Annotated in this window: 42 protein-coding genes and 5 tRNA genes (2 of these 47 only partly in view); 23 read left to right on the top strand and 24 right to left on the bottom strand. The window is 66.5% G+C overall.

The window, feature by feature from the left end; all coding sequences use genetic code 11:
* From GH664_RS13955 to purU, 9 genes are all read right to left on the bottom strand, one after another.
* A protein-coding gene (locus GH664_RS13955) for an ABC transporter permease (protein ID WP_153168696.1) crosses the window boundary here: on the bottom strand, window positions 1-205 show its start. 605 nt of this gene lie to the left of the window's left edge; only the first 205 of its 810 coding nucleotides appear in the window; its start codon is at window positions 203-205; its stop codon lies off the left edge, out of view.
* Window positions 205-1,047: an ABC transporter permease gene (locus GH664_RS13950; protein WP_153168682.1), complete on the bottom strand. Its 843-nt coding sequence runs from the start codon at window positions 1,045-1,047 to the stop codon at window positions 205-207. Before GH664_RS13950 ends, GH664_RS13955 begins: the two co-directional genes overlap by 1 nt.
* Before the next feature lie 58 nt (window positions 1,048-1,105).
* A complete protein-coding gene (locus GH664_RS13945; RefSeq protein ID WP_153168681.1) occupies window positions 1,106-2,263 on the bottom strand; it encodes a spermidine/putrescine ABC transporter substrate-binding protein in 1,158 nt (385 codons plus the stop codon).
* Window positions 2,264-2,404: 141 nt separating this feature from the next.
* Window positions 2,405-3,241 (bottom strand): hypothetical protein, encoded by an 837-nt coding sequence (locus tag GH664_RS13940; RefSeq protein ID WP_153168680.1) that lies wholly within the window; start codon window positions 3,239-3,241, stop codon window positions 2,405-2,407.
* 555 nt (window positions 3,242-3,796) lie between these two features.
* Complete coding sequence (locus GH664_RS13935) at window positions 3,797-5,266, bottom strand: cytosine permease (RefSeq protein WP_228111519.1); 1,470 nt, start codon at window positions 5,264-5,266, stop codon at window positions 3,797-3,799.
* A 315-nt stretch (window positions 5,267-5,581) separates the two neighbouring features.
* On the bottom strand, window positions 5,582-6,352 hold the full coding sequence (locus GH664_RS13930; protein WP_153168679.1) for a creatininase: 771 nt from the start codon (window positions 6,350-6,352) through the stop codon (window positions 5,582-5,584).
* A gap of 307 nt (window positions 6,353-6,659) precedes the next feature.
* Entirely contained in the window at window positions 6,660-7,904 is a 1,245-nt protein-coding gene (locus GH664_RS13925) for a M24 family metallopeptidase (protein WP_194270409.1), read from the bottom strand.
* 292 nt (window positions 7,905-8,196) lie between these two features.
* On the bottom strand, window positions 8,197-9,225 hold the full coding sequence (locus tag GH664_RS13920; protein ID WP_228111518.1) for a GlxA family transcriptional regulator: 1,029 nt from the start codon (window positions 9,223-9,225) through the stop codon (window positions 8,197-8,199).
* A 139-nt stretch (window positions 9,226-9,364) separates the two neighbouring features.
* Window positions 9,365-10,228 carry a formyltetrahydrofolate deformylase gene (gene purU / locus GH664_RS13915; RefSeq protein WP_153168677.1) on the bottom strand — a complete coding sequence of 288 codons (864 nt, stop codon included), beginning with the start codon at window positions 10,226-10,228 and terminating at the stop codon, window positions 9,365-9,367.
* A gap of 511 nt (window positions 10,229-10,739) precedes the next feature.
* On the opposite strand from purU, the gene mgtA reads away from it, so the two are divergent.
* On the top strand, window positions 10,740-13,325 hold the full coding sequence (gene mgtA / locus GH664_RS13910) for a magnesium-translocating P-type ATPase (protein WP_228111517.1): 2,586 nt from the start codon (window positions 10,740-10,742) through the stop codon (window positions 13,323-13,325).
* 5 nt (window positions 13,326-13,330) lie between these two features.
* On the opposite strand, the gene GH664_RS13905 is transcribed toward mgtA, so the two are convergent.
* Entirely contained in the window at window positions 13,331-13,912 is a 582-nt protein-coding gene (locus GH664_RS13905) for a DNA-3-methyladenine glycosylase I (RefSeq protein ID WP_153168675.1), read from the bottom strand.
* 198 nt (window positions 13,913-14,110) lie between these two features.
* Here GH664_RS13905 and GH664_RS13900 point away from each other — a divergent pair, with 198 nt between their 5' ends.
* Together GH664_RS13900 and serB are read left to right on the top strand one after the other, a co-directional pair.
* Window positions 14,111-15,190 (top strand): 3-deoxy-7-phosphoheptulonate synthase, encoded by a 1,080-nt coding sequence (locus tag GH664_RS13900; protein ID WP_153168674.1) that lies wholly within the window; start codon window positions 14,111-14,113, stop codon window positions 15,188-15,190.
* Entirely contained in the window at window positions 15,187-16,020 is an 834-nt protein-coding gene (gene serB / locus GH664_RS13895) for a phosphoserine phosphatase SerB (RefSeq protein ID WP_153168673.1), read from the top strand. The genes GH664_RS13900 and serB overlap by 4 nt, the downstream gene beginning before the upstream one ends.
* Window positions 16,021-16,167: 147 nt before the next feature.
* On the opposite strand, the gene GH664_RS13890 is transcribed toward serB, so the two are convergent.
* Window positions 16,168-16,884, bottom strand: a complete 717-nt coding sequence (locus tag GH664_RS13890) for an ABC transporter ATP-binding protein (protein WP_153168672.1) — start codon at window positions 16,882-16,884, stop codon at window positions 16,168-16,170.
* Here GH664_RS13890 and GH664_RS13885 point away from each other — a divergent pair.
* Window positions 16,868-17,491, top strand: a complete 624-nt coding sequence (locus tag GH664_RS13885; RefSeq protein WP_153168671.1) for an arylesterase — start codon at window positions 16,868-16,870, stop codon at window positions 17,489-17,491. The genes GH664_RS13890 and GH664_RS13885 overlap by 17 nt on opposite strands.
* 21 nt (window positions 17,492-17,512) lie before the next feature.
* Here GH664_RS13885 and selD read toward each other — a convergent pair whose 3' ends face one another.
* On the bottom strand, window positions 17,513-18,553 hold the full coding sequence (selD, locus tag GH664_RS13880) for a selenide, water dikinase SelD (RefSeq protein WP_153168670.1): 1,041 nt from the start codon (window positions 18,551-18,553) through the stop codon (window positions 17,513-17,515).
* A gap of 49 nt (window positions 18,554-18,602) precedes the next feature.
* On the opposite strand from selD, the gene mnmH reads away from it, so the two are divergent.
* On the top strand, window positions 18,603-19,652 hold the full coding sequence (gene mnmH, locus GH664_RS13875) for a tRNA 2-selenouridine(34) synthase MnmH (protein ID WP_153168669.1): 1,050 nt from the start codon (window positions 18,603-18,605) through the stop codon (window positions 19,650-19,652).
* A 36-nt stretch (window positions 19,653-19,688) separates the two neighbouring features.
* Here the strand turns inward: mnmH and GH664_RS13870 are convergent, their stop codons facing one another.
* Window positions 19,689-20,231 carry a bifunctional 2-polyprenyl-6-hydroxyphenol methylase/3-demethylubiquinol 3-O-methyltransferase UbiG gene (locus tag GH664_RS13870; RefSeq protein WP_153168668.1) on the bottom strand — a complete coding sequence of 181 codons (543 nt, stop codon included), beginning with the start codon at window positions 20,229-20,231 and terminating at the stop codon, window positions 19,689-19,691.
* Between the two features lie 230 nt (window positions 20,232-20,461).
* Between GH664_RS13870 and GH664_RS13865 the strand changes: the two genes are divergently transcribed.
* From GH664_RS13865 to GH664_RS13815, 11 genes are all read left to right on the top strand, one after another.
* On the top strand, window positions 20,462-21,775 hold the full coding sequence (locus tag GH664_RS13865) for an ATP-binding protein (protein WP_153168667.1): 1,314 nt from the start codon (window positions 20,462-20,464) through the stop codon (window positions 21,773-21,775).
* Window positions 21,776-21,940: 165 nt separating this feature from the next.
* Window positions 21,941-24,628 carry a bifunctional acetate--CoA ligase family protein/GNAT family N-acetyltransferase gene (locus GH664_RS13860; RefSeq protein ID WP_153168666.1) on the top strand — a complete coding sequence of 896 codons (2,688 nt, stop codon included), beginning with the start codon at window positions 21,941-21,943 and terminating at the stop codon, window positions 24,626-24,628.
* 5 nt (window positions 24,629-24,633) lie between these two features.
* On the top strand, window positions 24,634-25,482 hold the full coding sequence (locus tag GH664_RS13855; protein ID WP_153168665.1) for a D-hexose-6-phosphate mutarotase: 849 nt from the start codon (window positions 24,634-24,636) through the stop codon (window positions 25,480-25,482).
* Window positions 25,483-25,665: 183 nt separating this feature from the next.
* Window positions 25,666-28,020, top strand: coding sequence for a Tex family protein (locus GH664_RS13850; protein ID WP_153168664.1), 2,355 nt, complete (start codon window positions 25,666-25,668; stop codon window positions 28,018-28,020).
* Window positions 28,021-28,036: 16 nt separating this feature from the next.
* Complete coding sequence (locus GH664_RS13845) at window positions 28,037-28,408, top strand: ArsC family reductase (protein ID WP_153168663.1); 372 nt, start codon at window positions 28,037-28,039, stop codon at window positions 28,406-28,408.
* A gap of 5 nt (window positions 28,409-28,413) precedes the next feature.
* Complete coding sequence (locus GH664_RS13840) at window positions 28,414-29,277, top strand: Hsp33 family molecular chaperone HslO (RefSeq protein ID WP_153168662.1); 864 nt, start codon at window positions 28,414-28,416, stop codon at window positions 29,275-29,277.
* A gap of 108 nt (window positions 29,278-29,385) precedes the next feature.
* Entirely contained in the window at window positions 29,386-30,162 is a 777-nt protein-coding gene (minC, locus tag GH664_RS13835; protein ID WP_153168661.1) for a septum site-determining protein MinC, read from the top strand.
* A gap of 31 nt (window positions 30,163-30,193) precedes the next feature.
* Window positions 30,194-31,006 carry a septum site-determining protein MinD gene (gene minD, locus GH664_RS13830; protein ID WP_153168660.1) on the top strand — a complete coding sequence of 271 codons (813 nt, stop codon included), beginning with the start codon at window positions 30,194-30,196 and terminating at the stop codon, window positions 31,004-31,006.
* Window position 31,007: 1 nt separating this feature from the next.
* Window positions 31,008-31,268 carry a cell division topological specificity factor MinE gene (gene minE / locus GH664_RS13825; RefSeq protein ID WP_153168659.1) on the top strand — a complete coding sequence of 87 codons (261 nt, stop codon included), beginning with the start codon at window positions 31,008-31,010 and terminating at the stop codon, window positions 31,266-31,268.
* A 10-nt stretch (window positions 31,269-31,278) separates the two neighbouring features.
* Window positions 31,279-31,363 (top strand) — tRNA-Leu (locus tag GH664_RS13820).
* Between the two features lie 87 nt (window positions 31,364-31,450).
* Window positions 31,451-31,924: a DUF1178 family protein gene (locus GH664_RS13815; RefSeq protein WP_153168658.1), complete on the top strand. Its 474-nt coding sequence runs from the start codon at window positions 31,451-31,453 to the stop codon at window positions 31,922-31,924.
* A 52-nt stretch (window positions 31,925-31,976) separates the two neighbouring features.
* Here the strand turns inward: GH664_RS13815 and GH664_RS13810 are convergent, their stop codons facing one another.
* From GH664_RS13810 to pgsA, 6 genes are all read right to left on the bottom strand, one after another.
* Complete coding sequence (locus tag GH664_RS13810) at window positions 31,977-33,155, bottom strand: alkaline phosphatase family protein (protein ID WP_308445456.1); 1,179 nt, start codon at window positions 33,153-33,155, stop codon at window positions 31,977-31,979.
* Window positions 33,156-33,216: 61 nt separating this feature from the next.
* Window positions 33,217-33,292 (bottom strand) — tRNA-Gly (locus GH664_RS13805).
* A gap of 50 nt (window positions 33,293-33,342) precedes the next feature.
* Window positions 33,343-33,418 (bottom strand) — tRNA-Gly (locus tag GH664_RS13800).
* 155 nt (window positions 33,419-33,573) lie between these two features.
* Window positions 33,574-33,647: transfer RNA gene (locus GH664_RS13795), tRNA-Cys, on the bottom strand.
* 73 nt (window positions 33,648-33,720) lie between these two features.
* Window positions 33,721-33,796 (bottom strand) — tRNA-Gly (locus GH664_RS13790).
* Window positions 33,797-33,861: 65 nt separating this feature from the next.
* Window positions 33,862-34,440: a CDP-diacylglycerol--glycerol-3-phosphate 3-phosphatidyltransferase gene (pgsA, locus tag GH664_RS13785; RefSeq protein ID WP_153168656.1), complete on the bottom strand. Its 579-nt coding sequence runs from the start codon at window positions 34,438-34,440 to the stop codon at window positions 33,862-33,864.
* Between the two features lie 379 nt (window positions 34,441-34,819).
* Between pgsA and glgB the strand changes: the two genes are divergently transcribed.
* The 6 genes from glgB to GH664_RS13755 all read left to right on the top strand — a co-directional run bounded on the left by glgB (window position 34,820) and on the right by GH664_RS13755 (window position 46,206).
* A complete protein-coding gene (gene glgB / locus GH664_RS13780; protein WP_228111516.1) occupies window positions 34,820-36,979 on the top strand; it encodes a 1,4-alpha-glucan branching protein GlgB in 2,160 nt (719 codons plus the stop codon).
* Window positions 36,972-39,209: a glycogen debranching protein GlgX gene (glgX, locus tag GH664_RS13775; protein WP_228111515.1), complete on the top strand. Its 2,238-nt coding sequence runs from the start codon at window positions 36,972-36,974 to the stop codon at window positions 39,207-39,209. Before glgB ends, glgX begins: the two co-directional genes overlap by 8 nt.
* Entirely contained in the window at window positions 39,206-40,855 is a 1,650-nt protein-coding gene (locus GH664_RS13770; RefSeq protein ID WP_153168654.1) for an alpha-D-glucose phosphate-specific phosphoglucomutase, read from the top strand. The genes glgX and GH664_RS13770 overlap by 4 nt, the downstream gene beginning before the upstream one ends.
* Window positions 40,856-40,913: 58 nt before the next feature.
* On the top strand, window positions 40,914-42,191 hold the full coding sequence (gene glgC, locus GH664_RS13765) for a glucose-1-phosphate adenylyltransferase (protein ID WP_153168653.1): 1,278 nt from the start codon (window positions 40,914-40,916) through the stop codon (window positions 42,189-42,191).
* 11 nt (window positions 42,192-42,202) lie between these two features.
* The gene (gene glgA, locus GH664_RS13760) at window positions 42,203-43,663 is read left to right on the top strand and encodes a glycogen synthase GlgA (RefSeq protein WP_153168652.1); all 1,461 of its coding nucleotides are present in this window, start codon (window positions 42,203-42,205) and stop codon (window positions 43,661-43,663) included.
* An 83-nt stretch (window positions 43,664-43,746) separates the two neighbouring features.
* The gene (locus tag GH664_RS13755; RefSeq protein WP_153168651.1) at window positions 43,747-46,206 is read left to right on the top strand and encodes a glycogen/starch/alpha-glucan phosphorylase; all 2,460 of its coding nucleotides are present in this window, start codon (window positions 43,747-43,749) and stop codon (window positions 46,204-46,206) included.
* A gap of 70 nt (window positions 46,207-46,276) precedes the next feature.
* Here GH664_RS13755 and GH664_RS13750 read toward each other — a convergent pair whose 3' ends face one another.
* A complete protein-coding gene (locus GH664_RS13750) occupies window positions 46,277-48,481 on the bottom strand; it encodes an OsmC domain/YcaO domain-containing protein (protein WP_153168650.1) in 2,205 nt (734 codons plus the stop codon).
* 261 nt (window positions 48,482-48,742) lie between these two features.
* Between GH664_RS13750 and GH664_RS13745 the strand changes: the two genes are divergently transcribed.
* Window positions 48,743-49,954 (top strand): YbfB/YjiJ family MFS transporter, encoded by a 1,212-nt coding sequence (locus GH664_RS13745; RefSeq protein ID WP_228111514.1) that lies wholly within the window; start codon window positions 48,743-48,745, stop codon window positions 49,952-49,954.
* Between the two features lie 52 nt (window positions 49,955-50,006).
* Here the strand turns inward: GH664_RS13745 and GH664_RS13740 are convergent, their stop codons facing one another.
* From GH664_RS13740 to uvrC, 4 genes are all read right to left on the bottom strand, one after another.
* Window positions 50,007-51,098, bottom strand: a complete 1,092-nt coding sequence (locus tag GH664_RS13740) for an ADP-ribosylglycohydrolase family protein (RefSeq protein WP_153168649.1) — start codon at window positions 51,096-51,098, stop codon at window positions 50,007-50,009.
* A complete protein-coding gene (ovoA, locus tag GH664_RS13735; protein WP_228111513.1) occupies window positions 51,095-53,215 on the bottom strand; it encodes a 5-histidylcysteine sulfoxide synthase in 2,121 nt (706 codons plus the stop codon). Before ovoA ends, GH664_RS13740 begins: the two co-directional genes overlap by 4 nt.
* A 224-nt stretch (window positions 53,216-53,439) precedes the next feature.
* Window positions 53,440-56,034, bottom strand: a complete 2,595-nt coding sequence (locus GH664_RS13730; RefSeq protein WP_153168647.1) for a PEP/pyruvate-binding domain-containing protein — start codon at window positions 56,032-56,034, stop codon at window positions 53,440-53,442.
* A gap of 24 nt (window positions 56,035-56,058) precedes the next feature.
* Window positions 56,059-57,671: the 3' portion of an excinuclease ABC subunit UvrC gene (gene uvrC / locus GH664_RS13725; RefSeq protein ID WP_153168646.1), read on the bottom strand. The gene runs 205 nt beyond the window's last position; 1,613 of the gene's 1,818 nt are visible here — the last part of the coding sequence; its start codon lies beyond the right edge, outside the window; the stop codon is at window positions 56,059-56,061.

The following is a 57,671-nucleotide window of genomic DNA, read 5'->3' as shown; positions in this document are numbered from 1 at the left end:
CCATCAGGCTGCGCTGGAACGCCTCGATGATCAGCGGATCCGTGAACGTGGCGCGATACCAGTCTGCGGTGAAGCCCGTCAGCGGCAACGCAGGAAATCGGTCGGCGTTGAAGGAGAAGACCAAGCTGGCCACGATGGGCGCCAGAATGAAAACAAAGGTGTAGGCCGTGTAGGCCCAGCCGAACCATCGAGCAAACCGCAGCATCACTTGCGCCTCCCATACGCAAGACGCACCGCGACCAGCGAGGTCGCAACCAGCGTCAGGATCATCACGATCGCCACGACTGCCGCGCGTGGCCATTGCTGGCCGGATTTGGTGGTGTCAATGATGAGGTTGCTGAGGGTAGGCGGTGCGCCGCCGCCCAGATAGGTCGGTGCGACAAAATCGCCGAAGGCGAGAATGAAGGCGAACAGTGCGCCAACCACGAGCGATGGTTTGCCTAGCGGAATGATCACGTTGAACAGCGTACGCACCGGACCCGCTCGCAGATTTTGGGCGGCCTCGATGAGGCTGCGATCGATCTGGGCCAGCCCCATGGTCTGCACAAGCGTCACCAATGGCAGCGACAGCGTTACGTAACCGACGAGCGAGCCGAAGTTCGTATTGAGCATCGGCAAGGGGTCGATGCCCAGCACTCCGAAAAGCGCGTTGACGATGCCATTGTCTGAAAGAAAGGCCTGCCACGAATAGACGCGGACGAGGTAGCTGGTGAAGAAGGGCACCACCAGGAACATGAGCGCGAGCTTTCGCGTCCGCTCGGGAACGGTGAACGCCAGACTGCACGCAGCAGGAAACGAACAACACGTGGTCACGATCGCCGCGCCGAGTGCCAGGACCCAGGTGTGTCCATAGGCCGACCAGAACGCGCTTCGGCTCAGCATGAAATCCCAGTTCTTGAGCGTCAGGTCCGGTTGCAGACGGAAATTCGAAATGCTCCAGAACGAAATGACGAAAAGGAAGAGCAGCGGCAGCAGGAAGAATGCGAGCTGCCACAGCAAGGGCGGAAGCAGCAACGGCCACCGACGGCGAAGCGTGTTCGACGACATGGTGAGGACTCCGGGAACAATGCCGGACCGACGGCGAGTCGGCCCGGCAGGGAGAAGATCAGGCGCCTTCCTTGTACTCGGACCAGAAGTCATTCCAGTCCTCGATGCTCTGCTGCACCGGTAGTTGTCGGAACGTGATCTTCCCGGAGCGAATGTCGTCCATGACGCTATGGCCCTGCAGCACCATTCCTTGGCGCCTGGCCTCGGTAGGGTCGCTCTGCGCAAGCAATTCCCAGCCCTTGCGATTGGGAATCAGAGCCGGATAGGCCAACATCTTGGCGGACTTCACCTGACCGTGTGCGGAAGTGATGTACTGGATGAAGGCTTTGGCGAGATCACGATTGCGCGTCCCCTTGCCGATGGAAAGGGATTCCGTCCACTGCAGACCGCCCTCGTCCGGCACGACCGAGTTCACCTTGGCGCCGGAGCGCGCCAGCGTTCCGGTGATCCAGTCGCCGATGCCGCACACGAGCTGCAGCTGACCGTTCTTCAGCCCGCTGAAGGTGCCGCCGTAATCGAAGAACCCGGCAACCTGCGGGCGCAGCGTCTTCATCACGGTTTTCAGCTTGGCGAACTGATCCCGATCGAGTTTGTACGGCACCTTGTTGCCCGCATAGAGGCTCACCTGCCCCATGTTCGGCAGGTACCAGTCGAAATGCCCGACCTTGCCCTTGTAGGCCGAATCCCAATACACCTTGTACGAACGCGCCTTGCTCTCGGGTACCGCATCGGTGTTGTACGCAACGCCGAGAAAACCAAACCGGACCATGACCGCATACAGGTCATTACCGTCCCAGTGCCCCGGGAAGCGCTGGAACTCGGGGAAATAATCGTCGAAGGCATAGTCCTTCGCCTCTAGACGCTCGAGATACCCGGCCTTGCGCAATTGCGGCACGTACTCGGCGTCGGAGAGGATGAGGTCGTACGTGCCCGCCGGCGACTGGGATACCAGTGCGAGCATGTTGTCGCCGCCCGTGTAGTACTTGGGCTTGACCTTGCAGTTGTACTTGGCTTCGAACTCGGCAACGATGTCCGGCTCGGCGTGGCCGTACCATGCCAAAATCGTCAGCGTTCGCGGCTGACCGGTCGCGGCCTGCGCCAGGCTGGTCGAGCTCATCATCGACAGCGGCAAGGCGCTTCCCACCGCCAATGCCCCGCCTCCCTGCAGGAAACGACGGCGGAAAGGGGACTGCAGGGTTTTCTCTTCGTCTTTCATCTTCAACTCCTTTGGTACGAGTCGATCGGTTGGCCACGACTGCTCCTGCAGTTCTCTCGGCCGGCGAAACACCTTGGGCCTCGCAACCGGTCGGCCAACCTTGCTGGATGACCCTGTAACCGGCCGCGAATTCGCAATGAATCAGAAGTTCCAGCGCACCATCAGCGTCGGCGTGGTCCGCGAATACCGGCCACCGCCCTCGCTATCTGGCTTGCTGTAGGTGGCGTACTCATGCCGATAGCCGACGTCGAAATGAGAATTGAGCTTCAGCCAGAGATCGGGCTGGACGAAGACGGTGGTTTCCCGCTCCTTATTGTTGAAGTTCACCAGGAGCAGCGGAGACCAAACGAACTTGAAGCCGCCCAATTCGAACGGCAACATGGCGAACGTGCGCCAGAACAGCGTGCGCGTGGTACTTCCGTCATCGCCGGTGAAGCGGGCGCCGCGGGCGTAGAAATCGGTTTCAAAGAAGCTGAAACCGGGAACCTTCAGGTCGAAAGCGACGCCGAAATTGTTGGCACGGAAGTTGGCATACGAGCCGCGCTCCAGGCGCGCCGCCAGATATACATCCTGGATGAAGCCGAGCGACAGGTTCGCTCCGCTTATCTTCGACAGGCTCAGCCGCGGGTTCCACACGCCATAGTATTGATCGCTCGCAGTATCACCGAACGAGCCGGCGCCGACCCCGCCGAAAACGCCGCCTACCTTGTTGCCATGGTAGGTATCAAAGAAGAAGTAGTTGTCGCCGTACTCATGAACCCCGAAATGTTCAAGGCGCACGGTGGTCAGTTTCTCGTCGGCAGTACCGGTACCGAATACCGGATCCGCTTTCGACTGGGTCGTATAGCCGACGGTCAAGTTGGTGTTCTGCCAGCTCTCCGCTGAGAAGGCGCTGCTGGCGCCTCCGACTGCCAGCGCGACACAGCAACTGGCCAAAAATCCGACGCTCGCCGTGCGTTCAATCTTCTTCCCGCTCATTCGCTTTCCTTTGGTCTGAATTCATTGTTTTGTCTTCCGGTGCCGATCTGCTCGGGCAGTTTCGGATTTTTATTCCGGAATCATTCTCGTGCCTGAATACGTGGCTGGGTGTGCGCAGCGTCCTCCTCATCGAACTCGACTCCCCCGACGCCGGGCGGCGTCACTCGCGAATTCACTAGATTTGTCGCTCTAATTCTCGAATTCGCCGGCCGTAGTATGGAAATGGCGCACCCTGATCCATTGCTTGAAATCGACGGCCCTTTTCGCGGAAGCGACATCCCGAAAGACACCGCGAAATACGCTTTGCACGGTGAACGGAGATCGGCCCCGCCCGCGCCTTTCGACACGGACGGGGCCGATTCCTTTACGGTGGGCCGCGCGGCGCAGACCGCCGCCTCTTACTCGAAAACGCTCTCCGCTTCCCGACTGATTCCGTAAATGCAAGCTCTCTGCAGCATCACGCCATACTGCGCGCTGGAACGTTTCGTTGATGCCCTCTTCATGTCCACTCCCAGCACCTTGCCATTCTGCAACCGAGACGGTAGCGACGCAGCTTTAATTCAGACGCACCGCCGCTACACGCATCGTTGGCGTTCGTACCCTTGCTGCTTGTGAATAACGTAGCGCATACCGCCGACCCAGCAAATAGTAGATGATTGCGGAGCTGAGGCCACCGGCGAGCCAGGAAAGATCGACCCCACCCATTGCGACGGCAATGGGGCCTTGGAACAGCGGAATGACTCCGTACATGAAAAGGTACGTACATCCCAGACCGCCGAAGAATGCCACCATGGCCGCCGGATTGAATTTGTGCATGTGCTTGGATTCCGGCCCCTCGAAGAGAAAGTCGAAATTCTTGGTATTGCGTTCAAACACGAAGCAGTGAACCGCCATAATGCCTCCCCAAGCGGCAACCCATGCAACGATGGAAATCAACCATGAGTCGAGCGCATGTGCGAAATTGTCCTGCTTCATGAAGAACATGACTGCCAACATTGCGAAGACGCCAACCATGATAGACAGCTTGTGCCTCGATATCTTGATATCCATGGCCTGAGCCGCCACACCGAATGTGTAGAGGTTGATGATGTTCGTTGCAATTGGGCCATGAATGACGAGTGCCAGCACAGGGATCGCGAGAACTCCAAAGTTGGAGACGATCAATGCGCCAGGGTCTGCGCTTCCATTCTTCGTTGCCAGCGTCGCGCCCAGCACGCCCAACCACACCACGGGAATGAACTGTCCGAGCGTACTGGCAAGATAAAGGCGCATCTTGCACACGGACGTCGAAACAAAGCGCGAATAGTCCGGTGCATAAGTGAACCAGCCGATGCCCCAACCAATGCCGATCGCGGTCATTACGGCGCTCATGGCTGCCAGACGCGGCATGCCGGTCAGCACCTTGCCTTCGGGACCTGCGTAGGCCCAGTTGATATCGAACTGAGTCCAGGCAACAACGCTCATTGCCATCAGCACCAACACCGTGGGCGGCACAGTCCATTTTTCGAACGCAGCAATTGCCCGATAGCCGACGTAACAAATCACGACCTGAGTAGTCATGATGGTCGCTGCAGTCGATAGACGCCACCAGAAATTCTCGGCGGTCGGATCCACCCAACCAAGCTGACCGAAGAGCGCCATCACCAGATCGAGGATAATCCACGTATTCACGGCGGACCAGCCAACCGCGAGCGATGCCTGGATGGCAGCAGGCAGATACGCTCCATACCGACCGAAGGCGGCTCTGGAGAGCACCATCCCGGTGACGCCGGTTCGTTGCCCAAGCAGCACAAAGGCGCCAAATCCCAGCATTCCAACCACGTTACCCGCCACCAGGACTGTAATCGTGTCCGCAAGCGAGAGTCCTAGGTTGATACCGAGTGCCCCTAGGATCCAGTTGATGGGTGCAACATTTGCGCCCGACCAGATCCAAAACTGTCCCCAAACGGATCTCGTCCGCCGATTCTCGGGGATCGGTTGCAGCATCTCTTCCAAGTCAGCAGCATCGCCACCATGGTTACTCATTTTATATGTCTCCAATAATTCTTATAGCTCGCGATTTGGGTCCGGACGACATCGGCGCTCCGATTAATGGAAGCGGCAAGATCGCCCCGCGGCACTCCTTAATGCAATCAAATTTTGTCGATACGTCCTTGATATGAGATGGGAAGGCCTTGCAGCCCAATTGCGGATTGATGATGATCAGAACAGCAGCGGGTGTAGGTCATGAGTCACCCATATGGGACACCCATGCGCAAGCCGCTTATTCGACAGCGTCAAGGATGAGCGGTCACCTGGCACGAGCGCGCCTATCGCCGTTCGGCGCGGCGCGGTCGTCATTCAGTCGAACGCGCCCGCCAGTTCGCGGCTGATTCCGTCCACGCAAACCTTCAGCAACGTTTCGCCATGCTGCGCGCTTGCACGTTTTGCCGATGACAGGCAACCGGATGGCGGCGTCCATTCGGGCTTGATCGGGAAGAAATCGTAAGGCGGAAACTGTGCCGGTGCGTGATCGCAGACCTTCTCCATATCGACCAGGTGCGGATGCAGATGGAGCATCAACGACGTTTCCAGAACGCCGCCGTGCTCAACCGCCCAACCGGGAAATTCACCCTGGTAGATTGCGTCGATTGCTTCCTGCGTGACGAAATCCCAATAGGAGAGGACCACTGTCGAAAAATCGCGGATTCCGTCCCAGCGCAATTCGCGTTGCGCAAGGTCCACGCCCTCGACGATGAACGCTGAGTTCTCGTAATGGCCATTGACGAGAACCGTCCGTCTCACGCCATGACGCGCAAGTTCCTTCAGGACGTCGCGGATCGTCGAAGTTACGGTGAGGCCATCCAGACTCGTGGTGCCGGGCATGTGATTTCCGCCGCCACTCTTCTGTTGCGACTTGTAGCCATAGGCAATCGGCGGTGCGACGAGCGCGCCGATGCGGTCAGCGACGCGCTCTGAAATCGCAGTGGGAAGCAGCACGTCTGGGTTCATTGACATGTGCGGACCATGCTGTTCAAGCGCCCCGACCGGAATCAGGACAGGCGTTTTGCCGTCACGCACGCGAGCATCGTATTCGGGCCACGCGAGCTCCGAAATGTGTACACTTTTCATTTGAAGCTTGTCTCCTTGACTTGTTTCGCTCCTCGTGGCCGCGGTGCATGGCCGGACGATCGGAACGATTCGTCTTCGAATTATCGTTATTCAAGCGCGCTTTATCATCGCCTTTTTGCGGCGGGCCTTTGGTCGCGACTACTCACCGTGATTCCTGCCTCCGATGCTCCGACCTTGCATTGTGCTTTCGCTCCGCTTGCCCGAGCCGCCAACGCTGACGAGGCTGTCCTCGATCAGACGCTGGCGGCCGGGCGCCCCCTCATGCGGCGCCTGTGCTCTTGGCCTCGCATGAGTGCGTTACGCCGCTTCAGCGCTTGATGATGTTGTGCTGCGGCCCGTACGGGAAGCCGGTGATGTTCTCGGCGCCGTTCTCGGTCACGACAAGGATGTCGTGCTCGCGGTAGCCGCCGGCACCCGGCATGCCTTCGGGCAGCATGATCATCGGCTCGATCGACACCACCATACCCGGCTCGAGGACGGTCTCGATGTCTTCACGGAACTCGAGGCCGGCTTCGCGGCCGTAGTAGTGCGACAGCACCCCGAAGGAGTGACCGTAGCCGAAGGTGCGGTACTGCAGCAGGCCGTGCTCGGCGAAGATCTCGTTGAGCTGGGCGGCGACGTCGCAGCAGCGGATGCCAGGCTTGACCAGCGCCAGACCGGCCTCGTGCACCTTGACGTTGACCTCCCACAGCTTGAGCGAGGCGTCGTCGCAGTGGTCGTAGAACATCGTGCGCTCGAGCGCGGTGTAGTAGCCCGAGATCATCGAGAAGCAGTTCAGCGACAGGATGTCGCCCTTCTGCACCTTGCGCGTGGTCACCGGGTTGTGCGCGCCGTCGGTGTTGATGCCCGACTGGAACCAGGTCCAGGTGTCCATCAGCTCCGAATCCGGGAAGCGCTTGGCGATCTCGCGGATCATCGCCTGGGTCGAGGCCAGCGCCACTTCGTGCTCGGGCACGCCTTCGTGCACCGCAGCGGCCAGCGCCGCGCCACCGACGTCGCACACCTGGGCACCATGCTTGATGAGGGCGATTTCCTCGGCCGACTTTACCATGCGCATGCGCATGGTGCCGGCGCCGATATCCACGATCTGCGCGTTGGGCAGGGCTGCCTTGAGCTTTTCCAGGCGCTCGACCGGGATATGGTCGAATTCGGCGCCGACGCGACCCTTGTTCGGGATCTCCTGCTGGATCGCACGGAAATAGTTGTCGCGGCGCCAGTCGGTGTAGACCACATTGTAGTCGCCGAAGGTGCGGCGCCACGGCTGACCGCCATCGATGTTGGCGCTGATCGATACCACCTTGTCCTGCGTCACCACGAGGCCGTAGGGGCGGCCGAAGGAGCAGTAAAGGAAATCGCTGTAGTAGTTGATGTTGTGCATCGACGTGAACAGCACCGCATCGATATCGTTGGCCGCCATGTAGGCACGAAGCTTGGTCTGGCGATCGATGTACTCCTGATCCGAGAAGGTGTGCTTCACCTTCTGACCGTTCTCGATCCGCAGCAGGTCCTTCAACTCGCTCATCGACTGGGCGCCCGTCACTAGACTCGTCATGTCTCGCTCCTTTATCTCTTTCGGATTGATGTTCAACACGCTCGCCGGCTACACGCTGATAAGCCGTATCGGTCTTTTTGCGCACCGGCAACGTGGGAGTCATGCTAGTGGTCGAGCCCTCGCCGGGATTGCCGGCTGCCGACGGGTGTTTGCGTGAAAACGACTTGGGCAGATCAACACATCCAGAAAAAAGAAACCTCCGGCGAGGGGTGCCGGAGGTCGGAACGTGCGGTTGAACATCAACCGCAGAGGGAGAGTCGGTTGCGGGCAGCGCAGACGCGCTGCGCCACCGTCAGGCGGGCGGCCTGGGGGTCTCGTCACCATCGCAGATCTGCCGGCGACGCTCCGCACTCGGGGAGATGCCGAAGCTTGCGTGATAGCGATGGGAGAAGTGCGCGAACGACACGAAGCCGCAGGCCATCACGATGTCGGAGATCGGCCGATTGGTGCGCGTCAGTAACTGTCGTGCGCGGTCGAGGCGCAACTGCAGATAATACTGCCGCGGCGTGCACTGCAAGGTCTCGCGAAAAAGGCGTTCGAGCTGGCGCGCGGAAAACTGCATGTGGGCCGCCAGTTCCTCCATCGACAGCGGCTCCTCGATGTTGCATGCCATCAGCTTGATCGCTTCGACCAGTTTGGGATGCGAAGCGCCCGACACATCGCGCAGCGAAGTCCTCTGTCGCTCGTCGGGGCCGCGGCGTTCGTAGATCAGGTACTCCGCCACGGCAGACGCCACCTTGCGGCCTCCGCTGCCCAGGCCGATCAGGTGGATCATCATCTCCACCGGCGCGATGCCACCGCTGCAGGAGCAGCGGTCGCGATCGACCTCGTAGATCTTGTTCGACACCACCAGCCGCGGAAAGCGATCCAGCAGCGCATCCATGTCCTCCCAGTGGATGGTGCTGCGGTGGCCATCGAGCAGGCCGGCACAGGCGAGAAAGTAGCTGCCGGTATCGACGCCGCCGAGCGGCACGCCCTTCGCAGCAAGGGTGCGCAGCCAATGGATGATCGGTTCGGTCCCAGCCGAAGGCAGGGGATTGGGGCCGATCACGATGACGGCGTCAAGATTGTTCGCATCGACCGCAGCCATGTCGGGCTGCACGCAGACCCCGGCGCTGGAGCGCACCGGCGTACCATCCATGGTCAGCGTGATGCACTCGTAGAGCGTGCGCCGGGCCGCCACGTTGGCAAGGCGCAGCGGGTCGACGGCAGCGCCGAAGCCGATCAGCGTGAAGCTCGGAACAAGCAGGAAACCGAAGCGGACCGGCGCGTCACCGCCCCGTCCAGCCCAGTGTTTGCCGGAATCATCAGGAAGAGCCATTGTCATCGTCGTCCAGCAGGGACAGAACGCCGCGCCGGTGCGGGTAAGCGCATCCGACACAGCACACGGGCGCCTCGAGGACGAGGCGCCCGCCGCGGTCCGTCACCCGCACGCTGGCGGGCAGGCCGGAACCCTATGTCTATGGTAGTACGACGGTGCGCGAGCCGTTGAGGAAAACCCTGCGTTCGACGTGGTAATGAACGGCACGCGCGAGCGCCTGGCACTCCATGTCCCGCCCGACCGACAGCAGTTGCTCCGGCCTGTGCGCGTGACTGACGCGGTCGACGACCTGCTCGATGATCGGACCTTCGTCGAGGTCGTTCGTCACGTAGTGCGCCGTTGCACCGATCACCTTGACGCCGCGCGCGTGCGCCTGGTGGTAAGGCTTCGCTCCCTTGAAGCCCGGCAGGAAGGAATGATGGATGTTGATGGCGCGGCCGGACAGTTTTTCGCACAGCTCGGCCGACAGGATCTGCATGTAGCGCGCCAGCACGACCAGTTCCGCACCGGTGTCAGCGACCAGTTGCAGCAGCTTCGCCTCCTGCTGCGGCTTGGTGGCCTCGGTGACGGGCAGATGATGGAACGGAATCCCCTCAGCGCTTGCCAGATGCGCAAGATCCGGATGGTTGGAAACGACCGCGACGATGTCGATTGGCAGCTCCCCGATGCGCCAGCGATACAGAAGGTCGCGCAGACAGTGGTCGAGCTTGGACACCATGATGAGCACTTTCGGGCGTTCGCGAAGTTCGTGCATCGCCCAGTCCATGCCGAAGCGCGCGGCCAGCGGTCCGAATTCCTCCCGGATCGTGGGCGGAATCGCCCGATCGTCCGAGGCCGGCCTGAACACGCAACGCACGAAGAAGCGACCGCTCAGCTCGTCGTCGAAACAAGAGAATTCGCTGATGTAGCACGACTGCCGGTCGAGAAACGTCGATACCGCCGCCACTTGGCCTGGCGCACTCGGCGCTGCAACGTTGAGAATCCAGTGCTGGTCCGCAGACATGGTCGTGTGTCTCCTGAATTGTTCTTTGGTGTTCGGCAAATTACGCCAGGCTGGACAAAGCAACTTGTCTGAGCGCGACAGCCATGCACCGGATTTCGACGTCCGGGGCGTTTTCAGGAACGTTCGTCGTGGCCGATCGCGGCGGGCGCCCTCCCCCTCCCGCGGGTCAAGCTCCAAGCCGGCGCGCCAGCGGCGCCGGTCACCCTCCGTTCCACGACAGTCGGCGGATAGTCTCGATCATCCCAGGGATGCCCTCGACGCTGCTCCGGCTGAACACGCGCGCGTCCGCGCCGACTATGATCGGGTCTTGCGCCGCGGGATCGCATCCATCGGATCACGGCTTCATCGGACTCCAATGTCGCGATGGCGACAAGCCTGGCGCTGGCGATGAGGCGACGCGGCGATGCGGCGATGGCAGCACCACAGCCTCGAGCGACGAGTGAGGCCTGCCCGGCTCGGCAGTGAGCGGACGGGCTCGACCGCTACGGTGCGAGAGGAGAACGGGGGGCAAGTGCAGGACTCACTCGACAATCTGCCGTACTGGAGCCGCGACGCCGACGATCTGATGGCCGCGCAGGGCAGCGCACACGATGGCCTGGCCAGTGCCGAGGCCGCGCGCCGGCTGCTGCAGCACGGCCCCAATGCGGTCGAGGACCGCGACGAACAGACCGCCCTGCGCCTGTTGCTGCGCCAGTTCGAGAGCCCGCTGGTGCTGATCCTGGTGTTCGGCGCCGGCGTATCGCTGTGGCTGCGCCAATGGGTGGATGCGGGCATCATCCTCGCGATCGTGCTCGGCAGCGCGCTGCTCGGCTTCGCGCAGGAGTACCGCGCCTCGGTCGCCATCGCTGCGCTGCGCCGGCGGCTCGCGCTCACCGTGCAGGCCTGGCGCGATGGCGCGCAGGTGACGATCCCGGCCGCCGACGTCGTGCCCGGCGACGTTGTCCAGCTTGCCGCTGGCAGCCTGGTGCCGGCCGACGGCGTGATCCTGGAGGGGGTCGATTTCCTCGTCACCGAAGCCAGCCTCACCGGCGAATCCTTCCCGGTGGAAAAGCGCCCCGGCGTGCTGCCGGCCGACACCCCGCTCGCCGCGCGCAGCAACATGGTCTTCCTCGGCACTTCGGTGCGCAGCGGCACTGCGCGCATGCTGGTGATCCAGACCGGCCGCGGCACCGAGTTCGGCGCCATTGCCGCCCGCCTGAAGGCGCGCGAGCCCGAAACCGAATTCGCGCGCGGTGTGCGCCAGTTCGGCTACCTGCTGGTGCGCATCATGATCGTCATGGTGGTGTTCGTGCTGATGGTGAACCAGGCGCTGGGACGGCCGCTGATCGAATCGCTGCTGTACGCGGTCGCGCTCGCCGTGGGCATCTCGCCCGAACTGCTGCCGGCCATCGTCAGCGTCACGCTGTCGCGCGGTGCGCGCACCCTCGCCAGCCGTGGCGTGATCGTGCGCCGGCTGGAAGCCATCGAGAACCTTGGCAGCATGGACGTGTTGTGCACCGACAAGACCGGCACGCTGACGGAAGGCGTGATCACGCTGGTGGCGGCGGTCGATGCGGCCGGCGCCGACTCGGCGACCGTGCAGCGCCTGGCCTGGCTCAACGCCGCAAATGAAACGGGGATCGCCAATCCGCTCGATGCCGCCATCGTCGCGGCCGGCGAGCGCGCGGGGCTGCAGACAGGCGACGCCATCAAGATCGACGAGATCCCCTACGACTTCCACCGCAAGCGGCTGACCATCGTCGTCGCCGAGCACGACGCGCCCGGCCGCCACCGGCTCATCACCAAGGGCGCCTACGCGCAGGTGCTGGACGTGTGCTCGTCACTGGCGGTCGATGGCAGCGAGCGCGCCCTCGACGACATGCAACGCGAGCGGCTGGATGCGTATTTCCGCCGCTGCGGCGAAGATGGCTACCGCGTGCTCGCCGTCGCCACCCGTGTGCTCGAGGCCCGCCCCACATACAGCCACGCCGACGAATGCGACCTTTGCCTCACCGGCTTCCTGCTGTTCTCCGACCCCCCCAAACCCGACGCTGCGCGCACCATCCGCAACCTCGCCCGCCTCGGCTGCCGCACGAAGATCATCAGCGGCGACAACCGCTACGTCACCGCCCACCTTGCGGACAGCATCGGTCTTGACCCGCAGGCGATGCTGACCGGCCCGCAGATCGCGCAGCTCACCGACGAATCGCTGTGGCATCTGGCCGAACGCACCGACCTGTTCGTGGAAGTCGACCCGCAGCAGAAGGAACGCATCGTGCACGCGCTGCAGCGCACCGGGCACGCGGTGGGCTATCTCGGTGACGGCATCAACGACGCCGCCGCGCTGCACGCCGCCGACGTCGGCATCTCGGTCGAAGGCGCGGTCGACGTGGCGCGCGACAGCGCCGACGTGGTGCTGCTCAAGAGCGACCTCGGGGTGCTGCGTACCGGCGTCGAGGAAGGTCGCCGCACCTTCGCCAACACGCTCAAGTACATCTCGATCACCACCAGCGCCAACTTCGGCAACATGGTCAGCATGGCGCTCGCCACGCCGCTGCTGCCCTTCCTGCCGCTGGCGGCAAAGCAGATCCTGTTGAACAATTTCCTGTCCGATCTGCCGTCGATCGCGATCTCCACCGACCGCGTCGACCGCGAGCACATCACCCGCGTGCAGCGCTGGAACGTCGCCGAAGTAAGGCGCTTCATGCTCGTGTTCGGGCTCATCAGCAGTGCCTTCGACCTGCTGACCTTCTTCGTGTTGCTGAAGGTCTTCGATGTCGGCGAAGGGCTGTTCCAGACCTCGTGGTTCGTCGTGTCGGTGCTGACCGAGCTCGCCGTGGTCCTGGTGCTGCGCACGCGCCATGTCGCCTGGCGCAGCGCGCCCAGCCGACTGCTGCTGGGAGCGACGATCGCCGTCACGCTGACAGCGCTGATCCTGCCCTACATCCCTGGCGTCGCGGCCGCCTTCAGCTTCACACCCCCCGGCGCCGCGCTGCTCGTCACCCTGCTGGTCATCGTGCTGGGCTATGTCGTCAGCACGGAAGTCGGCAAGCTCCTGTTCTTCCGTCGGCACGCCCTGCCGCAGCGCCGGCGGCATGCCGCCGCCCCGGATGCCTGAGCACCTCAAACGGCGGAAGGGAGATCGCGGATCTCCGCATAGCGGAAGCACGTGACAAGGTGGTCATTGACCATGCCGACCGCCTGCATGAATGCATGGCAGATCGTCGGGCCGACGAAGCGGAACCCGCACCGGCGCAATTCCCGACTCATCGCCTGGGACTCGGCCGTACTCGCCGGCACCTCTGCCAGGCTGGCCCAGCCGCCGTGCCGCGGTCGGCCGTCGACGAAGCGCCACAGGAAGGCGTCCAGCGAGCCAAACTGCGCGCGGACGTCCAGCGTGGCACGCGCGTTGGCGATAGCGGATTCGACCTTCAGGCGGTTCCGCACAATGCCGGCGTCGCCCAACAGGCGCTCGACATCCTGCACTGTGTAGCCGGCCACGCGTTCGGCATCAAAACCGTCGAAGGCGCGGCGGTAATTGTCGCGCTTGCGCAGGATGGTGATCCAGTTGAGGCCTGCCTGCGCCCCCTCCAGGATCAGCATCTCGAACAGGTGCCGGTCGTCATGTGCCGGAACGCCCCATTCGCGGTCATGGTAGTCGACGTAGAGGGGGTCGGTTCCGCACCAGTCACAGCGTTGTTTCATCGTCCGGCTCCGGCAGGAATGCAGATGGAGATGCTGGATGAGGAGGCGCACATCGCCCCCCACGCGCATCGTGCGCACATGGTAATGCCGCGCGCTTCGACACCCCAGCCGGCGCTCGCGCGGCGCGTGCGGACCGGACAGTCGCCCGGTCGGGGAGTTACAATGCCCGTTTTTCAGGCAGCACACCGGAGTCAAGCAATGTCCGTCGCACAGACCGAGAACCTCAACATCGCCTCATTCGACCACATGCCCTCGCCCGACGAGATCAAGGCGCGCGTGCCGCTGTCCGAGCGTGCCGCGGCGTCGGTGCTGGCCGGTCGCAAGGCGCTGTGCGACATCCTGGACCGCAAGGACGACCGCCTGTTCGTCGTCGTCGGTCCGTGCTCCATCCACGATCCGGTGGCCGGCCTGGACTACGCCCGCCGCCTGAAGGCGCTGGCCGACGAGGTGTCAGACACGATGCTGCTGGTGATGCGCGTCTATTTCGAGAAGCCGCGCACCGCCACCGGCTGGAAAGGCTTCATCAACGACCCCTACATGGACGACTCCTTCCGCATCGACGTCGGCATGGAGCGCGCCCGGCGCTTCCTGCTCGATGTGTGCGAAGTCGGCCTGCCGACCGGCACCGAGGCGCTGGACCCGATCGCGCCGCAATACTACGGCGACCTGATCTCGTGGACGGCGATCGGCGCGCGCACCTCCGAATCGCAGACTCACCGCGAGATGGCCTCCGGCCTGTCGACGCCGGTGGGCTTCAAGAACGCGACCGACGGCGACCTAGAGGTGGCGATCAACGCCATCATCTCGGCCTCCAACCCGCATAGCTTCCTGGGTATCAATTCCAGCGGCGAATCCTCCATCACCCGCACCCGCGGCAACCGCTACGGACATGTCGTCCTGCGCGGCGGCGGCGGGCGGCCGAACTACGACACGGTGTCGATCTCGCTCGCTGAGAAGGCGCTCGCCAAGGCCAAGCTGCCGCTCAACATCGTCGTCGACTGCTCGCATGCCAACTCGTGGAAGAACCCCGACTTCCAGCCGCTGGTCATGAAGGACGTGGTGCACCAGATCCGCGAGGGCAACCAGTCCGTCGTCGGCCTGATGATCGAGAGCAACCTCGTCGCCGGCAACCAGCCCATCCCCGCCGATCTGTCGCAACTGAAGTACGGCTGCTCGGTCACCGACGCCTGCGTGGGCTGGGACACCACCGAAGAGATGATCCGCAATGCCGCCGCCGTGCTGCGCGAGGCGCGTGCGCGCCGGGAGCGGGCTGCATGAGCCTGGTGGTGCTGGGCGAGGACGTCGACAACCTCGCATTGAAGTCGATCGCCAAGCTGACGGACGCGCGCGCGATCGAGCAGATCACGCCGCAGTCCTTCCGCCTCGTCGATGCACAGCAGCATGATGCGCTCGCCGCGCGCTGCGCCGAGGCCGCGCTGGATTTCGCCTGGGTGCCGGACGGGCGCAAGCTGGCCGATTTCGGCCTCTTCGTCACCGACATGGACTCGACGCTGATCAACATCGAGTGCATCGACGAGATCGCCGACATGCAGGGCCTCAAGCCCCAGGTCGCGGAGATCACCGAGGCGGCGATGCGCGGCGAGATCGACTTCTGCGAGTCGCTGACGCGGCGCGTGGCGCTGCTGGCAGGCCTGCGCGAGGAGGCGCTGGGCGAGGTGTACGAGCAGCGGCTGCAGCTCAACCCCGGTGCCGAGCGCCTGATGCGCGGCCTGCAGCGCGCCGGCATCCGCACGGTGCTGGTCTCGGGCGGCTTTACCTACTTCACCGAGCGCCTGCAGCAGCGCCTCGGCTTCGACCACGCGTATTCCAACCTACTGGAGGTCGCCGACGGCCACCTCACCGGTCGCGTCGTCGGCGACATCGTCGACGGCAAGGCCAAGGCGGCGCATCTGCTGCGCATCCGCGACGAGCTGGGCCTGACGCCCGATCAGGTGATCGCCGCCGGCGACGGCGCCAATGACATCCCGATGCTGCGCGCAGCCGGCTTCGGCGTGGCATTCCGCGCCAAACCGGTGCTGCGCGAAGTGGCGCAATGCTGCCTCGACCACCGCGGCCTGGACGGCATCCTGGAGCTGTTCGCAAGCTGACTGCCTGACGTGGCGGTCAAGCAACGAGACTCCATGCCATCGCTGTAGGAGCGGGCTTGACCGCGACCTGCACGGTCAATCGCGGTCAAGCCCGCTCCTACAGGAAATCGCGCCGCCGATCCAGCACAGCCATCTCGATACCATGCGTCACGCCACCTGCGGCGGTGCCTCGACCAGGTGGCCGGCGCTCATGCGCAGCACGCGCCCGCAGCGGCGCGCGAGCGACTCGTCGTGCGTCACCAGGATCAGCGTCGTGCCCACCTCGCGGTTGAGGCGGAAGATCAGCTCGATGATGGAACGTCCGGTTTCGGCATCCAGGTTGCCGGTCGGCTCGTCGGCCAGCAGCAGGCGCGGATGGGGCGCGAAGGCGCGCGCCAGCGCCACGCGCTGCTGCTCGCCGCCCGACAGGTGCTTGGGGTAATGGCGCAGGCGGCCGCCCAAGCCGACACGCTCCAGCCACTGTGTGGCGACCTCCCTCGCATCGTCCGCACCGGCCAGCTCCAGCGGCAGCATGACGTTCTCCAGCGCGGTGAGCGCCGGCAGCAACTGGAAGGACTGGAACACGAAGCCGATGGCCTCGCCGCGTAGCACCGCGCGGGCGTCCTCGTTCAACGCGAAGAGGTCGGTGCCGGCAAGCCGCACCGTGCCCGCATCGGGAACGTCCAGGCCGGCGAGCAATCCCAGCAGGGTCGATTTGCCCGAGCCGGATGCGCCGACGATGGCGACCGATTCGCCCGCACGCACCGCAAAGTTCACATCCTGCAAAATGTGCAGCACGCCTTTGCCGTCGGCCATCGGCACCTGCCGGGACAAGCCGGCCACCTCGATGACCGGAATGGAGTATTCGATGCCGCTGCGATCCATCGCCACCTTCCTGTTCCTGCTGCTGTTCGCCGGTGCCGCGCCGGCGGCCTCGATCCTGGTGTGGGGCGACAGCCTGTCGGCCGGTTACGGCCTCAAGCCCGGCGAAGCCTGGCCCACCCTGTTGCAGACGCGCCTAGCACGCGAAGGGTTCCGCCATCAGGTGGTGAACGCCAGCGTCTCCGGCGAAACGTCGGCCGGCGGTCGTTCGCGCCTGCCTGCGGCGCTCGCCGAGCACAAGCCCGCCATCCTCATCCTGGAACTGGGCGCCAACGACGGCCTGCGCGGCCTCAAGCCCGACCTGCTGGCCGACAACCTGCGCGCGATGATCACCGCCGCGCAGCAGGCGGGTGCCCGCGTGCTGCTCGTCGGCATGCGCATGCCGCCCAACTACGGCCCGGCCTACACCCGCCGCTTCGCCGACACCTTTGCCGACGTCGCCCGCACGCAGAAGGTGGCCCTGGTGCCTTTCCTGATGGATGGCTTCGCCGACCGCCCGGAGCTGTTCCAGGCCGACGGCATCCATCCCACCGCACAGGCTCAGCCGCTGATCGTGGACACCGTGTGGCAAGGGCTCAAACCCCTGCTCCCACCCGCCGTCCGCCGCTGAGCGCCTCCCGCCGCAGCCTCGTCAGACGACGCGGACGCGAGGCTCGCCGGCCGCCATGCTGCCGACCACCGTTCCCGCTTCGCCCTGCACGCTGCGGATCGCTGCCTGCACGGCCTGCACCGCTTCCGGCGCGCAGGCGATCAGAAGGCCGCCCGACGTCTGCGGATCGGTGACGAGCTTGCGCTGCCATTCGGGCGCGTCCGCCGGCAGGCTCACCGAGGTACCGTAGCTTGCCCAGTTGCGCGCGGACGCGCCGGTGGCGACGCCGTCGCGCACCAGCCGTTCCGCTTCCGCGATCAGCGGCAGGTCGGCGAAGCGCACCGTGGCCTCGAGGCGGGCACCGCGGCACATCTCCAGCAGATGGCCGGCGAGGCCAAAACCAGTGACGTCGGTCACCGCATGCACCGCGTCGATGTCCGCCAGCAGCGCGCCGGCGCGGTTCAGCGTCGTCGTCCAGCGCAGCATCTCGGCGTAGCCCTCGGCCGAAAGCAGGCCTTTCTTGAGCCCCGCGGAGAGGATGCCGATGCCCAGCGGCTTGCTCAGGATCAGGACATCGCCCGGCCGCGCGCCGGCGTTGGTCTTGACCTTGGCTGGATCGACCACGCCGAGGCCGACAAGGCCGTAGATCGGCTCGAGCACGTCGATCGAGTGTCCGCCCGCCACCGGAATGCCCGCCGCGCGGCAGACCTCGGCACCGCCCTGCAGGATGCGGCCGATCACCGCCGGCGGCAGCTTGTCGAGCGGCATGCCGACCACCGCGAGCGCGAACAGCGGCGTGCCGCCCATCGCGTACACGTCCGACAGCGCGTTGGTCGCGGCGATGCGGCCGAAGTCGTATGGGTCGTCCACGATCGGCGTGAAGAAGTCGGTGGTGGCGACGATGGCCTGGCGCTCGTTGAGCCGATAGACTGCCGCGTCGTCAGCGGTATCGGTGCCGACGAGCAGGTCGGGGGGCATGAGGCCGGCAGGCATGGTGGCGAGCAGCTCCGTGAGCACGCCCGGCGCGATTTTGCAGCCGCATCCGCCGCCATGGGAGAATTGCGTCAGTTTGATTTGATCCATGAGCGAGGAAACGCGCCGGGGCAGGCGATTCGCCCAGCGCGAGAAAATGATGAGAAAAGGCGTCGCGACCGTAGCACAGCTCCACGAGTTTGACGAGATCATCGATGCGCGCACGCCGCTGGAGTTCGCCGAGGACAGGATCCCTGGCGCGATCAACCTGCCGGTGCTCGACAACGAGCAGCGCGTCATCGTCGGCACGATCTACAAGCAACGCTCGGCCTTCGAGGCGCGGCGGCTGGGCGGCGCGCTGGTGGCCGAGAACATCGCCCGCCACATGCTGGACCCGCTGAGCGACAAACCGAAGAACTGGCGGCCGCTGATCTACTGCTGGCGCGGCGGCCAGCGCAGCGGCTCGTTCGCCACCTGGCTGCGCATGGTGGGCTGGGACGCCTGCCAGCTCGAGGGCGGCTACAAGGCCTTCCGCCACCACGTCATCGCCGAGCTCGAGCGCCTGTCGCCTGCCCTGCCCTTCCGCGTCGTCTGCGGGCCCACCGGCAGCGGCAAGACGCGGGTACTGGAAGCCCTCGCCCGCCTGGGCGCGCAGGTGCTCGATCTGGAAGACCTGGCCGCGCACAAGGGCTCGGTGCTGGGCTCACTGCCCGATCGCGGCCAGCCGCCACAGAAGTCCTTCGAAACCTCGATCTGCATGAAGCTGCTGCGCTTCGATGCCACCCGGCCGGTTTTCGTCGAAGCCGAGAGCCGCAAGATCGGCCGCGTGTTCGTGCCCGAACCGCTGATCCTGGCGATGCGCCGCGCGCCCTGCATTGCCATCGATGCCAGCCGCGATGCCCGGCTGGAGTTCCTCGTGCGCGACTATGCCTACCTCGGCGACGACATCGCCCGCCTGCACCGCAGCATCGACCACCTGGCCGACCTGCAGAGCCGCGACACCATCGCACGCTGGAAGGAGCTGGCCACTGCCCACGCCCTGCCCGAACTCTTCGCCGAGTTCATCGACAAGCACTACGACCCGCTGTACCGGCGCTCGCAGAACAGCAACTACGCCGGCTTTCCCACGGCGCCACGCATCGACACCGACGACCTGTCGCCGCAGGGCATCGACGCGCTGGCTGCCCGCATCCTCGACGTCACGTTGTAATTGCCATGCGTCACGGCACGCACCACCGCTGAATGCTCAGGGCAGCACGCCCACCTGGCCGCCGCCCTTGATCGCGCACACGCGCTGCACCACTGCAGGTCGCGGTTCGCGCACCTCGCCCTGCTCGAAGGCGACAATGCTCCAGCCCTCGGCCAGGCGTTGCAGCATCTCGCCCGGCGCAAGCAGAAAATCCGGGTTGCTCGGCTTGCCAAAGCGCTCGTTGCCCAGCATGAAGGTCTCGTAGATCAGCACACCACCGAGCGACACCAGTTCGAGCAGGGGCGCCAGGCGCGGGCGAAACAGGTAGTTGGTGACGACCACCGCGTCGAAGCGTCGGCCGCCGTAGGGCCACACGCCATGTTCGAGATCGGCGTGGCGGGTATGCACATGCGGCACGCCCTGCAGCAGTTCCAGCGCCACGCCGTCGCGATCCACCGCCTCCACCCGGAATCCGCGCTGCGCCAGCCAGCGCGCATGCCGGCCACCGCCACAGGCGTAGTCGAGCACTTCACCGCCGGCGGCGATCAGCGGCGCAAAACGAGTGACCCAGGGCGAAGGGGAAGCCAGGCTTGCATGCATTGGAGCTCGTCCCATATGGGTGCGATGGTGGCAAGAGGGTGGACGCACAGGGCAGATCACGGCGCCACGACCACGAACCGAGGTGGACGCGGGCCTTGCGGCAGCGCTCATTCCGCTCATTCTATTGAGCGGGCGTCGAAATGTGTGGATGTGCTAGATTCCCGCATGTCTGAGCACGCCGTCGTCTTCTTCATCCTCCTGCCCGGGCGGAACATCCGCCCAAGCATGTCATGCTGAGCCCGGACATCGCCCCACTCGCCCTCGCCGCGCTGCCTGTCGTTGCCGTGCTGGGCTTTTTCACGGGCCGGCGTGCCGCGGCACGCGTGTCCGCCCATTCGCCCGCCCATTCGCCCGCCATCTCCCCCCCCAGCGGCACCGATGACGAGGCCGCGATCGAGGCCCACAGCCTGCGCACGCTCAACCGCGCCCTGCAGGACAGCCAGGAGCGCTACCGGCAGATGGTGGAGTCGGTCAGCAGCGTCATCTTCCGCGTGGACGGTTCAGGCAGGCTGGTCTTCCTCAATTCGGCCTGGAAACGCCTGTCGGGCTTCGACGTCGCGCACAGCCTGGGGCGGCCGTTGATCGACTTCCTGCACCCTGACGACCGCGACACGGCACGCGAGCGATTCGCCGCGATCATGCGCGGCGATGCGCGCGCCTGCACCTGCCAGTTGCGCCTGCGCACGCGCGAGGGCGAAATGCGCTGGGCCGAGCTCGCCGGCCGGGTCATCGACGACGAGACCGGCGATGAACCCAGCCTCACCGGCATCATCGATGACATCTCGGCGCGCAAGGTCGCCGAGCTGACGCTGCGCAACCTCAACCAGGAGCTCGAATCCCGGGTGCGCGCGCGCACGGCGGAGCTGGAAGCCTCGAACCGCGAACTCGAGGCATTCTCCTATTCGGTGTCGCACGACCTGCGCGCACCGCTGCGGGCCATCGACGGCTTCGCCCACATCCTGGAGGACGACCTGGCGGACCGCCTGGACGACACGAGCCGCGACCACCTCGGGCGAATCCGCAAGGCCTGCGAGCGCATGGCCAATCTGATCGACGCACTGATCAGGCTCGCCACGCTCGCCCGCCAGCCATTGAACAGGGAGACCTTCGACTTGTCCGAACTGGCGCTGCCCATCATCGACGAACTGCGCGCTGAGGAGCCCGCACGGCTCGCCGAGGTCGAAATCACGCGCGGTCTCGTCGTCAGTGCCGACAAGGTGCTGATGCACACCGTGCTGGAGAACCTGCTGCGCAATGCCTGGAAATTCACTGCGCGCGAATCGGTGGCGCGCATCGCCCTCGGCGCGACACACGAAGGCAATCGGGTGATCTTCCATGTGGAAGACAATGGCGTCGGCCTCGACATGGCCCATGTCGGCCAGCTCTTCCGTCCGTTCCAGCGGCTGCACAAGTCGACCGACTTTCCCGGCACCGGCATCGGCCTCGCCACCGTGCAGCGCGTCCTGGAGCGTCACGGCGGTTCGATCTGGGTGGATTCGCGTCCCGGCGGTGGCGCGCGTTTTCGTTTCACCTTGGGACATTGAAGCGAAATGCCGCCCGCCGCAGGCAATCCGCCGCGCTGAATGTCGCACTGGCAATAAAACTCGCCGTGGCGCGCTTGTGCAGCGCAGTATAATTTCCCGACCCTGAATGACGCTTCAGGCGACACGATCGCCACCGGCAATAACAAACCCTCGCGGGGCCACACCATGAACGAAAAGCACTACCTCTCTCCGCTGCTCGAACCTGCCTCCGTCGGCATCATCGGCGCGAGCGAACGCGAATCCTCGCTGGGCGATGTGCTCATCCGCAACATGCTGGCCGCCGGCTACAAGGGCAAGCTGTTCGCCATCAATCCCAAATACGAGCACGTGCACGGCGTGCCGTGCTTCAAGTCGATCGAGGAAGTGCCACAACGCCTGGACCTGGCGGTGATCGCCATCCCGGCAGAGAAGACGCCGGCCGTCGTCGATGCCTGCGGGCGCGCCGGCGTGAAGGCCGTCATCGTGCTGTCGGCCGGCTTCTCGGAGGCCGGGCCGAGAGGCGCCCTGCTCGAGCGCCAGGTCATGGACGCGGCGCGTCGGCACCGCATCCGCCTGCTCGGCCCCAACTGTTTCGGCGCGATCCGGCCGCAGCTCGGCCTCAACGCCACCTTCGCCCATGCCGGCGCCGTGAAGGGCACGATCGGCCTGATCTCGCAGTCCGGCGCACTGTGCGCCGCGATCCTGGACTGGGCCAAGCCGAACAACGTCGGCTTTTCCGCCGTCGTTTCGCTTGGCACCTCGTCGGACATCCATTTCGGCGAAGTGCTCGATTTCATGATTTCCGACCCGCGCACCGAAAGCATCTTCCTGTACGTGGAAGGCGTGCGCGACGCGCGCCGCTTCATGAGCGCGCTGCGCGGTGCCGCCCGCGTCAAGCCGGTGCTGCTGATAAAGGCCGGGCGCCACCCGGACGTGTCGCGCGCGGTGCTGTCGCACTCGGCCTCGTCCTTCGGCGACGACGCGGTCTTCGACGCCGCGCTGCGCCGCGCCGGCGTGATCCGGCTGTACAACATGGGCCAGCTCTTCGCCGCCGCCAACGCGCTGTTCACGCAGTTCCGCCCACGCGGCAACCGGCTCGCGATCATCACCAATGGCGGTGGCCCGGGCGTGATGGCAGCCGATCGCGCGGTGGATATCGGCATTCCGCTCGCCGAGTTCTCCGACAGCACGATGGAGAAGCTCAATGCAGTGCTGCCGCCGAGCTGGTCCCACGGCAACCCGGCCGACATCCTTGGTGATGCCGACCCCGAGCGCTACCGCAAGGCAGTGCAGGCAGTGCTCGAGGGGCCGAACGTCGACGGCGTGCTGGTGATGCTGACGCCGCAGTCGATGACCAACCCGACCGGTGTCGCCGAGGCGATCATCGAACTCGAGAAGAAGGCCGACAAGCCGGTGGTCACCTGCTGGATGGGCGAGGAACTCGTCGCCGAAGGCCGCACCCGGTTCATCGAGGCTGGCATCCCCACCTTCCGCACCCCGGAGCCGGCGGTGGAGCTGATGAGCCACATCTCGGCCTATTACCGCAACCAGAAGCTGCTGATGCAGACGCCGGCCTCGCTGTCGCACCTGTCGCCGCCATCCATCGAAAGCGCGCGGCTGGTGATCGAAATGGCGCTCGGCGATCATCGCAAGAAGCTCAACGAGATGGAGTCGAAGGCGCTGCTGGCCGCCTTCCGCATCCCCATCGCGCAGACGGTGGTCGCGCGCTCGGCGGCCGAAGCCATGGTCCTTGCCGCGGAGATCGGCCTGCCGGTGGTGATGAAGATCGATTCGCCAGCCATCACCCACAAGTCGGACGTGGGCGGAGTGCGCCTGAATATCCGCAGCCTGGCTGCAGTGCGCTCCACCTATCAGGAGATCATCGACGAGGTGAAGAAGGCGCAGCCGGACGCCGCCATCAACGGCATTGCCATCGAACCGATGATCCAGAAGCGCAACGGCCGCGAGCTGGTCGTCGGCGTCCGCCGCGACCCGGCTTTCGGCCCGGTCATCACCTTCGGCGAGGGCGGCAACAACGTCGACGCCAACCCCGAGGTCGCCATCGCACTGCCGCCGCTGAACAGCTTCCTGGTCAGCGACATGATCCGCTCCACCCGCATCGCGTCCCGCCTGGGCGAGTTCCGCAACATGCCGGCGGTGGATATGGAGGCGCTGGAATTGGTGCTGCTGCGCGTGTCGGAAATGGTCTGCGAGCTGCCGTGGATCACCGAATTGGAGATCAACCCGCTGATCGTCGACGAGAACGGCGCGGTGGCGGTCGATGCCCGCATCAAGGTAGAGAACATCTCGCCCACCGCGGATCGCTACGACCACATGGCGATCCACCCCTACCCGCAGCACCTGGTGAGCACGTGGACGGTGCCCGACGGCACCACGGTGACGATCCGCCCGATCAAGCCGGAAGATGCCGATCTCGAAGTCGACTTCATGAGCCGGCTGTCGCCCGAGACGAAGTACTACCGCTTCATGAACACGATGCGCGAGATGCCGCCGGCGATGGTCGCGCGCCTCACCCAGATCGACTACGATCGCGAGATGGCCTATGTCGCCACGCTCCCCGTCGATGGCCGGGAAAGCGAGATCGGCGTGTGTCGCTATGCGGTCAATCCCGACGGTGAATCGTGCGAATTCGCCGTCGTGGTGGTCGACGACTGGCAGCACCGCGGCCTCGCGCGCAAGCTGATGGGCGTGCTCATCGAGACAGCGCGCGACCGTGGCCTCAAGTTCATGAACGGCATCTTCCTCGCCAACAACGAGCGCATGCTGAAGTTCGTGCAAAAGCTGGGCTTCGTGCTGAGCAACGACCCGGACGACAGCACGATCAAGGTCGGCGTGCTCACCCTGCAGGATTGAACGCGATGCCGGCAGCCATCGAGACGATCGACTTCCATGGCCAGCCCGCACTGCGGCTGGCCACCGCCGCGGGCGCGAAGGCCATCGTGCTGCTGCAGGGCGCCCAGCTCGTATCGTGGACGCCGCCCGGCGGCGCCGAGCGCCTGTATCTCAGCGGGGAGGCCGTGTTCGACGGCGCCAGCGCGGTGCGTGGCGGCGTGCCGGTGTGCTTCCCGCAGTTCGCCGCGCGCGGCCCGCTGCCGCGCCATGGCTTGGTGCGGACGATGCCATGGTCGGTGCAAGCCGAACGCACCGGCACCGACTTCGCGCTGGTCACCCTGCGCTGCACCGACACCGCCGACACGCGCGCACTGTGGCCGCACCGCTTCGCCGCCGAACTGACGATCGCCATCGAGGAGAGCCGGCTCGACCTCGAACTCGAGATCGTCAATGAGGACGACAAGCCGCTCGCCTTCACCGCCGCCCTGCACACCTACCTGCGCCTGCGCGAAGTCGAGGAAACCCGCATCGAGGGTCTGTACGGCATCGACTACGAGGACAGCACCGACGACGGGCGCACGCGGCGCGACTCCGGCGACGTACTGCTGATCGAAGACGAGATCGACCGCATCTACCGCGACGTGCCGCGCCCGCTGCTGGTGCGCGAATGCGACCGCAGCCTCGGCATCAACCAGGACGGCTTCCGCGACGTGGTGGTGTGGAACCCGTGGGAAGAACGCTGCGCCGCGCTGCCCGACATGCCCGACCGCGACTTCCGCCACATGCTGTGCGTGGAAGCCGGGGCGGTGCACCAACCCATCGAGCTCGACCCCGGCGCAAGCTGGTGGGGGCGGCAGACACTGGTCGCGCTCTGAACCGTTCGCGCCTGCGTGGGTGCGAGCGCACCCCTGCCTTCCGAGCAGCGACCGCCGCGATCGGGCGGGCGCTGCCCTTCGCACTTGTTCCACGCGGCCGCTTGCTGCAACATCCCGCCCTTCCTGCCCCCGATCGCGGGGCCCGTCCCTGAAACACCGCCCACCCATGGGCGCACCGCATCCATGCTGCCTCCCATCGAATACCGCATCGCCGAAGAGCTCGGCGTCTCCCCCCGCCAGGTCATCGCCGCCGTGCAACTGCTGGACGATGGCGCCACCGTGCCCTTCGTCGCCCGCTACCGCAAGGAAGTCACCGGCGGCCTCGACGACACCCAACTGCGCACGCTGGAAGAACGCCTCGGCTACCTGCGCGAGCTGGAAGACCGCCGCGCTACCGTGCTCGCCTCCATCGACGAACAGGGCAAGCTCACGCCCGAACTGCGCGCCGACATCGAGAACGCCGACACCAAGCAGCGCCTCGAAGACCTCTACCTGCCCTACAAGCCCAAGCGCCGCACCAAGGCCCAGATCGCACGCGAGGCCGGCATCGGCCCGCTGGCGGAAGCCCTGCTAGCCGACCCGAGGCTCACGCCCGAAACCGAGGCGGAGAAATTCCTCAACGCCGAGGCCGGTTTCCCGGACGCGAAGAGCGTGCTCGAAGGCGCGCGCCAGATCCTGATGGAGCAGTTCGCCGAGGACGCCACGCTGCTCGGTGAACTGCGCGACTACCTGCACGAGCATGGTGACGTACGTTCGACGGTGATCGAAGGCAAGGAAAACGAGGGTGCGAAATTCCGCGACTGGTTCGACTTCCGCGAGCCCATCGCGAAGATGCCTTCGCACCGCGCGCTCGCGCTGCTGCGCGGGCGCAATGAAGGCGTACTGCGCCTGACGCTGGACGTCGAGCGCCCGGAGGCTGAGTCTGTCCCGCCTCCGCCGCATCCCTGCGAAGGCCGCATCGCCGCGCGCTTCGGCATCCGCAACCAGGGCCGCCCCGCCGACCGCTGGCTGGCCGACACCGTGCGCTGGACCTGGAGCGTGAAGATCTCCATCCACCTCGAGCTCGAGCTGATGAACGAGCTGCGCGAACGCGCCGAGGAAGAGGCAATCCGCGTCTTCGCCCGCAACCTCAAGGACCTGCTGCTCGCCGCGCCGGCCGGCAGCCGGCCGACGATCGGGCTCGATCCCGGCATCCGCACCGGCGTCAAGGTGGCGGTGGTCGACGCTACCGGCAAGCTGGTCGACACCACCACCATCTACCCCTTCGAGCCGCGCCGCGACCGCGAATCCTCGCTCGCCGCGCTGGCGATGCTGGCGAAGAAGCATGCGGTGGAGCTGATCGCCATCGGCAACGGCACGGCTTCGCGTGAGACCGACGCGCTGGCCGCCGAGCTGATGCAGCGCCACCCCGAGCTCAAGCTCACCAAGGTGGTGGTGTCGGAAGCCGGGGCCTCGGTGTATTCGGCCTCGGAGCTGGCCGCGCGCGAATTCCCCGATGTGGATGTGTCATTGCGCGGCGCAGTGTCGATCGCCCGCCGCCTGCAGGATCCGCTGGCTGAGCTGGTGAAGATCGATCCCAAGTCGATCGGTGTCGGCCAGTACCAGCACGACGTGAACCAGGGCCGCCTGGCGAAGAGTCTGGACGCGGTGGTGGAGGATTGCGTGAACGCGGTCGGCGTCGACGTGAACATGGCCTCTGCGCCGCTGCTGGCGCGCATCTCGGGCCTCAATCCCACACTCGCCGCCAATATCGTCGAATACCGCAACGGCAACGGCCCCTTCCGCAACCGCGCGGCGCTCAAGGACGTGCCGCGCCTCGGACCCAAGACGTTCGAGCAGGCTGCCGGCTTCCTGCGCATCCCGAACGGCGACAATCCGCTCGACGCCTCCTCCGTCCACCCCGAAGCCTATCCGGTGGTCGAACGCATCCTGGACCGCGTGAAGAAGAGCGTGCGCGAGCTGATGGGCAATGGCGGCTTCCTGAAGTCGCTGAAGCCCGCCGAATTCACCGACGAACGCTTCGGCCTGCCCACGGTGCAGGACATCCTGTCCGAACTCGAGAAACCCGGCCGCGACCCGCGGCCCGAGTTCCGCACCGCCAGCTTCCGCGAAGGCATCGAAACGCTGAAGGATCTGCAGCCGGGCATGTTGCTCGAGGGCGTGGTCACCAACGTCACCAACTTCGGTGCCTTCGTCGACATCGGCGTGCATCAGGACGGCCTGGTGCATATCTCGGCGCTGTCCACCACCTTCGTGAAGGATCCGCACAGCGTGGTGAAAGCGGGCCAGGTGGTGAAGGTGAAGGTGCTCGAGGTCGACATCCCGCGCAACCGCATCGCGCTGACGATGCGCCTCGCTGACGAGCCGGCGCGCCAGCCGGCACGCGACGCCCGCGGTCACGACGCCCGCCCGCGCGCCAACGCTGGTCGCGATGCGCAGCGCTCGCCGGGCGCGGGCGCGCGTCGCGAGCAGGGCGAGCGCCGCCCGGCAGCCGGCGGCGCGCTCGCCGAAGCCTTCGCGCGTGCGCGCGGCAAGTAAGGGAGTGCGCACGAACATGGACACCGTGATCTACGGCATCAAGAACTGCGACACGATGAAGAAGGCCTTCGCCTGGCTGGACGCGAACGCCGTGCCCTACCGCTTCCACGACTACCGCAAGATCGGCATCGACGCCGACACGCTGCGGCGCTGGTGCGCGCAAACAGGCTGGGAGGCGTTGGTGAACAAGCGCGGCACCACCTGGCGCAAGCTGTCGCCCGAGCAGCAGGCGATCGCCGACGAGCACGCCGCGATCGCGCTGATGCAGGCCCAGCCCAGCCTGATCCGCCGGCCGGTCATCGAATGCGCGTCGGCCCCTGGCGGCGCGCTGCAACTGCTCATCGGCCTCGACACCGATCTTTACGCGCGCTGCCTGCACAAGGAATGAACGTCATGAACGAGCGCAAACCCACCAGCTACGTGCAACGCTTCCTGCTCGAGGAGCTCGACATCCGCGGCGCGGTGGTGCATCTCACCGATGTCTGGCAGGCGATGCAGGCCGACCGCAACTACGCACCGGCCGTCGCCCGCCTGCTGGGCGAGATGAGCGCGGTGTCGAGCGTGATCGCCGGCAACCTGAAACAGCCCGCGCGCCTCACTTTCCAGATCACCGGCCACGGCCCGGTGAGCCTGCTCGTCGTCGACTGCTCGGAGAGCCTCAACCTGCGCGGCTACGCCAAGGCCGAAGGTGCGCCGCAGGGCGGCACGCTCGCCGACCTGGTGGGCGATGGCCGCCTGCAACTGTCGCTCGACATCGAAGGCCTCGACCAGCCCTACCAGAGCCTGGTGCCGCTCGAGGGCGCCAGCATCGCCGAGTGCTTCGAGCACTACCTGGTGCAATCGGAACAGCAGCCCGCCGGCCTGTGGCTGGCCAGCGACGCGCACGCGGCGGCAGCGCTGTTCGTGCAGAAACTGCCCGGCGCCGACCTCAAGGACATCGACGGCTGGTCGCGGGTGCAACAACTGGCGCAGACGGTGCGTGCCGACGAGTTGCTCGGCCTGCCCGCCGAAGCGCTGCTCGGCCGCCTCTTCGCCGAGGAATCGGTGCGAGTGTTCGAGCCGCGCGCGGTGACGCACGACTGGCCGGCCGATCCGGAAAAGATCGCGAACATGCTGCGCGCCCTGGGCGAAGACGAAGTGCGTACCCTGCTCGCCGAACACGGCGAAGTGGTGGTCCACGACGACCTGTCGAACCACACCTACCACTTCGACACCGCCGACGTCGACGCGCTGTTTCGTCCGCCAACGTTGCATTGATCAGGGCTCGAACCCGCCAGCAGCGAGCGCTCCGGGGTGACATTCGCGCTGCTTGCCCCGGCGCCCCCTCGTCAGTACACTCCCTTGATTTTGAAGACCGTTCCGCCCATGTCCGCACCCGCGCCCGCCCGTCAGATCGAGTTCCGCAACACGACGCTCGGCGCCACACTTGCGCTGGTCCAGGCAGTCGAACCGGCCGCCCTCGCCGACGACATGCACAAGATGCTTGGCGGCATGCCGGACTTCTTCAACGGCGAATCGCTGATCCTGGATTTCTCCGCCGTCGTGCAATGGCCCGAGCGCATCGACTGGCCCGGCCTGCAGTCGCTGATGCGCCGCTACCGCCTGCAGCCGATCGGCGTGTGCAGCCTGCCCGACGGCCTCGCCGCCGACGCGCAGCGCGCCGGCCTGGCCGTGATGGACAGCGCGATCCTGCGTGACCGCCCCGCCGAGCCCGCCCGCGCGCCGGCGCCGCCCCAGCCGCAGGCCGTCGCGCCTGCAGCGGCGCCTGCGGCTGCGCCGCCCGTTGCACCCACTGGGGCCGCAACCATGTACCTGGACCGCAACCTGCGCTCCGGCCAGCAGTTCTACGCCCGCGGCGCAGACCTCGTCGTCATCGGCAGCGTCAGCCCCGGTGCCGAGATCATCGCCGACGGCAGCATCCACTGTTACGGGCCGCTGCGCGGCCGCGCCATCGCCGGCGCCCAGGGCGACCACGGCGCACGCATCCTCGCCACCAACTTCGGCCCGGAGCTGGTGTCGATCGCCGGCGTTTACCGGACTTTCGAAGGCGGCATTCCCGCCACCTTCGCCGGCAAGCCCGCCCAGGTGCGGCTGACCGGCACCGAACATACGCTCACCATCGAATCGCTGCAGCTCGACTGAGACAGCAAAACAAATTCTTCAGGGGGAAACCGTGAGAGTCATCGTCGTAACGTCCGGCAAGGGCGGCGTAGGCAAAACCACCACGAGCGCGGCGTTTGCCTCGGGGCTCGCCCTGCGGGGGTTCAAGACGGCCGTCATCGACTTCGATGTCGGCCTGCGCAATCTCGATCTCATCATGGGTTGCGAGCGCCGCGTGGTGTATGACCTGGTCAACGTCATCAATGGCGAAGCGCGCCTGAACCAGGCACTGATCAAGGACAAGCACTGCGAGAACCTGTTCGTGCTCCCCGCCTCGCAGACGCGCGACAAGGATGCCCTGACCGAGGAAGGCGTCGAGACGGTGCTGAAGGAGCTCGAGCACATGGCCTTCGACTACGTGGTGTGCGACTCGCCCGCCGGCATCGAGCGCGGCGCGGTGATGGCGCTGACCTTCGCCGACGAGGCGATCATCACCACCAACCCTGAAGTGTCTTCGGTGCGCGACTCCGACCGTATCCTGGGCATCCTGCAGTCCAAGTCCAAGCGCGCGCGCGAGGGCAACGAGGCAGTCAAGGAGCATCTGCTCGTCACCCGCTACTCGCCCAAGCGCGTCGAGGACGGCGAGATGCTGTCCTACAAGGACGTGCAGGAGCTGCTGCGCGTGCCGCTGCTGGGCGTGATTCCCGAATCGGAATCGGTGCTGCATGCCTCCAACCAGGGCATGCCGGCCATCCACCTCAAGGGCACGGACGTCGCCGAGGCCTACGCGGACGTCGTCGCCCGCTTCCTCGGCGAAGATCGTCCCCTCCGCTTCGTCAGCTACGAGAAGCCCGGCCTGATCAAGCGCCTTTTCGGAGGCAAGTGACATGTCCTTCCTCGCCCGCCTCTTCGGCGAAAAGAAGAAGACGGCAGAGATCGCGAAGAACCGCCTGTCGCTGCTGATCGCGCACGAGCGCGCCAGCAACAGCCCGGCGGCCGACTTCCTGCCTGCGCTGCAGCGCGAGCTGATCGAAGTGATCTCGAAGTACGTCGCGGTGAACCCGGACGACATCAAGGTCCAGCTCGAGAAGCAGGACAACTACGAGGTGCTCGAGGTCAACATCGTGCTGCCGGAGCAGCCACGCTGACGCAGAAACCGCCCGGATGGTGAAATTGGTAGACACAAGGGACTTAAAATCCCTCGGCTTCGGCTGTACGGGTTCGACCCCCGTTCCGGGCACCATCTCGAATCACGGCGGTCGACCCAATGACGCCCTCAATGGCGTTTCGTCCCGTCCCTAGTTCGTACTTCGCCGGCGCCAACTGATCCGTGATCGTCCTCGACCTCTGCTGCGACAAGGAACACCGTTTCGAAGGCTGGTTCGGCTCTGCCGAGGCCTTCGCGGATCAGCTTGCGCGCGGGCTCGTCGAATGTCCGGCTTGCGCCTCGCACGCGGTACGCCGCCTACCCAGCGCCCCCTACGTCCAGACGCGCCATGCGGCCCCGCATGCCGCGCCATCCGCAACCCCAGCCGCGAGCCGCACGATGCCGGCGGCGCCACCACAACCCTCGCCGCCGGTGACACTGGAAGCGGCTGCCGCCATGCTGTCCATGCTGCGCAAGCTGGCGCGCGAGGCCGAGGACGTGGGCGCCCGGCTGCCGGAAGAGGCGCGCAAGATGCATCAAGGTGAAATCGAAGCGCGCAACATCCGCGGCGCCGCCTCGCGCGAGGAGGTGGAGGAGCTCCTCGAGGAAGGCATCATGCTGATGCCCGTGCCGCCGATGGAGGAAGACCTGCACTGACCGCCGCCAGCCGTGCATGCGGCAGCGGCGACGTCTGCACGCGGCACCCGGTTCAAGGCGCGGAGCGGATCAGCGGCACCCACATCTCGTCCGCGCTGAGCCCGCCATGCACGCCGATCATCGCGTGCGGCTTCTCACCTTCCACCGTATCGACCAGCGTCCAGCCGCGCTCCATCAGCAGCACCCGATCGCCCACCCGCTCGCGGAGACGCCTGTTGGGCTTGCCCGGCCCCAGCAGCCCCGACTCGAGCACCGCCTTGCCCGGCAGCGCCACGGCCTTGCCTTGCAGTTCTGTCGCCGCCCAGGCGTCGAATTCGCCCTCCGCCCCTTTCCTGAGCGCGCAGAAGGCCGCCCGGCGCTCGCCGAACAGGGGCGCCGCGAGCATCTGCGCGACGGCCGAGCCGGGTTCGATCGACACGACCTTCTCGGGTGGCGCATCGATGAAGCCGTGGTCGGCAGTGGCCAGCAACACCGCGCCGCTGTCGCGCAGGGCCACGCTCAGCGCGCCGAACAGGGTATCGATGCGGGCGAAGACCGACAGCGCCTGTGAGGAATGGGCGCCGTAAGCGTGGCTGATGGCGTCGAACACCGGGTAGTAGGCATGCACCAGCCCGCCGACACCCTGCAACACTGCCGCTGCCTGCAGGATTGCCGGTCCCAGCTCGTCGAGCCCCTTGTAGGGCAGGATGCGCGCGCCGCGCGAGTGATGCCGGGAAAAGCGCGACAGGGCGAGGTCGGCAGGCGACAGCACGGTGACGGGCCTTTGCGCGCCGCGGAACATCGAGTCGTAGGGAAACAGGCGAGAAGTCAGGCGAAAAGCATCGACCGGCCCATTGCCACGCTGCAGCAGCGGTAGCGGCGCGATCACCCCACCGAAGCGCCGGTCGTGGATGAACCAGCCGTTCAGGCCATGCTCGGCCGGCGACAGGCCGGTGTGCAGCAAGGTGACGGCGCTGGCGGTGGTGCTGGGGAAGACCGAGCTCATGGGGCGAACGCGGTGCGCGAGCAGCGTGGAGCCGCTGCCATGGCGCGCCAGGAAACCGTCGCCCAGGCCGTCGATGATGAGCAGCACGACGACCGTTCGCGCCCCCATGCCGATACCGGCCTGTGGCCAGGCGGCACCGGGCTCGCGAAGCCAGTCGCGCAGCCCGCGCGCAAACCCGTACAAGCCATCGGCGCCGTAATCGGGCAGGACGACATCGCGCGGCGCGATGGGGAGCTGGATCTGCATGGGCATGACCCCAAAAGCACGAAGCCGGATGAGCGCTTTGCACTCATCCGGCTTCGGATGCTGGAGCGGGAAACGAGTCTCGAACTCGCGACCTCAACCTTGGCAAGGTTGCGCTCTACCAACTGAGCTATTCCCGCGTTGTACTGCTGGCCGGATGAAATACCACGCTCATCCTGCACGAAAAACTTGGAGCGGGAAACGAGTCTCGAACTCGCGACCTCAACCTTGGCAAGGTTGCGCTCTACCAACTGAGCTATTCCCGCTCGGGAAAGAGCCGGCATTTTAGCCGATCTTGTCACGCTGTCAACGATTTCGCCTCGAAAAGCGGCAAACCGCCACGAACCGCGCGCTACGCCTCCCCGTGGGGAAAACCAGAAAAAGATAAAGCCCGCTGCGGGCGGGCTTTATCTTTTTCTGCTGGAGGCGCGACTCGGAATCGAACCGGGGTACACGGCTTTGCAGGCCGCTGCATAACCACTCTGCCATCGCGCCATGAACTGCTTGCCGGCGGCCGGTGAATCCGGCCTGCCGATGGAACGAGCCTGACGCTCGACCCGGAAAACAGTGGAGCGGGAAACGAGTCTCGAACTCGCGACCTCAACCTTGGCAAGGTTGCGCTCTACCAACTGAGCTATTCCCGCTCGGGAAAGACCGCAATTATAGACAGCGAATAACCGGTGTCAACCAGGAATGCGATCAGCAGCGATCATTGCTCGGCATCGTGCTGCGTCAGCAAGGGCAGCGCGCGATGCAGGTAGTAGCCCATCGACCACAGCGTGAGCGCCGCCGCAATGTAGATCAGGATGCTGCCGAGCAGGCGCACGTCGAACGAGAGCACCGGCGCGTCGAACAGCAGCAGCGGAATGGCGGCCATCTGCGCAGCGGTCTTGAGCTTGCCGACGTAGGCGACGGCGACGCTGGCCGAGCGCCCCACCCTGGCCATCCACTCGCGCAGCGCCGAAATCGTGATCTCGCGGCCGATGATCACCACCGCGATGATCGCATCCACGCGCGCAAGCTGGACAAGCACGATCAGTGCCGCCGCCACCATCAGCTTGTCCGCCACCGGATCGAGGAAGGCACCGAAGGCGGACGTCTGTTTCAGCGCCCGCGCGAGATAGCCGTCGAACCAGTCGGTGACCGCCGCCACGACGAAGAACAGGGTCGCGAGCTCGTTGCGGTGCGTCACCGCCATCCAGCTTTCGGGCAGGTAGAAGATGCCGACGAACAGCGGAATCAGCGCAATGCGCGCCCAGGTCAGGGAGTTGGGGATATTGAATGGCATGCGGCGCAGCGCGACTTTTCGTCTTTGATCCGGCCGCAGTATATCAGCGGCCAGGGTGCGCATCCTCGCGCGGGGTGGATGGCATGTGCCGTGGGCTGGATCCAGGCGGCAAGGTGCAGCCGGACTGCGAGCGTGTCGACGCGAATAATGCACGCCTACACAAGCGATAGACCCCACATCGGCCCGGATTTGCGCGAACATTGGAACCGATGCCAGATGCAACCACCACGTCCCACGTCTCCTGACATTGCCTCCCGGAATCTGCACCCCTGATCCATCGCTCAAGCGGTGCCCCAATATGCCAAAGCCACCTCCCGAGGCCTCGTGCCCTCCCCCTGACGCCGGCGGGCAGATCGATCCCGGGGCACTCGACGCCCTCATGCGGACCACGCACGGCGACCCGTTCTCAGTGCTCGGTCTGCATTCCACCCAGGACGGCGTCGTCATCCGCGCGCTGCTGCCGGGCGCCCGCACCGTCGCGGTGGTGGACGCGCATGCGCGACGCGTGGCGAACCTCCAGCGCCAGGCGGACAGCGCGCTCTTCACCGCCGTCATCCCGCGCCGCCGCAAGCCGTTCGCATATCGGCTGCGCGTCGAATGGGCAACACCTGACGAATCGGTCGACCACACCTCGGACATCGACGATCCCTACCGTTTTCCGCCGCTGATCCATGACCTGGACGTGTGGCTGCTCGCCGAGGGCACGCACCACCGCCCCTACGAGTGGCTGGGCGCACACCTCAACGTGGTGGACGGTGTCGCCGGCACGCGCTTCGCCGTATGGGCGCCGGCGGCCCGCCGCGTGTCGGTGGTGGGCGGATTCAACAACTGGGACGGCCGGCGCCATCCGATGCGGCTGCGCCACGAATGCGGCGTGTGGGAACTCTTCGTGCCCGAGGTGGGCGAAGGCGATCTGTACAAGTTCGAGGTCCTCGGCAGCGACGGGGCAGTGCGCACAAAGTCCGACCCTTTCGCCTTCCGCGCCGAGATGCGGCCGCAGACCGCCTCGGTAGTGCAGCGCTTGCTGCCCGGCCTGGCGAGCGACGAGGCGCGCCGCCGGGCCAATGCGCTCGACGCGCCGATCAGCATCTACGAGGTGCATCCGGGCTCGTGGCGACGCAATGCACGTGGCGAATGGCTGAGCTATCGCGAGCTGGCCGAGCAGCTCGTGCCCTACGTGCGCGACCTGGGCTTCACCCACATCGAGCTGATGCCGGTGCACGAGCACCCTTTCGACGGCTCCTGGGGCTACCAGCCCACCGGGCTGTACGCGCCCACCTCGCGCTTCGGCACCCCGGCGGAATTCCGCGCCTTCGTCGAGGCCGCCCGCGCTGCCGGGCTGGGTGTGATCCTCGACTGGGTACCCGCCCACTTCCCCACCGACGCGCACGGCCTCGCCCGCTTCGACGGCACGCACCTGTACGAGCACGCCGACCCGCGCGAAGGCTTCCATCACGACTGGAACACGCTGATCTACAACTACGGCCGCGCCGAGGTGCGCAACTACCTGATCGGTAACGCGCTTTACTGGATCGAGCGCTTCGGCATCGACGGCCTGCGCGTGGATGCGGTGGCGTCGATGCTGTATCGCGACTACAGCCGCAAGGCCGGCGAATGGATCCCGAACCGGGAAGGCGGCCGCGAGAACCTGGAGGCGATCGAGTTCCTGCGCCGCATGAACCACATCGTCGGCACCCAGCGTCCGGAGGCGATCACCTTCGCGGAAGAATCGACCGCCTTCCCGCAGGTCACCCGGCCGCCCGCGCCCGACCTGCAAGGGGGAGGACTGGGCTTCCACTACAAGTGGAACATGGGCTGGATGAACGACACGCTGGCCTATTTCGCGCGCGACCCGGTGCATCGCAAGCACCACCACGACCAGATCCGCTTCTCGCTGATGTATGCCTTCAGCGAGAACTTCGTGCTGCCGCTGTCACACGACGAGGTGGTGCACGGCAAGGGCTCGCTGCTGCGCAAGATGCCGGGCGACGACTGGCAGCGCTTCGCGAACCTGCGCGCGTATTACGGCTACATGTGGGGGCATCCGGGCAAGAAGCTGCTGTTCATGGGTTGCGAGTTCGCGCCCTGGGACGAATGGAACGCGGACGTGGCCCTGCCCTGGCATCTGCTCGACCAGGCGCCGCATGCCGGCGTGCAGCGCCTGGTGCGCGATCTCAACGCGGTGATGCGCCACTATCCGGCGCTGCACCAGCTCGACGTCTCGCCCGAGGGCTTCGCGTGGATCAGCCATGACGATGCCACGCATTCGATCATTGCCTTCGAGCGCCGCGACGCCGCAGGGCGCGCGGTGGTGGTGGTCTGCAACCTGACGCCGGTGGTGCGCGCAGGCTGGCGTATCGGTGTGCCGCAGGGCGGTCTGTGGCGCGAGATCATCAACACCGACGCTGCCATCTACGGCGGCTCGGGCGTCGGCAACGCGCCGCTCGCCAGCGAACCCGTCGCGTGGCACGGCCGCGCGCAGTCGGTGGCGCTGACGCTGCCGCCGCTTGCGACCCTGATGCTGGTATGCGATGACTGACATGTCGGACGCGCCCGGCCCGCTGCTGCAGACGCTGGTTCCCGGCCGCCCGTGGCCGCTGGGGGCGACCCTCTGCGAGGCTGGGGTCAACTTCGCCGTATGGGCACCCGACGCCACCGCCATCGACCTGTGCCTGTTCGACGACGCCGGCCGCCACGAGCTCGCCCGCCAACGCCTGCCGGCGTGCAGCGAGGGCGTGTGGCACGGCCGGCTTCCGGACGCGCGCCCCGGCCTGGTCTATGCCCTGCGCGCGCACGGCCCCTGGGCGCCGCAGCAGGGTCACCGCTTCAACACGGCCAAGCTGCTGCTCGACCCGTGGGCGCGCGAGGTGGTCGGGCGCTATGGGCGACAGGGACCGGGGCCTGCCGACGACACCGCGCTCGGGGCCGAACTCGCGCTGCACGTCGGCCACCTGGCCGCCGATGCGGACCAGCCCGACCAGCGCGACAACGCCGCCGTTGCGCTGAAGGCGCGCGTGCCGGCGCCGCTCGCGCCGTCGCCGCGGCCGCCGCGCCCCGGCATCCCGCGCGCGCGCATGGTGCTGTACGAAGCCCATGTCCGCAGCCTCACCATGCTGCATCCGGACATCCCCGCAGAACTGCGCGGCAGCTACGCGGCGCTCGCGCATCCGGCGATGCTTGCCCACTACCGCAGCCTGGGCATCACCACGCTCAACCTGCTGCCGCTGCATTTCCGCGCCGACGAGGCCGCGCTGCAGCGCCGCGGCCTTGCCAACCACTGGGGCTATGCACCGATCGCCTGGCTGGCGCCCGAAACCCGCTACTGGAGCGGCCGCCCGGGCACCTCGCCGGAATCGGAACTGCGCGACGCGATCGACGGCCTGCACGCGGCAGGCCTGGAGGTGCTGCTGGACGTGGTGTTCAACCACACCGCGGAAATCGACGACAACGGACCGACGCTGTCGCTGCGCGGCCTCGCCAATGCGCGCTATTACCACCTCACGCCGGGCAAGGCGTCGCGCTACCAGGATTTCACCGGCTGCGGCAACGCGGTGAACCTGGCCGAACCGCGGGTGGTGGAACTGGTGCTCGGCGCGCTGCGGCACTGGGCGGAACACTACCGCGTCGACGGCTTTCGCTTCGACCTCGCGGCCACGCTGGCGCGCGACGGCCATGGCACGTTCAGCACCAGCGCGGGCTTCTTCGCCGCGCTGCAGGCCGACCCGCTGCTGGCACCGCTGAAATGGATCGCCGAGCCCTGGGACATCGGCGCCGGCGGCTACCAGCTCGGCGCCTTTCCGGCAGGCTGGCTGGAGTGGAACGACCAGTATCGCGACGCGATGCGCGCCTGGTGGCTGCGCGGCTGCGGCGATCGCGGCGAATTCGCGCACCGCTTCGCCGGGTCCAGCACGCAGTTCCGCCACGCGGCGCGTGCGCCGACGGCCAGCGTCAACTTCATCACTGCGCACGACGGCTTCACGCTGCGCGACCTGGTGAGCTTCGACCACAAACACAACCTGGCGAACGGCGAAGGCAACCGCGACGGGCACCACCACAACAATTCCTGGAACTGCGGCGTCGAGGGCGAGACCGACGATGCCGCCGTCAATGCGCTGCGCGCCCGCCTGCAGCGCGCCCTGCTAGCCACCCTGCTGACTTCCCAGGGTACGCCCATGCTGCTGGCGGGCGACGAGATCGGCCACAGCGAGCGAGGCAACAACAACGCCTACTGCCAGGACAACGACACCACCTGGCTGGACTGGCGCGGGCGCGACGCCGGCCTGCTCGCCTGCGCGCGACGCCTGCTCGCCCTGCGCGCGCAACACCCGGCGCTGCGCCAGGCCGACTGGCTCGCCAGCCACCCCGATCCGCACACGCCACAGCCGGTGCTGTGGTGGCATCCCGACGGCCATGTGCTGCACGGAAGCGACTGGCAGGCCGCCAACGACCGCGCGCTGGCGATCCGGCTGCAGGCGCCGACCGCCAACGAATGCGGCGAAGGTGCCTGCGGCGTGCTGCTGCTGGTCAATCCCGGCGCCGAGCGCGACTTCCGCCTGCCGCCCGGACGCTGGCAGATGGTCTTCGACAGCGACAGCGCTGACGGCCTGCCCGCCACGGTCGAGACGCTCGCCTCGCATGTCCACGCGCCCGCGCCGATGTGGACCGTCCCGGCGCGCTGCATCCAGATCCTGATCGACGCGCGGCCGACGCCGGACCATCCGGCCGAGGCCCGCGCCAACCCATTCCCGCCCCATGAGGCCAGACCATGAAGATCCTCGACATCGCCACCCGCCCCTTCGCCGGCCAGCGCCCTGGCACCTCCGGCCTGCGCAAGAAGGTCGACGTGTTCCAGCAGCCGCATTACCTGGAAAACTTCGTGCAGTCGCTGTTCGACATCCTGCCCGACCGCGCCGGCCAGACCCTGGTGCTGGGGGGCGACGGCCGCTTCCACAATCGCGTCGCGATCCAGACCATCCTGCGCATGGCCGCGGCCAACGGCATCGGCAAGGTGCTGGTCGGCCGCGGCGGGCTGCTGTCCACGCCGGCGGTGAGCGCGGTGATCCGCAAGCGCGGCGCCTACGGCGGCATCATCCTGTCGGCCAGCCACAATCCGGGCGGCCCGGACGGCGACTTCGGCATCAAGTACAACATCGGCAACGGCGGCCCGGCACCGGAGAAGGTGACCGAGGCCATCTACGCGCGCACCCAGGCCATCGACAGCTATCGCATCGCCGGTGACACCCCCGACATCGACATCGACCGCCTCGGCGCCGGCAGCCTGGGCGACATGCAGGTGGAGGTGATCGATCCGGTCGCCGACTACGCCGAGCTGATGCAGCAGCTCTTCGACTTCGAGACGATGCGCGCGTGGTTCGCCGCCGGCCATCGCATGCGCTACGACGCGATGTGCGCAGTGGGCGGCCCCTACGCCCGTGCCATCTTCGAAGGCATGCTCGGCGCGCCGGCCGGCACGGTGGTCAATGGCGAACCGCGCGAAGATTTCGGCGGCCATCACCCCGACCCCAATCCGGCGCATGCCACCGAGCTGATCGCCGCGATGAGCGGCCCTGCGGCGCCCGACTTCGGCGCCGCCTCCGACGGCGATGCAGATCGCAACATGATCCTGGGCCGCGACTTCGTCGTGACGCCTTCGGACAGCCTCGCGGTGCTCGCAGCCAACGCCACGCTGGTGCCAGGCTACAAGGCCGGGCTGGCCGGCATCGCGCGCTCCATGCCCACCTCCTGCGCCGCCGATGCGGTGGCCAAGGCGCTGGGCATCGCCTGCTTCGAGACGCCCACCGGCTGGAAATTCTTCGGCAACCTGCTCGACGCCGGCCGCGCCACGCTGTGCGGGGAGGAGAGCTACGGCACCGGCTCCAGCCACGTGCGCGAGAAGGACGGCCTGTGGGCCATCCTGTTCTGGCTCAACCTGCAGGCGGCCACCGGCCTGTCGGTGGAGGCGCTGGTGCGGCGCCACTGGGCAGGCTTCGGCCGCCACTACTACTCGCGCCACGACTGGGAAGGCATCGCCACCGAACGCGCCGATGCGCTGATGGCGGCGTTGCGCGACAAGCTGCCCGGGCTCTCCGGGCGCGAGTTCCCGTCGCCGGACGGTGCCACGCTGCGCATCGGCAGCGCTGACGATTTCGCCTACACCGACCCGGTCGACGGCTCGGTGAGCACCCGCCAAGGTGTGCGCCTGTTGTTCGAAGGCGGCAGCCGGGTGGTGTTCCGCCTGTCGGGCACCGGCACCGAAGGCGCCACGCTGCGCGTGTATCTGGAGCGCTTCGAGGCCGATGCGTCGCGCCACGACCAGCCCACCCAGCAGGCGCTCGCCGCGCTGATCGCGGCGGCGGAAGCGGTGGCCGGCATTCGCGCGCACACCGGCAAGCAGGCCCCCACCGTCATCACCTGAACCGCGCCGGCCCACAGCCCAAGCACCGCACACCGGATCTGGATACGGAGAAAGCATCATGCACATCAAAGGCAACAGTGCAGACGGCGGCCGCGCCCTGGCGCGGCGCTCGATCGCGCTCGTGCTGGCCGGCGGCCGCGGCTCGCGGCTGCGCGACCTCACCAACGTCCGAGCCAAGCCGGCGGTTCATTTCGGCGGCAAGTTCCGCATCATCGACTTCGCGCTGTCGAACTGCCTGAACTCGGGCATCCGCCGCATGGGCGTCATCACCCAGTACAAGAGCCACTCGCTGCTGCGCCACCTGCAACGCGGCTGGAGCTTCCTGCGCAACGAGATGAACGAGTTCCTCGACCTGCTGCCCGCACAGCAACGCATCGACGAGGAGCACTGGTACCAGGGCACGGCGGATGCCGTCTTCCAGAACCTCGACATCATCCGCACCAATACGCGGCCCCCCGAGTACATCGTGATCCTGGCCGGCGACCACGTATACAAGATGGACTACCTCGTCATGCTCGCCGACCACGCCGCCAGCGGCCGCAATGTCACGGTGGGCTGCATCGAGGTGACGCGCAGCGAAGCGAGCGCCTTCGGCGTCATGGCGATCGACGCGCAGCGCCACATCACCGCCTTCGTCGAGAAGCCCGCCGACCCGCCGCCGATGCCGGGCAACCCGGAGATGTCGCTGGCCAGCATGGGCATCTACGTATTCAACGCCGACTATCTCTACCGCCTGCTCGAGGATGACGCGAAGAACCCGCACTCCAGCCACGATTTCGGCAAGGACATCATTCCGCGCGCGGTGGCCGAGCAGCAGGCGCAGGCGCACCCCTTCTCGATGTCGGCCATCGCCACGCCGCCTTTCTCCGGGCCCTACTGGCGCGACGTCGGCACGGTGGATGCCTACTGGGCGGCCAACCTCGACCTCGCCTCGACCACACCGGCCTTGAACATGTACGACAAGGACTGGCCGATCTGGACCTACCAGGAGCAACTGCCGCCCGCCAAGTTCGTGCATGACCAGGAGGGGCGCCGCGGCGAGGCGATCAACGCGCTGGTGTCGGCCGGCTGCATCGTGTCGGGCTCGGTGGTGCGCAACTCGGTGCTGTTCTCCAACATCCTGGTGCGCTCCTTCAGCGAGATCGACCAGGCGGTGGTGCTGCCCGACGTGCAGATCAACCGGCACTGCCGGCTCAGCCGCGTGGTGATCGACCGCGGCTGCAAGATCCCCGAAGGCCTGGTCATCGGCGAGGACGCGGAGCTCGACGCGCAGCGCTTCCATCGCACCGAAGGCGGCGTCGTGCTGGTGACCCAGCAGATGCTGGATGCACTGTGAGGACGGCGACCATGCGCGTGCTGCAGGCCTGTGCCGAGATCTTTCCGCTGCTGAAGACGGGCGGCCTGGCCGACGTGGCCGGCGCCCTGCCCCCCGCCCTGCGCGCGCTGGGCGCCGACGTGCGCGTGCTGCTGCCCGGTTTTCTGCCCATCCTCGACGGGCTGCAGAACGCGGAGGAAGTGGCGAAGCTGTCGCCTCCCGCGGCATTGGCCCCCGGCGGCGCCCGCCTGCTGCGCGGCCATCTGCCGGCCTGCGACGTCGATGCCTACGTGATCGACGCGCCCGCGTGCTACCACCGCAGCGGCGGCCCCTATGCCGACGCGCAGCACCAGCCCTACGCCGACAACCACCTGCGCTTCGCGCTGCTGGGCTGGACGGCCGCCGCCCTGGCCGAGGGCCTGGATGCGGCCTGGACGCCGCAGGTCGTGCATGCGCACGACTGGCATGCGGCGCTCGCGCCGGCCTACCTTCGCGCGGCCGCCGAGGCCAGCGGACGGAAGCCCGCAGGCAGCATCTACACGGTGCACAACCTCGCCTACCAGGGCCTGTTCGACGCCCGCCACTTCGCCGAGCTCGGCCTGCCGGCGCATTACTTCGACATGCACGGCGTGGAATTCCACGGCCAGGTGAACTTCATGAAGGCCGGCCTGTACTACGCCGACCGCATCACCACCGTCAGCCCCAGCTACGCGCGCGAGATCCAGCAACCCGAGCAGGGCTGCGGGCTCGACGGCCTGTTGCGCAGCCGCGCGCAGGATCTGTCCGGCATCCTCAACGGGGTCGATGACGCGGTCTGGAACCCGGCCACCGATCGCCTGCTGGCCGGCCGCTACGACGCCACCGGCCTCGAGGCCAAGGCCGGCTGCAAGGCCGCCCTGCAGCGCGAGCTGGGCCTGCAGGTTGCCGCCGCGTCGCCGATCTTCTGCGTGGTGAGCCGACTCACCGAGCAGAAGGGCCTGCACCTGGTGTTGCAGGCGCTGCCGGAACTCATCGCCAGGGGCGCGCAATTCGCCCTCCTGGGCAGCGGCGATACGGGCCTCGAGGCCGCCTTCCGCGCCGCCGCGGAGGCCAGCCCGGATGCGGTCGCGGTCAGGCTGGGCTACGACGAAGCCTTCGCCCATCGCCTGATCGCCGGCAGCGACGTGATCATGGTGCCGTCGCGTTACGAACCCTGCGGCCTCACGCAGCTCTACGGCCTCAAGTACGGCACGCTGCCGCTGGTGCGCCGGGTCGGCGGCCTGGCCGACACCGTGGCCGACACCCGGCTCGAGACGCTGGACACCGATGCCACCGGCTTCGTCTTCGACGACTTCGCCGCCACGGGTCTGCTGCAGGCTGCGGACCGGGCGCTGGCGCTGTACCGCCGCGTGGGCGAATGGCGCCAGGTGCAGCAGCGCGCGATGGCACAGCCCTGCGGCTGGGATGTCGCCGCCGCGCGCTATCTGGCACTCTACCGGCAGGTCGGCGGCTGACCCGTCGACGCCCCTCGCCCGCACCGACGTCCCTCTCCTTCCCAACTCCTTCGACCCCCGGCCTTCGCATCGTGAACCCGCCCATGGATCTGCAGCAGTTCGAGCACCACTACGACCACCTGTCGCGCGACGTCGCCGCATTCAAGCGCGCGATCTCGAACAAGCTGATGTACCAGATCGCCAAGAATCCGGAGTCCGCGCGCACCGAGGACTGGCTGCACGCCGTCTCCTACGCGGTGCGCGACCACCTGGTGGAGCGCTGGATGAAGACCATCCGCGCCTGCTACGAGCAGGACGTGAAGCGGGTGTACTACCTGTCGATGGAGTTCCTCATCGGCCGCACCTTCACCAACGCGATGCTGGCCGCCGACCTGATGCCGATCGTGCGCCAGGCGCTGCGCGAGCTCGACGTCGACCCCGACGCGCTGCTCGAGCTCGAACCCGACGCCGCGCTGGGCAACGGCGGCCTCGGCCGGCTGGCCGCCTGCTTCCTCGACTCCATGGCCACGCTCGACATCGCCGGCATGGGCTACGGCATCCGCTACGACTATGGCATGTTCCGCCAGCGCATCATCGACGGCCAGCAGGTGGAGGTGCCCGACTACTGGCTGACCCACGGCAACCCGTGGGAATTCCAGCGCCCCGAGATCCGCGTGCTGGTGCGCTACGGCGGCCACCTCGAGGAGCACGGCGACGAGGTGCGCTGGGTCGGCACCGACGACGTGCTGGCGATGGCTTACGACCAGATGATTCCCGGCTACGGCACCGAGGTGGTCAACACGCTGCGCCTGTGGTCGGCGAAGGCCACCGAGGAGATGGACCTCACCGCCTTCAACCGCGGCAACTACTTCGGCGCAGTGGAAGGCAAGAACCACTCCGAGAACGTGTCGCGCGTGCTGTATCCGGACGACTCCACGCTGTCGGGGCGCGAACTGCGCCTGCGCCAGGAATACTTCTTCGTGTCGGCCAGCCTGCAGGACATCGTGCGCCGATACCTCTTCAACCACGACACGTTCGACGCGCTGCCGGACAAGGTGAGCCTGCACCTCAACGACACCCATCCGGTGCTGGCGATCCCCGAGCTGATGCGCCTGCTGGTCGACGAGCATGGCGTGCCCTGGAAGCGCGCCTGGGCGCTATGCCAGAAGGTGTTCTCCTACACCAACCACACGCTGATGCACGAGGCGCTCGAGACCTGGCCGGTGGACATGCTGGGCCGCGTGCTGCCGCGCCACCTGCGCATCATCTTCGACATCAACGCCGACTTCCTCACCAGCGTCACCGCCGCCCACGGCCACGACATCGAGCTGATGCGCCGGCTGTCGCTGGTCGACGAGCACGGCGAACGCCGCGTGCGCATGGCCTACCTGGCGGTGGTCGCCTCGCACTCGGTGAATGGCGTGTCGGCGCTGCATTCGAACCTGATGAAGGAGTCGATCTTCGCCGACTTCGCGCGCCTGTGGCCCGAGCGCTTCAACAACAAGACCAACGGCGTCACGCCGCGGCGCTGGCTGGCCCAGGCCAACCCGGGCCTCGCCGCGCTGATCGACGAACGCCTCGGCCCCACCTGGCGGCGCAACCTTGACCAGCTCGCCGCGCTGCGCGAATATCAGCACGATGCCGGCTTCATGCAGCGTTTCCGCGCGGTGAAGCGCCAGAACAAGGAAGGCCTCGCCCGCTACGTGAGCGAGCGCCTGTGCATCGAGCTGAATCCCGACGCGCTGTTCGACGTGCATGTGAAGCGCATGCACGAATACAAGCGCCAGTTGCTCAACGTGCTGCACGTCGTCACCCGCTACCAGGCCATCCTCGCGCAGCCGGACACCGACTGGGTGCCGCGGGTGGTGATCTTCGCCGGCAAGTCGGCCTCGGCCTACCAGTTCGCCAAGCTGATCATCCACCTGATCAATGACGTCGCCACCACGATCAACAACGACCCGCGCATCGGCGACCGCCTGAAGGTGGTGTTTCTGCCCAACTACCGCGTCAGCCTGGCGGAGCGGATCATCCCCGCGGCCGACCTTTCCGAGCAGATCTCGACCGCCGGCACCGAGGCCTCGGGCACCGGCAACATGAAGCTGGCGTTGAACGGCGCGCTCACCATCGGCACGCTTGACGGCGCCAACGTCGAGATCCGCGAGCAGGTCGGCGAGGACAACATCTTCATCTTCGGCCACACCACCGACGAGGTCGCCGACATCCGCGCACGCGGCTACCCGCCGCGCAGTTACTACGACAGCGACCCGGCGCTGAAGGCGGCGCTGGACGCCATCCGCGACGGCGTCTTCAGCCCCGGCGACCCCGGCCGCTACCATCAGGTGTTCGACGTGCTGGTGAATTGGGGCGACCACTACCTGCTGCTGGCCGACTACGCCAGCTATGTCGCCGCCCAGCACAGGGTCGACGCCGCCTTCCGCGACGCCGAGGACTGGAGCCGGCGCGCGCTGCTCAACGTCGCCGGCATGGGCGCGTTCTCGTCGGATCGCACCATCGCCGAGTACGCCAGCACGATCTGGCACACAGCGCCGGTCAGCATGACCTGAATCGTGAACCACGCACGCGGGGCACCACCCCCAGTCGGCCTTGCGCTTGCCGCAGCCGCGACGCCTCCCCCTAAGCGGACAGAGCCGCCACCTTGGCGCGCGCCGCGTGCAGCTTCTTGTAGCTGTCCATCAACCGCTGGTGCCTGTCGAGCCCTTCCAGCTTCAAGCTCGTCGGCGTCAGGCCGAAGAAACGCACGCTGCCGTCCACCGACCCCAACACCGCATCCATCCACGGGTTGCCGAACATCCGGCGGAAATTGACCTCGTAGTCGTCGAGTTCCAGTTCATCGTCCAGCACCACTTCCAGCACCACATTCAAGGCCTGGTAGAACAGAACGCGCTCCACCGTGTTCTCGTTGTATTGCAGGAAAGCCTCCACACGCTCCTTCGCCGCCTCGAACTGCTTGAGGGCGAGATTGATCAGCAGCTTCAACTCGAGAATCGTCAACTGACCCCAGACCGTATTCTCGTCGAACTCGATGCCGATCAAGGTAATGATGTCAATGTAATCATCAAGCTCGCTCGCTTCCAGACGCTCAAGCAGCGCTTCCAGACTCGAATCGTCGAGCCGGTGCAGGTTCAGGATGTCGTCACGGAACAGCAGCGCCTTGTTGGTGTTGTCCCAGATCAGGTCTTCCACCGGATAGACCTCGGAATATCCCGGCACCAGGATGCGGCAGGCCGTGGCGCCGAGCTGGTCGTACACCGCCATATACACTTCCTTGCCCATCTCCTCGAGAATGCCGAGCAGCGTCGCGGCTTCGTCCGCGTTGGAGTTTTCACCATGGCCGGAAAAGTCCCACTCGACGAAATCGAAATCGGCTTTGGCACTGAAGAAGCGCCACGACACCACGCCGCTGGAGTCGATGAAGTGCTCGACGAAGTTGTTGGGCTCGGTGACGGCGTTGCTTTCAAAGGTTGGCGGGGGCAGATCGTTCAGGCCTTCAAAGCTTCGCCCTTGCAGCAACTCGGTCAGGCTGCGTTCCAGCGCCACTTCCAGGCTCGGGTGCGCGCCGAACGAGGCAAACACACCGCCGGTGCGCGGGTTCATCAAGGTGACGCACATCACCGGAAACTGTCCGCCCAGCGACGCATCCTTCACCAGCACCGGAAAGCCCTGCCGCTCCAGCTCTTCGATGCCGGCGAGAATCCCCGGATATTTCGCCAGCACCTCCTGCGGCACATCGGGCAGCGCGAGCTCGCCTTCGAGAATCTCGCGTTTCACCGCCCGCTCGAAGATCTCCGACAGGCATTGCACCTTTGCCTCGGCCAGCGTGTTGCCGGCGCTCATGCCGTTGCTGAGGAACAGGTTGTCGATGAGGTTGGACGGAAAATAGACCACCGCGCCGTCGGACTGACGGACATACGGCAGCGAGCAGATGCCGCGCTCCACATTGCCGGAATTGGTGTCGTACAGATGCGAGCCACGCAGCTCGCCATCCGGGTCGTAAATCTCCAGGCAATAGTCGTCGAGAATCTCGACGGGCAAGGCATCGTCCGGGCCGGGCTTGAACCAGCGCTCGTCCGGATAGTGCACGAACGGCGCGTTGGCGATCTCCTCGCCCCAGAATTGGTCGTTATAGAAATGATTGCAGCTCGTGCGCTCGATGAATTCACCCAAGGCCGACGCCAGCGCGCTTTCCTTGCTCGCGCCCTTGCCATTGGTAAAACACATCGGCGAATGCGCATCGCGGATGTGCAGTGACCAAACATTGGGAACCAGATTGCGCCACGACGCGATCTCGATCTTGATCCCCAGGTCCGCCAGCACCCGCGACATATTGGCGATGGTCTGCTCCAGCGGCAGATCCTTCCCCACGATATAGGTGCAGGCTTCGGATTCCGGATTCAGCGTCAGCAGGGCCTGAGCATCGGCATCCAGATTCTCCACCACCTCGATGACGAACTCGGGCCCGGTCTGCACCACCTTCTTGACCGTACACCGATCGATGGAACGCAGAATGCCCTGACGGTCCGCCGCGGAGATGTCATCCGGCAACTCGACCTGGATCTTGAAAATCTGCTTGTATCGGTTCTCCGGATCAACGATGTTGTTCTGCGACAGGCGGATGTTGTCGGTCGGAATATTGCGCGTCTCGCAATACAGCTTCACGAAATACGCCGCACACAAGGCGGACGAAGCCAGGAAGTAATCGAACGGCCCCGGCGCCGAGCCATCGCCCTTGTAGCGGATAGGCTGATCGGCCACCACCGTGAAGTCGTCGAACCTGGCTTCAAGACGAAGCTTGTCGAGAAAATTGACCTTAATTTCCACGCGGTAATCCAGAGATGGCGTTCGAGACGAATTGGCCGCCATTATCGCCGGTTTCACGGTGGAAGAACCGTGCTTCGGAGCAGTTCAGGAAGGTGCAGGCTGCACCGACTGAAACGCAGCCGTCCCAAGCCACGCAAGGACATGAGCCCGCACATCGACGCGGAAATGTCGTTTCGTCGACAAATGTCGTCTTTCTATCGAAAGAGCGGCCCGTGCAGATTCGTTAGCATGACCGGCGTGACTCGATCAAGTGAAACGCCCATGAATGCCTTGGCCGCGGCCATGACGAAGACTGAGCCGGATGAACGCCATCGCGTCGTTCTCGCGGGTATCTGCGCGCTCATTCTCACCGTGGGGCTGGCACGCTTCGCCTACACGCCGATGCTGCCCGTCATGCGCGATCAGGCGGGCTTGTCGCCTCTGGCAGGTGGCTGGCTGGCAAGCGTCAACTACGCCGGTTACTTGTCGGGGGCCCTGCTGGCCGCTTCCATTAGCGACCTTGGCCGCAAGTTCATGCTTTACCGCCTGGGCCTGGTCATTGCGGTCTTGAGCACCGGGGCCATGGCCCTCACCGACAACGTCCTGGTCTGGGCCGGGTTGCGATTCGCCGCAGGTTTCTCCAGCGCGGCCGGCCTGCTGCTGGCCTCGGGCCTGGTGCTGAACTGGCTGATGCGCCAGGGCTACCGTCCGGAGCTTGGATTGCATTTCATGGGCCTCGGGCTGGGCATCGTCGTGTCGGGCGTCGCCGTCGCCACAATGGTCGACTGGCTCACGTGGGACGAGCAGTGGATGGGCCTTTGCGTCCTCGGCGCCGTCTTCTTCCTGCCGGCATGGTGCTATCTGCCTGCACCCGCCGTCGTCCAGGCCACGGACGCCGCAGCCCGGCCGGCACCCGCACCGATCGCGCCGAGCAGGCGCTGGCTGTGGCTCCTCACCGCGGCGTACTTCTGCGCCGGTTTCGGCTACGTCGTCAGTGCCACCTTCATCGTCGCCATTCTTGAAAAAGGCCCCCTGCTCGCCGGCAAGGGAAGCTGGATCTGGGTGATCGTCGGCCTCGCCGCCGCCCCGTCCAGCTTCGCGTGGGACCGCCTTGCCCGCTCGATGGGACATAGTCGTGCCCTGATGCTCGCCTACGGCCTGCAGACGATTTCCATCATCGTGCCGGTGTTGACCGATGGCGCCGTGCCCAACGTGCTGGGAGCGATCCTTTTCGGCGCGACGTTCGTCGGCATCGTCAGCCTCACGCTGACGCTGATCGGGCGCCATTTCCCGGCCAATCCCGCGAAGGCCATGGCACGCATGACGCTCAGCTATGGCGCGGCACAGATCTGCGCTCCGGCCATGGCTGGCTGCATCGCCACCGCGACCGGCAGCTACGACGCGGCTCTGGTCGTGACGGCCGTCGTCATGCTTGGCGGAATGGTCCTCCTGCGGGCACTCACAATCGAAGAGAAAAGGATTCCGGCTCACTGAGGCTGGAAATGGGCTGCCGGCAACGCGCATGCTCGCCTTCGAAGGAACAGCCTCAAGCACCTGCCGCTTCCGCCGCGACGCCGCGCACCAGTGCCAGCAGCCACTCCCGCTCCTCCAGCCCTTCAATGAAGCGCTGCGGAATACCGTCGATCCCGACCTGCGCCCCCACCAGCGCCCCCGTCAGCATCGCCCGCGCGAGGTTCTGGCCGCCGCCATTGACCGCATGCAACACGGCGGATTCGAAGTCGCCGGCGAAGCGTGCGGCGAGATAGTAGGCCGGCTGGAACTGGTGATACACCGCGCAGGGCATGCCATACACCAGCGACACCTTCCACGCCGGTTCGATGCGGATGTCAGGGTCGAGCGCGGCGCGGGCGATCGCCGAGGGCGTGAGCAGCGCGTCGGGCGAGGGAAAGCGGCCGAGCGTCGGGGCTTCGGCCGCGCCCGGCTTCGGCGCCTGCAGGTTGCCAACGGTCACGGTGTGGAAAGGCAGCGCGCCGGCTTTCACGCGGGCCATCAGCTTGGCCGAGATCGAGGCGTCGAGCGCGTGGCCTTCGACCAGCATGCCGAGCACCGCGCCGAAGGCGACCGTCATCGCCACCACCGTACCGTCGGTCTGCGTGAGCAAGGTGTTGCGCGTGACCGCATCGGCGAGCGCGGACGGGTCGAGCGCGTAGCGCACCGCGAGGGCGAGCGTGCGCTCGGCCGCCTCGGTCGTGTCGGCGTTGCCGGCGACCTGGCCCCAGGGCAGGCCCTGCTGCACGCGCTTGCGCCAGGCTTCGCGGATCGACTGGCTGGTGTAGCCGCCGGGGCCGTGCATCGGCACGCCATCGATGTGCGGAAAGAAATCCTCGTCCATGCACCGGCAGAAGTCGGCTTCGTCGTAGCCGCCGCAGGCCGCCAGCGACTCCAGCGTCAGGCGCAGCAGCAGACCGGCCTGGGAGGATTCGCCCGCCTTCATTCCCGCGTGGTAATGGTCGGACATCGGCGCGGTGTAGTCGGAGATCCACTCGCCGTAGCGCGCGTGCAGCTCGTCGAGGTCGTAGTACCAGTGGGGCCCCAGTGCCAGCGCGTCGCCGATGAAGGCGCCCATCAGCGCGCCGGCGGCGCGGTCGGCGACGGAAAGGTTCGTATTGGTCGTCATGCGCGGCGTCTCCAGATGGTCAGTTCAGACAGCGTGTGCTGGTGCTTGCGCCGCGTTTCGCGGATCACGAACGGCACGGACTGCGGTCCCTGCACCAGCTCGAAGTCGGCGGCGAGCAGGTCCTTGAGGCCGTCGAGGGTGGTGTAGGACTCGCCATCCTTCTTGAAGCCGCCGATCCATTCCTCGCGCTTGGTGTGCTCTTCCAGCCAGGTGTAGGGCGAGGCGATCAGCAGCAGGCCGCCGGGGTTGAGCCGGCGCGTGACGTCGGCGAGGAAGCGGCGCGGGCTGTACAGGCGGTCGATCAGGTTTGCGGCGAGGATGAGGTCGAAGCCGGTGAAGACGTCCTTCAGGTTGCAGGCGTCGCCTTGCCAGAACTCGACGCGGCCGGCGGTCCCGGCGAGGCCGAGCGCATCCAGCCGGCGCTCGTGGTAGGTCACCAGCTCACCCTCGTCGGGCATCGTGTAGCGCAGCACGCCGGTTTCGGCGAGCTTGACGCCGGCCTGGATGAAGCGCGCCGAGAAGTCGATGCCGACCACGTGCTCGAAGGCGCGCGCCAGCTCGAAGCTGGCGCGGCCCGTGGCGCAGCCCAGGTCCAGCGCGCGGCCGAACCTGCCCTTGCCGAAGCGGCGCTGGGCCGCGATGGCGATGTCGGCCAGCGCCTTCGGGAAGTTGGGCACGCCGAAGGCCTCGTCGCCATAGTGGAACTCGGCGTACTGCGACAGCAGCGCGTCGGTCTCGTAGGTCGAGGCCGGGTTGAGCGCCGGCGCATCGCTGACGATGTAGCGGAAGCCCGCGTGCTGGAAGAAGTGACGGCGGAAGGCGTAGCGCGAGGCGTGGCGCGATTCGTTGCCCGCCGAAATCCAGCTTCCACCCTTGATGATGCCGTGGCGGTCGTCGAAGGTCGGGGTGGTGAAGTCATCGTAGATCGGGTGCACGTCGAAGCCGTCGAAGGGATAGGTCGGCGTCTCGCACCATTGCCAGACATTGCCGACCACGTCGAACAGCTCGCCGTGGGCGAAGCGCGTCACCGGGCAGCTCGAGGCCCAGTGATCCAGGTGCAGATTGGCGTTGGCGGGGGCGTCGTGCGGCACGTCGGCGAGGCCGACATGGTCGTGGATGCGGTTCCATTCGTCCTCGGTCGGCAGGCGTACCGGCTGGCCGGTCTCGCGTGCCTTCCAGCGGCAGAAGGCGCGCGCCTCCAGGCAATTGACCTCCACCGGCCAGTCCCAGCGCATTGGCACCTCTTCGGCCATCAGGCGCAGCTTCCAGCCGGCGCCGTCGGGCACCCAGAAGGTGGGATGTTCGGCGCGGGCGAAGCGCTTCCAGCCCAGGCCTTCCTCGTCCCATACGCTGTCGTCGGCATAGCCGCCGGCCTCGACGAAGGCGAGGTATTCACGGTTGCTCACGAGGTAGCGGGCTGCCTGGAACGCAGGCACCTCGGCGCGATGATGACCGTATTCGTTGTCCCAGCCGTAGATGGGCTCGTCGAAGGCGCGGCCCAGCTGCACGACGCCGGCGGGGATGTCGACCAGCACGTTGGCCGGCGGCTCGCCGTGCTCGGTGCAGGGCTGCCAGGCGGGATGCGGCTGCACATACTGCAGCGCATGCTGGCGCATCAGCACCGAGGAGGTCTCGAGGTGGATGCGCTCGTGCTCGATGCCCATGACCACCGCCCAGAAGGGATCCTTCCAGCCGATCGGCAGCGTGAAGGGCGTCTCCCGGATCACGCGGTCGACCACCGCCCTCACCTTCCTGCGGTATTCGGCGACTTCGGCGACGGTGGGCCAGTCGTAGCGGGTGTCGTCGAGGTCGTCCCAGCTCATCTCGTCGACGCCGACGGCGAACATGGATTCGAGGCGCGGGTCGATGCGCTGCTCGATGAGACCGGCGAGCATGAACTTGTTGATGAAGAAGGTCGCGGTGTGGCCGAAGTAGAAGATCAGCGGGTGGCGCAGGCTGATCGGCTTCCTGTAGTAGGCCTCGTCGCCGTTGAGCACCTCGAAGAGCGACTCATAGCGGTCGAAGGTCGCGTGGAAGTAGTCGAGCAGCTCCCGCCGCTTGGCCTCGACGTCAGTGCCGGCGAGGAAGGGTGTGCGCGGGAAAAGCGTGCGCGGCACAGCGCCTTGCACAGGGGATGAACCGGCGGGTTGTTTGAGATCGCACATCTTGCGTTTCCCGAGAGTGGCGGAGTGCCTCCCCCGAAAAGGGGAGGGATAAGAGCAATGCGGCATCTGGCCGTACGCCATTGCCCATCGTTTCAGGATTCTCGAATCTTACTCAAGACGCCGCATCGTTGCTCATGGACTACCCCGGGCACACGACCGGCAGCGCGCTCCCGCGATCATCCGCCCAGGGTCAGCACCACCTGCTGGCGTTCGGCGTCGGCGTAAAGCGTCGCCCGACCCGGCTCGAGGTCGACCACGTGCACCATGTCGGCCCAGCGCGCGGCATCGGGCAGCAGCTCGACGAGCCGGTTGGGGAAGGCACACAGCGCTTCCTCGTCGAGATGGTTGCCGGCAACTTTCGGGAACAGCGCGAAGTACAGCATGTCGGCCTCGATCAGCTCGTTGAGGAAGTGGGTGCCGAGGGACACGTCGGGCACCAGGTTGTCGTGCATGGCGACGATTTCGCACAGCGCGGCGACGTGGTTGATCTCGGCGAAGACGACCGGTATGCCCAGCCACAGGTCGCGCGAACCCCAGCGCCCGGGCCCCAGCAGCAGCAGGCAGCGCCCTTCGCTCACCTGGTTGAGGCGGCCGAGCACGCGCGTCACGGCGAGGCGGTCGGCCTGGCCGAGGCGGCCGTACTGCGCGAGACGCACCAGCACGATGCGCTGCGGGTGAATGACCCGCCCCGGCCCGATCACCGCGCCGCGTGCGGCCAGCACCTGCGGCACGCCCGCCGGCGGCTGCACCGCGCTGGCGCCTTCACTGTTGCGGATCTGCAGCGGACGGCACTGCAGCAGATTGATGCGGTAACCGCCGCCCGGCGTGCAGTTGAGCGCGAACTCGACCTCCACCGGGTGAGCGTAGGCGGCATGCAGCGTTGCGAGCAGCGCACGCATGTCGTCGACGAAGCCGGTGCGCGACACCAGCCCGTCAAACGTCAGGAAGGCAGGGCCCTCGCCGCGCTCGTGGCTGGTGTCGCGACTCGTGAACAGCGCGAAGGGGAAATCATCCGCGCCCATCACCAGCTCGGCGAACGGCCCGGACACCAGCCGGTTCTGCTGCAGGTCGAGCGCATCCATGCGCCGCTGGGCATGGCGGGCGATGGCGCCGAAATTGGTCTCGGGTCGCAACGAGGGCGCATTGAGCGCGATCAACCGCGTGTAGTCGTCGTCGCTCCGATCCACCGCGCGCGTGCCCAGGCCCGCCACCAGCCGGAGCACGCCGGCGCGCATGTCGATCTGCGGATTCCACGGGTAGGGATTCACCGACAGCCCGACGCCTGCAGCGTGCGGATGGAAGTAGCGCCGCCCGCCGGTGCCCGACACCCGCATGATCAGCAGCGCCATCTGCTCGTGCTCGTGCAGCAGGCCGCGGCGCTGGCGGTAGCGCAGCGCCTGCTCGCTCAGCGTGCTGGCATAGACCTGGCGCACCGCATCGAGCAGGTCGGCAAGGCGCTTGTCGCGCGGGCCCTGGTTCACGCAGAACACGCTGTCGTACTGCCCGGCGAAGGCGTTGCCGTAGCGGTCCTCCAGCCGCGAGCTGGAGCGGACGATGAAAGGCCACTCGCCGAAGTAATCCAGCATGGCCTCGAACTGGCGCACGGTCGAGGCCGGGAACGCGCCCTGCAGGATGCGTTCGCGCGCTTCGTCCAGCCCCTGCAGGAAGGTGTCGGATTCGCGCTGTTGGCGACGGATCCACCACAGCCGGTTATGGACGAAGAAGGTGTCGAACACCTCGGTGCCGACGAAGAAGGAGTCGTGCGCCTCGAGCCGCTCGTGCAGGGAGGGCAGGTCGTGGCGCAGGATGGCCCGCGCCAGCAGCATGCCGGCCGCCTTGCCGCCGATGGAGCCGATGCCGATCATGCGGGCGCGGATGGCGAGCAGATCCTCCAGCCACAGGTAACGCTCGATCAGCCGCAGCAGCCCTTCGTCTTCCGGAAACAGCAGCCGGCTCAGGCGCGCGAAGCTGGCCGCCTCGTCCGCCACCAGCCCGCCGCCCTCGCCGGCCTGGCGCCAGGCGACGAGTCCGCGCGCGGTGGCGAACTGGTGGTCCCAGTGGCTGACGACGGCGCTGCCTTCGAGGCCCGCCCAGCCCGAACCGGCGAGGATCTCCGACACCGTGCCGCTGTCGGCCACCGGCCGGAAACGATCGCCCTCCTCCCAGGCGTGGATCAAATTCATCACCGCCGCCGAGCGGTGCTGGACCTTGATCGGCCGGACATAGAGGCGGCCGCGGCAGCGGAACACGTCGAGCAGGTACTGGGTGGTGTCGGTGATGGTGTCCATGCCGTCGGCGGCATGGGTGTTGCGATACACGCCGAAGTAGGTGACGGTGTCGAGGTCGAACAGGCGCGGGCAGGTGAGGCGGAAGAAGTTGCCCATCATGCGGTCCGACTGCCAGGCTTCGGCCAGTTCGGACAGGCAGTCGAACACGTACATCGTCTCGCGCCCCGCCGCCTCGATGACCGAGTGCACCTGGTCCACGAAGGCATCGAAACCGTCCTGCGGTCGTGGATGGTGGATCTCCACGCCCTCCTCCACGCCCGCCTCCGGATCCAGCAGCGGCGCATGCGAGGCGAAGCGGAAGTAGATCAGCCGCCGACGCTGGGCACGCGCGGCGCGGGCGTAGGGCTGCACCAGGGCGAGATACTCGTCCAGCGACTGGATCTGCCACACGATGTTGTCGCCGCGCTGCACGCCGCGCAGCACGGCATCGAGCCCGGGCAGGCCGGTGGTGGGGGCGAAGGCGGGAACGTGCGTGTCGTCCATGGCTGCGCCCCTCCCGGGCGCCGTTCAGTGCAAGGCGGCGTGGATCTGCTCGGCCAGCTTGCGGTTGATGCCATCCACCCGGCAAAGATCCTCGACGGTGGCGTTGCGCACCCCGTCCAGGCCACCGAACGCTGCGAGCAGGTTGCGCCGCCGCGACGGGCCGACGCCCGGGATGTCTTCGAGCTTCGAGCCGACACGCGCCTTGCCGCGCTTGGCGCGATGGCCGGTGATGGCGAAGCGGTGCGCCTCGTCACGGATTTCGACGATCAGGTGCAGCGCGGCAGATTCGCCGCCCAGTGCCAGGCCTTCGCGGCCGTCCGGGAAGATCAGCGTCTCCAGCCCCGCCTTGCGCCCTTCGCCCTTGGCCACGCCGACCATATTCACCGATTCGAGTCCGACTTCGGCGAGGATCTCCCGCGCCGCGCTGACCTGGCCCTTGCCGCCGTCGATCAGGATCAGGTCGGGGCACACGCCCTCGCCCGCCGCCACCTTGCCGTAGCGGCGCTCCAGCGCCTGGCGCATCGCCGCGAAGTCGTCGCCCGGGGTGATGCCGGTGATGTTGTAGCGGCGGTATTCGGAGTTCTTCATCGCGCCTGCCTCGCACACCACGCAGGAGGCCACGGTGGCTTCGCCCATGGTGTGGCTGATGTCGAAGCATTCGATGCGCTGCGGCGCTTCCTCGAGATTGAGCGCCTCGCGCAGCGCGTCGAGCCGCGCCTCGAGCCGGCCGGTGTCGCGCGCGCGGGTCTGGATGGCGAGCCGCGCGTTCTTCTCGGCCATCTCCATCCAGGCCTTTTCCGCGGCGAAGCGGGGTTGCACGACGCCCGGAGGTGGGTCGGCGATCTCGGCCAGGGTGTCGCGCAGCGGCTCGGGGGCGAGGTTCACCAGGATGCGCGCCGGGATGGGGTGCTGGCTGTAGTGCTGTTCGACGAAGGCGAGCAGGCTGTCCTCGGCGCCGGACACCGCAGCGCCGCTGGGGAACTGCGGCCGGTCGCCGAGGTGGCGGCCGCCGCGCACCATGGCGATGTTGACGCAGGTGAGCCCGCCCTCCTCGACCGCGGCAAGGATGTCGACGTCCTCGTCCTTGCGGCTGTCGACGAACTGCTTGTGCAGCACGGCCTGCAGCACGCGCACCTGGTCGCGGCAGGCAGCCGCTTCCTCGAAGGCGAGGCGCTCGGCGGCGTCCTGCATCCGGGCGGTGAGGTCGTCGATGACTTCGCTGGCCTGGCCGTCGAGGAAGCGCGCGGCGAGCTTGACGTCGGCGGCGTAGTCGTCCTTGTCGATGAGGCCGACGCAGGGGCCGGTGCAGCGCTTGATCTGTTGCAGCAGGCAGGGGCGCGAGCGGTTCTGGAAAACCGTGTTCTCGCAGGTGCGCAGTTGGAAGGTTTTCTGCAGCAGGTGGATGCTTTCGCGCACCGCCCAGGCGTTGGGGAAGGGGCCGAAGTAGCGCGCGCCCTTGGTGAAGGCGCCGCGATGGTAGGCAAGGCGCGGGAATTCGTCGCCCGAGAGTTCGAAGTAGGGGTATGTCTTGTCGTCGCGGAAGAGGATGTTGTAGCGCGGCGCGAGGCTCTTGATGAGGTTGTTCTCGAGGATCAGGGCCTCGGCCTCGGAGCGGGTGGCGGTGATGTCGACGCGCC

This window comes from Thauera sp. 2A1 (genome assembly GCF_009469595.2).
GTDB lineage: Bacteria > Pseudomonadota > Gammaproteobacteria > Burkholderiales > Rhodocyclaceae > Thauera.
Note: the sequence above shows the minus strand (reverse complement) of the source record. Positions and strands in the feature narration are given on the sequence as shown.

Excerpts from the sequence above, each read along its gene's own strand:
- GH664_RS13950 (WP_153168682.1), bottom strand. The coding sequence starts at position 1,047 with ATGTCGTCGAACACGCTTCGCCGTCGGTGGCCGTTGCTGCTTCCGCCC.
- GH664_RS13945 (WP_153168681.1), bottom strand. The coding sequence starts at position 2,263 with ATGAAAGACGAAGAGAAAACCCTGCAGTCCCCTTTCCGCCGTCGTTTC.
- GH664_RS13940 (WP_153168680.1), bottom strand. The coding sequence starts at position 3,241 with ATGAGCGGGAAGAAGATTGAACGCACGGCGAGCGTCGGATTTTTGGCC.
- GH664_RS13935 (WP_228111519.1), bottom strand. The coding sequence starts at position 5,266 with ATGAGTAACCATGGTGGCGATGCTGCTGACTTGGAAGAGATGCTGCAA.
- GH664_RS13930 (WP_153168679.1), bottom strand. The coding sequence starts at position 6,352 with ATGAAAAGTGTACACATTTCGGAGCTCGCGTGGCCCGAATACGATGCT.
- GH664_RS13925 (WP_194270409.1), bottom strand. The coding sequence starts at position 7,904 with ATGACGAGTCTAGTGACGGGCGCCCAGTCGATGAGCGAGTTGAAGGAC.
- GH664_RS13920 (WP_228111518.1), bottom strand. The coding sequence starts at position 9,225 with ATGGCTCTTCCTGATGATTCCGGCAAACACTGGGCTGGACGGGGCGGT.
- purU (WP_153168677.1), bottom strand. The coding sequence starts at position 10,228 with ATGTCTGCGGACCAGCACTGGATTCTCAACGTTGCAGCGCCGAGTGCG.
- GH664_RS13905 (WP_153168675.1), bottom strand. The coding sequence starts at position 13,912 with ATGAAACAACGCTGTGACTGGTGCGGAACCGACCCCCTCTACGTCGAC.
- GH664_RS13900 (WP_153168674.1), top strand. The coding sequence starts at position 14,111 with ATGTCCGTCGCACAGACCGAGAACCTCAACATCGCCTCATTCGACCAC.
- serB (WP_153168673.1), top strand. The coding sequence starts at position 15,187 with ATGAGCCTGGTGGTGCTGGGCGAGGACGTCGACAACCTCGCATTGAAG.
- GH664_RS13885 (WP_153168671.1), top strand. The coding sequence starts at position 16,868 with ATGCCGCTGCGATCCATCGCCACCTTCCTGTTCCTGCTGCTGTTCGCC.
- GH664_RS13890 (WP_153168672.1), bottom strand. The coding sequence starts at position 16,884 with ATGGATCGCAGCGGCATCGAATACTCCATTCCGGTCATCGAGGTGGCC.
- selD (WP_153168670.1), bottom strand. The coding sequence starts at position 18,553 with ATGGATCAAATCAAACTGACGCAATTCTCCCATGGCGGCGGATGCGGC.
- mnmH (WP_153168669.1), top strand. The coding sequence starts at position 18,603 with ATGAGAAAAGGCGTCGCGACCGTAGCACAGCTCCACGAGTTTGACGAG.
- GH664_RS13870 (WP_153168668.1), bottom strand. The coding sequence starts at position 20,231 with ATGCATGCAAGCCTGGCTTCCCCTTCGCCCTGGGTCACTCGTTTTGCG.
- GH664_RS13865 (WP_153168667.1), top strand. The coding sequence starts at position 20,462 with ATGCTGAGCCCGGACATCGCCCCACTCGCCCTCGCCGCGCTGCCTGTC.
- GH664_RS13860 (WP_153168666.1), top strand. The coding sequence starts at position 21,941 with ATGAACGAAAAGCACTACCTCTCTCCGCTGCTCGAACCTGCCTCCGTC.
- GH664_RS13855 (WP_153168665.1), top strand. The coding sequence starts at position 24,634 with ATGCCGGCAGCCATCGAGACGATCGACTTCCATGGCCAGCCCGCACTG.
- GH664_RS13850 (WP_153168664.1), top strand. The coding sequence starts at position 25,666 with ATGCTGCCTCCCATCGAATACCGCATCGCCGAAGAGCTCGGCGTCTCC.
- GH664_RS13845 (WP_153168663.1), top strand. The coding sequence starts at position 28,037 with ATGGACACCGTGATCTACGGCATCAAGAACTGCGACACGATGAAGAAG.
- GH664_RS13840 (WP_153168662.1), top strand. The coding sequence starts at position 28,414 with ATGAACGAGCGCAAACCCACCAGCTACGTGCAACGCTTCCTGCTCGAG.
- minC (WP_153168661.1), top strand. The coding sequence starts at position 29,386 with ATGTCCGCACCCGCGCCCGCCCGTCAGATCGAGTTCCGCAACACGACG.
- minE (WP_153168659.1), top strand. The coding sequence starts at position 31,008 with ATGTCCTTCCTCGCCCGCCTCTTCGGCGAAAAGAAGAAGACGGCAGAG.
- GH664_RS13810 (WP_308445456.1), bottom strand. The coding sequence starts at position 33,155 with ATGCAGATCCAGCTCCCCATCGCGCCGCGCGATGTCGTCCTGCCCGAT.
- pgsA (WP_153168656.1), bottom strand. The coding sequence starts at position 34,440 with ATGCCATTCAATATCCCCAACTCCCTGACCTGGGCGCGCATTGCGCTG.
- glgB (WP_228111516.1), top strand. The coding sequence starts at position 34,820 with ATGCGGACCACGCACGGCGACCCGTTCTCAGTGCTCGGTCTGCATTCC.
- glgX (WP_228111515.1), top strand. The coding sequence starts at position 36,972 with ATGACTGACATGTCGGACGCGCCCGGCCCGCTGCTGCAGACGCTGGTT.
- GH664_RS13770 (WP_153168654.1), top strand. The coding sequence starts at position 39,206 with ATGAAGATCCTCGACATCGCCACCCGCCCCTTCGCCGGCCAGCGCCCT.
- glgC (WP_153168653.1), top strand. The coding sequence starts at position 40,914 with ATGCACATCAAAGGCAACAGTGCAGACGGCGGCCGCGCCCTGGCGCGG.
- glgA (WP_153168652.1), top strand. The coding sequence starts at position 42,203 with ATGCGCGTGCTGCAGGCCTGTGCCGAGATCTTTCCGCTGCTGAAGACG.
- GH664_RS13755 (WP_153168651.1), top strand. The coding sequence starts at position 43,747 with ATGGATCTGCAGCAGTTCGAGCACCACTACGACCACCTGTCGCGCGAC.
- GH664_RS13745 (WP_228111514.1), top strand. The coding sequence starts at position 48,743 with ATGAATGCCTTGGCCGCGGCCATGACGAAGACTGAGCCGGATGAACGC.
- GH664_RS13740 (WP_153168649.1), bottom strand. The coding sequence starts at position 51,098 with ATGACGACCAATACGAACCTTTCCGTCGCCGACCGCGCCGCCGGCGCG.
- GH664_RS13730 (WP_153168647.1), bottom strand. The coding sequence starts at position 56,034 with ATGGACGACACGCACGTTCCCGCCTTCGCCCCCACCACCGGCCTGCCC.